This is a genomic window from Methylobacterium sp. J-076, assembly GCF_022829405.1.
Taxonomy (GTDB): Bacteria; Pseudomonadota; Alphaproteobacteria; order Rhizobiales; family Beijerinckiaceae; genus Methylobacterium.
On the sequence record NZ_JAKSXW010000025.1, the window covers coordinates 1 to 55,768 of the forward strand.

Below are 55,768 nucleotides of genomic sequence, written 5' to 3' on the forward strand. Positions count from 1 at the left end.
GGGCGATGGTGCTGCACCTGCTGGCCGAGAAGGGCGCGCTGGATGCGGGCCGGGTCCGGGTGCGGACGCTCACCCTGCCGGACACGTACCAGGACCACGACAAGCCGGAGAAGATGTACGCCGAGGCCGGCCTCGATGCCGACAGCATCGTCAAGGTCGCCACCGCCGCCCTTCCCTCCGGCAAGACCGAGAAGGCGGATCAGGCCGGCAACGTCGTCAACGTCCGCCGCCGGCCGCGCTGACACGGCCCCCGTCATTGCGAACGGAGTGAAGCGATCCGGGGCAGCGGGCCGTGTCCGACCGTAGCGGTTTCCCGGATGGCTCCGCGTCCCTCGCAATGACGCCGGGGCTCAGCCCAGCGCCTCCTCCACCGCCTTGCCGCAGGCGGTGGTGTCGGCGTTGCCGCCGAGGTCGCGGGTGCGCAGCGTCCGCTCGGCCAGCACCCGCTCGATGCCGGTGACGATCTCCTTGGCCGCCTCGGCCTCGCCGAGGTGCTCCAGCATCATCGCCCCGGACCAGATCTGGCCGATCGGGTTGGCGATGCCCTGGCCGGCGATGTCGGGGGCCGAGCCGTGGACCGGCTCGAAGACCGACGGATGCACCCGCTCCGGGTTGATGTTGCCCGAGGGCGCGATGCCGATCGTGCCCGTGCAGGCGGGGCCGAGGTCCGACAGGATGTCGCCGAACAGGTTCGAGGCGACCACCACGTCGAACCGGTCCGGGTTCAGCACGAAATGCGCGGTGAGGATGTCGATGTGGTACTGGTCCCAGGCGATGTCGGGATAGTCCTTGGCCACCGCCCGCACCCGCTCGTCCCAGAACGGCATGGTGATCGAGATGCCGTTGGACTTGGTGGCCGAGGTCAAGTGCCTCTTGGGCCGGGTCTGGGCCAGCTCGAAGGCGAACTTCAGCACCCGGTCGGTGCCGTAGCGCGTCATGATCGTCTCCTGCACGGCGAATTCCCGGTCCGTGCCGGCGAACATCCGCCCGCCCGCGTTCGAGTACTCCCCCTCGGTGTTCTCGCGGACCACCCAGAAGTCGATGTCGCCGGGCTTGCGGTCGGCCAGCGGACACTTCACGCCGGGCATCAGCCGCACCGGGCGCAGGTTGACGTACTGGTCGAACTCCCGCCGGAACAGGATCAGCGAGCCCCACAGGGAGATGTGGTCGGGCACCCGCGCGGGCATGCCGACGGCGCCGAAGAAGATCGCGTCGTGGCCGGAGATCTGGGCCTTCCAGTCCTCCGGCATCATCCGGCCGTGCTTCTCGTAGTAGTCGCAGGAGGCGAAATCGAACCAGTCGAGCTGCAGGGCGAAGCCGTGGCGCTTGGCCGCCTTCTCCAGCACGCGCACGCCTTCGGGGACCACTTCCTGGCCGATCCCGTCGCCGGGGATCACCGCGATGCGGTAGCTGCGCTCTGACATGGATTCCTCCGCTGGTGTCGTTGGCCCCAAGGTGATCCGGTGCGCCGCCGGGTCAAGGTGCCGGGGGCCCAAAGGGCGCCGCGCCCCTCGGTGGGGCCGGGGGCGACGCCCCGGGGGGCTCCGGCGGGCTCCGCCCTGCCCCCGCCAACGGGACGACCCCTGCGGGATCCCGGGGTCTAGCCGGGTTCTCCCACCATCTCCCGGCGCTGGCGGTCGAGCTCCTCGCTGTAGCGCTTGAGGGTGTGGCTCTCGGTGAGGAGGCCGAGCACCGTGCGCGCGGCGTCGAGGACGGCGAGCGCCTCGCTCTCCGTCCGGTCGAAGGCGGCCGCCGCCTCCTTGGCGTTCATGTCCGGCGTCAGGAAGTCGTCGCCGAAGCGGAGCAGGTCGGCGAGCGTCGGCTGCTCCCCGGAGGCGGCGTCCCGGGCCACCGCATGGGCCTCCGGCACCGAGACGATGCCGGCGTAGCGGCCCTCCCCATCCACCGCCACCACCCGCGAGGGCGAGCCCAGCGGGTGCGCGCGCAGGAAGGTGGCGAGCGGCGTGTCGAGGGGCACTGGCCGCACGTCCCGGCGCATCAGCCGGCCTACGGTGAGGGAGCGGATCCAGCCGATGTCGTGGGCGCTGCGGATGCTCTCGCCACGCAGGTGGAAGCGCCAGGTGGCGAAGGAGTAGCCGAAGGTCTTTCGGACTGTCAGCGACGAGGCGATCACCGCCGCCAGCACGAGGCCGGTGATGGGAAGGCTGCCGGTGGCCTCCAGCGCCAGGAACGTCATGGTCAGCGGCCCGCCGATCACCGCCACGGCCAGCGCGCTCATGCCGATCACCGCATAGGCCAGCGGCGTCAGGCCGAACGCCGCCATGGCGGGGATGAGGAGCGGCGCGGCGGCGGCGAACAGCTTGCCCGCGATGGCCCCGAGGAACAGGGAGGCGAAGAACAGCCCGCCGCGGAACCCCGAGCCGATGGAGACGGCGGAGGCGGTGGCCTTGGCCACGAACAGCCCGGCGAGCGCCAGGGCCGTGTCGCCCTGGCCGCCCTCGGCGAAGTGCATGTGCAGGGCGCCGTGCCCCCCCGAGAGCACCTGCGGCGTCCCCGCCAGGGCCAGCGCCCCGACGCAGAGCCCGCCGAGCGCCGGGGCGGCGATGCGCGGCAGGCCCGAGGCCTGCACCACCCGCTCCACCAGGGTGACGCCGCGCATCACCGCGATCCCCAGGGCGGCGCAGAACAGGCCGAGCATCAGGCTCGGCACGATCTCCAGGCTGGTGATGTGGGAGGTCGTCACCGCCTGCATGTTGTCGAAGGCCACCAGGGGCTGGGTGCCGAGGATCGCCTGGGAGACGAGGCTGCCGCACAGCGCCGCCACCACCACCGGCGTCAGGGTGGCGATGGTGTAGGTGCCGATGATCAGCTCGAAGGCGTAGAACGCCCCCGTCAGGGGGGCGCCGAAGGCCGCCGCGATGGCCGCCGCCGCGCCGCAGCCCACCAGGGTCCGCAGGTCGCCCCGCCGCAGCTCGAAGGCGATGCCGAGGCGCGAGGCGACGCCGGAGCAGACCTGCGTGTAGCCCGCCTCCAGCCCCACCGAGGCGCCGCTTCCGTTCGAGACGATGTTCTGCAGGGCGAGGTAGAGGCTGTCGCGCAGGGCCATCCGCCCCCCATGCAGGGCGTTCGCCTCGATCGGGTCGATGGCCGGGCGCTTCCGGGGGCCGCGGACGTAGTTCACGAGCACGATGAGCAGGCCCAGCGCGATGCCGCCGAGGCAGGGGCCGACGAGGAGCAGGATCGGGCTCACCGCGTCCATGGCGCTGAGGCGGCTGCCCGCGGGGAGGCGGTAGAGCACCTCGCGCAGGCCCTGGGTCAGCCCCGTCATCCCCGAGACGGCGATGCCCGACAGGCAGCCGACGACGGTGGCGAGCAGGACGAGGCCGCCCTCGCTGCGCCGGACGAAGGCGCGCAGGCGCCCTGGCGCCTGGACGAAGGGCGCCCGGACGCGATGCCCGCGGCCTGTCTTGGCCGCCGCTCCGGGGGAGGGCTGTCGCACGCTCACCCTGACGGTCTTACGCAGGCGAAGGCCTGGGCGTCCACCGCCGGATGACGCTGGGCCGGGCCATACCGCGCATTCCCTCCCCCGCGGGGGGGGCGCCTCATCCGGTCGAGCCTCGCCGGGGGACTGAAACGCGCGTCGCCCGCGCATCCCTCCCCCCCTGCGGGGGAGGGTGGCCCCCGAAGGGGGTCGGGAGAGGGGAGCGCCGGTGCAGGATAAGGCTGGGGTCCTCATCACGGGCTCCGTTTCCTCCGGACGCCGGGTTCCCCTCTCCCGACCCCTGCTGACGCAGGGGCCACCCTCCCCCGCGGAGGGGGGAGGGGGCGCTTCATTCGGTCGGCTTCGCCCGTCGGAATCACGCGCGCGCCCGCGCATCCCTCCCCGCAGGGGGGGAGGGAACGCCTCACTCGGCGAGCTTCACCAGCGTGTGCAGCACCCGGTTCGCCGGGGTCGGGATGCCCAGGCGCTCGCCCTCCCGGACGACATGGCCGTTGAGGTGGTCGATCTCCGTCCGTCGGGCGCGGGAGAGGTCCTGGGCCGTGGAGGAGCGCTGCTCGGCCATCGTGGTGGCGATGGCCCGGATCTGCGCCAGCATGTCCTCCGGCAGGCGCACGCCGCCGGCCTGTGCGACGGCGCGGCATTCCGCGGTCACGTCCGCCAGCACCGCCGCGACGCCCTCGCTCCGGAACAACGCTCCGTAGGGACGACCGCCGAGCGCTGAGAGGGCGTTCCAGGCGCAGTTCACCGTGAGCTTGGCCCAGAGGGCGTCCCGGACCCTGTCCGAGACCGTGGCGGGGATGCCGGCGGCGGCGAGGAGGGAGGCGACGCCCTCGCTCCCCTCCCCCGCCCCGAGGATGAGGTCGCCGCGGCCGTGGTGGCGGACATGGCCGGCGCCGGCCATCTCGGTGGCGACGTAGACCGCCACCGGCACCACCGGCCGTCCGAGAATCGCCGCCAGCCGCTCGCCGTTGTCGACGCCGTTCTGCAGGCTGAGGATCACGGCCCCGGGCTGGAGGTGCGGACGCATCGCCCGCCCGGCGGCTTCGGTGTCGCCCGACTTCACGCAGACCAGGACGACCTCCGCCCCCGCCACGCCCTCCGCCCCGGTGACGGCCCGCGCCGGAATGGCCTCGCGCCCGGCGGCGGTCTCCAGGACGAGCCCACGTTCCGCCACGGCAGCCACCAGGTGCCCCCGGCCGATCAGGGTGACGGGGTGGCCGGCTCGGGCCAGGACCGCGCCGTAATAACAGCCGACCGCCCCCGCCCCCATGACGGCGACGCGCGTGGACCGGGATCCGCTCATGCCGCCACCTGTGCCGCCTTCACGACACTCGTCCGCACGTGGTCGAGGAGCGCGCTCACCGGATGGCGCAGGCGGATGCCGTCCACCAGCTTCACCTGCGAGCGGCAGGAATAGCCGTCTGCCAGGAGGTCGCCCGCCGAGTCGTGGACGCGCTGCGCCCAGCTCTGCCGGTAGATCGTCTCCGACGTCGCCCGGTGGCGCGCCTCGTGCCCGTAGGTCCCGGCCATGCCGCAGCAGCCGGCCGCGGGCACGTCGAGGCGCAGGCCGAGGTGCCGGAACACCGCCTGCCAGTCCTTCACCGCGCCGGGGGCGTTGGTGCGCTCGGTGCAATGGGGCAGCAGGCGGAAGTGCCCTCCGGGGCTGCGGGGCGCCACCGCATCCAGGCGGGCGGAGAGCCATTCCTGCACCATCTGCACCTGTGGCGCCGCGCCGGCCGGCAGCGCGGCGGCGTATTCGGCGCGGTAGGTCAGGGTCATCGACGGGTCGATGCCGACGAGGGGCACCCCCTCCGCCGCCAGCGCCCGCAGGGCGGCCGCGCCATCGGCGGCGACCCGGCCGAACCGGGCGAGGAAGCCATGGACGTGCAGCGGCTTGCCGTTCGGCCGGTAGGGCGCGAGCCAGGGCCGGAAGCCGAGTGCCACCAGCAGGGCGCAGAGGTCGGCGACCAACTCGGCCTCGAAATGCGTGGTGAAGGCATCCTGCACCACCACGACCGACTTCCCCCGGTCTTCGCCGCTCAGGGCGCGCAGGGCCTCCGGGGTCGCGGTGGCGACGCCGAGTCCGGCCAGGGCCCCGGCGAGGTCGAAGGTGGAGAGGGCGGGAATCGCCACCAGCCCGAGCCGCGCGAGCACCGCCCGGGAGAGCGGGTTCGCCATCGCCGCGTTGCCGAGCCGGGGCCACCGCGCCGCGAGCGGCAGCAGCGGCTCCAGGGCGGCGATCAGGTGGTCCTTCAAAGGGCGCGGGTAGCGCTGGTGGTACAGCGCCAGGAACTTCGCCCGGAAGCTCGGGACATCGACCTTGATCGGGCAGGAGCCCGTGCAGGACTTGCAGGCGAGGCAGCCGTCCATCGCCTCCTTCACCGCGTGGGAGAAGTCCTGGTTCTTCCCGGCCGGGCGCAGGCTGCGCAGCAGGTCGGTGAGCCCGTTCGGGCGCTCGGCCTTCAGCGCGGCGGTGGGGTCGGCTCCGGCGGCGGCGGCCAGCCGCAGCCATTCCCGCATCAGCGAGGCGCGGCCCTTGGGCGAGTGCCGCCGCTCGCGGGTCGCCTTCCAGGACGGGCACATGGCCTCGTCCGCATCGAAGGAGAAGCAGGCGCCGTTGCCGTTGCAGTGGAGCGCCGCGTCGAACTCGGCGCGGACGGGCGCCGGGATGGTCCGGTCGGCCTCGCCCCGGCGGGGCACGCCGTCGATCCGCGTCAGGGGCCGACCCGCGGCGGAGGCGATCTTGCCGGGGTTCATCCGGTCGCCGGGGTCGAAGGCGCGCTTCACCGTCTCCAGCACTGGGACCAGCGGCCCGAAGGTCTCGGGCACGAACTCGGACCGGAAGCCCTTGCCGTGCTCGCCCCAGAGCAGGCCGCCGTAGCGCTTCGTCAACGCCACGACCCCCTCCGTCACCTCGCGGATCAGGGGCGCCTGGGCCTCGTCCTTCAGGTCGATGGCCGGGCGGACATGGAGCACCCCCGCATCGACATGGCCGAACATGCCGTAGCGCAGGCCCTTGCCGTCGAGGAGGGCGCGGAACTCGGCGATGTAGTCGGCCAGCACCTCGGGGGGCACCGCCGTGTCCTCCACGAAGGGGATCGGCCGGGCGTCGCCCTTGGCGGCGCCGAGGAGGCCCACCGCCTTCTTGCGCATGGTCCACAGCCGCTCGATCGCCCCGCCCCGGGCGATGGTGTAGCCGACGCGCTTCCCGTGGCTCTCCCGCTCCGCGTCGAGCTTGTCCGTGAGACGGCACAGGGCCGCCTCGACGGCCCCGGCCTCGTCGCCCACGAACTCCACGAGGTTGATGCCCTCGACCGTCCGCCCGGCCGGATCGTCGGGGAAGAAGGCCCGCACCTCGGCCCAGATCGGGTCCTGGCGGGCGAGGCCGAGCACGGTGGAATCGATGGTCTCGACGGAGGCCGCGCCGAAGGGCATCAGGGTCTGCGCGTCCCGGAGCGCCGCGTCGAAATCGACGTAGGACAGGGCGACCAGCGCCGAGGCCTTCGGGATCGGCAGCACGCTGAGCTGCGCCTCGGCGATGAGGGCGAGCGTCCCCTCCGCGCCGCAGATCAGGCTCTTGAGGTCGAACCGGCCCTCCCCGTCGCGGACATGGGCGAGATCGTAGCCGGTGAGGCAGCGGTTGAGCTTGGGGAAGCGCGATTCGATCAGCGCGGCGTTCTCGCTCACCGCGGCGTCCACCGCCCGGTGGATCTCCCCGATCCGGCCCGGCTGCGCCTTGGCGGCGGCGAGGCCCTCCGCGTCGAGGGGTTCGGCGGTCCAGACCGTGCCGTCGGTGAGCACGCAGGTCAGGGCCAGCACGTGATCGCGGGTCTTGCCGTAGAGGCAGGAGCCCTGGCCGCAGGCATCCGTCGAGATCATCCCGCCGATGGTGGCGCGGTTGGAGGTCGAGAGCTCGGGGGCGAAGAACAGGCCGTGCTTGGCCAGTTCGCGGTTGAGCTGGTCCTTCACCACCCCCGGCTCGACGCGCACCACCCGGTGGGCGACGTCGATCTCGACGATGCGGTTCATGTGCCGGGAGGTATCGACCACGAGGCCGTCGCCCAGGGACTGGCCGTTGGTCCCCGTCGCCCCGCCCCGGGGGCGCAGGACGATCTCGCGGAACCGCGGGTCTTCGAGGAGCCGGGCGATTCGCACGAGGTCGTCGCGACTCTTCGGGAAGGCGACGGCCCCGGGCTGGACCTGATAGATCGAGTTGTCGGTGGCAAAGACCGTCCGGTCGGCCGGCGCGAGCGACACATCGCCCTCGAAGCCGCGGGCCGCCAGTTCGGCGCAGGCGGCGGCGTACAGGGGCACCGCCTCTGCGGTGCGGGTCAGGACCGGGATCATCGGGGCGTTCTACACCCCGCCGGCCCCGAAGGAAGATGCGGGGGCTGGCACCGCCCTTGCCAGAAAGTCGCGAGGGGTCGCGACCGGGGAGACGCATGAACGCAGATGTCCAACGGGTCAGGGACGCCCTGGCCGAGCTGATCAAAGCCGCCCTGCTGTCGGACGACGCGAAGAGCCTCGCCTGCCGGGAAGCCGGCGCCGCCAGGGTCGCCGCCCTGGCCGGCGACCCGCCGGAGGCCGCCCATGTCCGGATCGACGGCGCCTGGACGCTGGCGATCAAGGAGGCCGAGACGCCCGAGCTCGCCCCCGAACAGGGACAGGTGAACCTGACCCTGCCGCGGCAATGCCCGTTCACCCTGGAGGAGTTGCTGGCGCCGGGCTTCGACGCCGACGCGGCGGTGGAGCGCATCCGCAAGTCGGCCTCGACGGGGTAGTCACACCCTCCGAACCCGCCGTCGTTGCGAACGCAGTGAAGCAATCCAGGGCAGCGGGACATGTCGGATTGTGGCGGATCCCTGGATTGCTTCGCCGATGCTCGCAAGGACGGCGCGGGCCGGGAGACCCTGGCGACTTGACCGGAGCCAACCTGCGGCATCTGTTGACGAACACGGATGAGTCGTTGCCGTGCGCCGTCTGCGCTACCACCTTCGGGGGGAAGCGCGGGCCGCACGGGATGTCCCGCCTCCCTCAAGACACGGCACGGATCGTTTGGCACCCCGCACCCGCGCGAAGGCGGACACCGCCCTCCCCCCGACGCTCCCCACGCGCGAGCAGATCCTCGCCTTCATCGCCGATGCGAAGGAACGCGTCGGCAAACGGGAGATCGCCAAGGCGTTCGGCGTGAAGGGCGGTGCGGCGAAGATCGAGCTGAAGGCGATGCTCAAGGAGATCGAGGGCGAAGGCGCCCTGGAGCGCGGGCGCGGCGGCCTCGCGGCGGCCGGGCGGCTGCCGCCCGTGGTGCTGGCCGACATCCGCTCCCGCGACCGGCACGGCGACTTCCTGGCGGTCCCGGCCGAATGGACCGGCGAGGGCAAGCCGCCCTCGATCGTGCTGATGCCGGTGCGGGCCGGGCGCGGCGCGAAGCGGCCCGCCCCCGGCATCGGCGACCGGGCCCTGATCCGGGTCGAGCGGGACGCGGAGGGCGGCTATTCCGGCCGCGTCGTCAAGGTCATCGGCAAGAACAAGGCGGAGCTCATCGGCGTGTTCCGGGCCGGCGCCCAGGGCGGCCGGATCGTCCCCGTCGAGAAGAGGGGCCAGGGCAAGGAGATCCTGATCCCGCCCGGCGAGGAAGGCGAGGCCCGCGACGGCGACCTCGTGAGTGTCTCCCTGGAGCGCGAGACCCGCTTCGGCCTGCCCCGGGGGCGGGTGAAGGAGCGGCTGGGCTCCCTCGGCTCCGAGAAGGCGGTGAGCCTGATCGCCCTCCACCTGCACGGCATCCCGCACGTCTTCGCCGAGGCGACGCTCGCCGAAGCCGAGGCGGTGAAGCCCGCGACGCTGCGCGGCCGGGAAGACTGGCGCGACCGCCCCCTGCTGACCATCGACCCGCCCGACGCCAAGGACCACGACGACGCGGTGATGGCCGAGCCGGACGGGGACCCGGCCAATCCCGGCGGCTTCGTCCTCACCGTCGCCATCGCGGACGTGGCCGCCTACGTCCGCCCCGGCACCGCCCTCGACCGGGAGGCGCTGGAGCGGGGCAACTCGGTCTACTTCCCTGACCGGGTGGTGCCGATGCTGCCCGAGCGGATCTCCAACGACCTCTGCTCCCTGCGCGAGGGCGAGGACCGCCCCGCGCTCGCCGTCCGCATGGTGATCGCCGCCGACGGGGAGAAGCGCAAGCACAGCTTCCACCGGGTGATGATGCGCTCGGCCGCCAAGCTCTCCTACGCCCAGGCCCAGGCGGCCATCGACGGCCATACCGACGGGAAGACCGGCCCCCTCCTCGACACGGCCCTGCGCCCCCTCTGGACCGCCTACGCGGCGCTCAGGACCGCCCGCGACCGGCGCGGGCCCCTCGCCCTCGACCTCCCCGAGCGGAAGGTGGTGCTGACGCCGGAGGGGGCGGTCGACCGGGTGATCGTGCCCGAGCGCCTCGACGCCCACCGGCTGATCGAGGAGTTCATGATCCAGGCGAACGTCGCCGCCGCCGAGACCCTGGAGGCGGCCAAGCAGCCGCTGATCTACCGGGTGCACGACGAGCCGGCCCTGGAGAAGATGCGGGTGCTCGGGGAGGTGCTGGCCTCGGTGGGCATCAAGCTTCCGAAGGAGGGCGCGCTCCGGCCGGACCTGTTCAACCGCGTCCTGCGCACCGTCGCCGACACCGAGCACGCGATCTTCATCAACGAGGTCGTCCTGCGCTCCCAGGCCCAGGCGGTCTACGCCTCCGAGAACCTCGGCCATTTCGGCCTGAACCTGCGCCGCTACGCGCACTTCACCTCGCCGATCCGGCGCTACGCCGACCTCGTGGTCCACCGGGCGCTGATCGCCGCCTGCAAGCTCGGATCGGGCGGCCTCGCCGCCGCCGTCACCGCCGGGGATCTGGCCGCCATCGGCGAGGGCATCTCGGCCACCGAGCGCCGGGCGATGGCCGCCGAGCGCGACACGATCGACCGGCTGATCGCCGGGCACCTCGCCGACCGGATCGGCGCGACCTTCGCCGGCCAGATCTCCGGCGTGACCCGGTCGGGCCTGTTCATCAAGCTTGCGGAGACAGGGGCCGACGGGTTCGTGCCGATCTCGCAGCTCGGCGCCGACTATTTCCGCCACGAGGAGGGCCGCCACGCCCTCGTGGGCGAGCGCACCGGCGAGACGTTCCGGCTCGGCGACCGGGTCGAGGTGAAGCTCGTCGAGGCCGCCCCGGTGGCCGGGGCGCTGCGCTTCGAGCTGCTCAGCGAGGGCCGGAAGGGCAGAGGCACGGGGGGCGGCGCCAGGGCGGGCGCGGGGCAGCCGTTCAAGGCGGCCCCATCCGGCCGGCCCGCCGGCATCCGCAACTCGGGTACGCGCCACCGCGGCTCACGCCGCTGAGGGCAGGCATGGTAAGAACCGGCCCCGTCCGTCGTCGCGAAGGCGGGCGAAGCCATGACGGCGGAGGACGTCGCGATGACGCCGCCGCCGGCCCGTGATGGTGGTGGGAGGGGATGACAGGATGCCCACGACGCAGACGCCTGCCCCGACCCGCACCGGCCTGATCCGCGCCATGGCCCGCGGCTTCATCGGCCGCTGCCCCCATTGCGGAGAGGGCAAGCTGTTCGGCCGCTTCCTGAAGGTGCGGCCGGAGTGCGAGGCCTGCGGGCTCGCCCTGCACCACCACCGCGCCGACGACCTGCCGCCCTACGTGGTGATCTTCATCGTCGCCCACATCGTCGGCTACCTGATCCTGGAGACCGAGACCGCCTACGAGGTGCCGCTCTGGGTGGAGATGGGCGTCTGGCCGGCCTTCACCCTGCTGCTCGCCCTCGGGCTGCTGCAACCGGTGAAGGGCGCCGTCGTGGGCCTGCAATACGCCCTTGGCATGCACGGCTTCGCCGCGCTACCGCGGGGCCGCCCCGCCCCGGGGCCGGAGGAGACACGCCTTGCCCCAGCCGGACCCGGCGGCCCCGCAGGCCGCACCTGAGACGGCACGTCCGGCCGCGAGCCTGCGCCCGCGCGACGCCGCGACCATGATCGTGCTCGACCAGCGGGGCCGTGGCGAGCCGAAGGTGCTGATGGGCCGGCGCAACGCCCGCCTCGCCTTCATGCCGGGCAAGTTCGTCTTCCCCGGCGGCCGGATCGAGCTCGGCGACCGGGCCATGTCGGTGGCCGGCGCCCTGCCCGACTACGCCGAGGCGGCCCTGGCCCGGCGGATCAGCCGGCCGCCGCACCATCTCGGCCGCGCCCTGGCGCTCGCGGCGATCCGTGAGACCTACGAGGAGACCGGCCTGCTGCTGGGCACCGCCGAGTACGGCCCGCCGGAGGCTGTGCCCGACGGCTGGGAGGCGTTCCGCCACCACGGCGTGCTGCCGGACCTCGAAGCCCTGCACCTCGTGGCCCGGGCGATCACGCCGCCCAAGCGCGTGCGCCGGTTCGACACCCGCTTCTTCGCCGTGGACCGCACCTGCGTCGCGGCGGAGGAGCCGGGCCGGGTGAGCGAGGACACCGAGCTCACCGAACTCGCCTGGGTACGCCTCGACGCGGCGCGCAAGCTCGACCTGCCCTATATCACCCGTGCCATCCTCGACGAACTCGAGGCGCAGATCGCCGTCGACTTCGCACCGCACCGGCAGATCCCCTTCCATTTCGAGCGCTACGGCCGGCGCGAGCGGGAGTCTTTGTGACATCGACCCACGAGGCGGCTCCCCTCACCGAATGGACCGCCGCATGAACCCCTCCGAAAGCCTCTTCGGAGCCGTGAGGCGGGGCACCGACCGGGAGCGTTTCGCCGCCATCTCGGCGGCCATCGCCTGCGTCGCCGTGGTCGGCGTCGGCCTCAGCCTGTCGATCCCGCTCCTCTCCATCGAGATGGAGCGGCGGGGGGCGTCGAGCACGCTCATCGGCCTCAACACGGCGATGGCCGGGATCAGCAGCATCTGCATCGTGCCGTTCGTCCCGCGGATCGCGGCGCGGATCGGCGTCGTCCCGCTGCTGACCCTGTCGGTCGTCATCTCGGCGGCGAGCCTCGTGGCCTTTCCGCTCCTGCCGGGCATCGCCGCGTGGTTCCCCCTGCGCTTCGTCTTCTCGGCGGGGCTCGGGGCGCTGTTCGTCCTATCGGAATACTGGATCAACGCCGCCGCCCCCCCGGAGCGGCGGGGCCTCGTGCTCGGCATCTACACCACCGTGCTGGCGCTCGGCTTCGCCGTCGGCCCGGTGCTGATCACCCTCGTGGGGACGACCGGGCTGTGGCCCTACCTGACCGGGGCGGGCCTCGTCTTCGCCGGCCTCCTGCCGGTGTTCCTCGCCCGCGGCCTCTCGCCGACCGTCGAGGGCGGGGCCGGGCGGGGCGTGTTCGGCTATCTCCGCCTCGCCCCCGCGGCCCTGTTCGCCGCCCTGGCCTACGGCGCGGTCGAGACCGGCATCTTCGCGATCCTGCCGCTCTACGGGCTGCGCATCGGCTACGACGCGCAGGGGGCGGCGGGCCTCGTGAGCCTGATCGCCCTCGGCAACGTCCTGTTCCAGATCCCGTTCGGCTGGCTCGCCGACCGCGTCGACAGGGGCCTCGTGCTGTGCGGCACCAGCTTCGCCTGCGCCCTCGGCTCGGCCCTGATCCCGGCGGCCTCCACCTCAGCGACGGCCCTCGGCATCCTGCTGTTCCTCTGGGGCGGCCTCGCGGGGACCCTCTACACCGTGGGCCTCGCCGCACTCGGGGCGCGGGTATCCCCCGCGGATCTCGCCGGTGCCAACGCCACCTTCGTGGTGCTCTACAACGTCGGGCTGATCCTGGGGCCCCCGGTGATCGGGGGCGGCCTCGACGTGATGCCCCCGGACGGCTTCGCCTACGCCCTGCTCGGCCTGTTCCTGGCCTACGCGATCCCCCTCGCGGGCACCCTCCGGCACGCCCGAAACCGACCTTCCCCTTGACCTGAACGCCCCGATCGGGCATGCCACCGGCCGAATTCAGCCGGGCCTGCCCGGCCCTTTTGCGTTTCGCTCGCGCGGAATGCCACCCCGCTCAGGAGCACCGCATCATGGCCAAGGCCGTCACCGTCAAGATCAAGCTCGTCTCCACCGCCGACACGGGCTACTTCTACGTCACCAAGAAGAACTCCCGGACGCAGACCGAGAAGCTCACGATGCGCAAGTACGACCCGGTCGCGCGCAAGCACGTCGACTTCAAGGAAAGCAAGATCAAGTAAGCGCGCATCCCGCGCTGCAGGCCAGGCCGCCCCTCCGGGCGGCCTTTTTTGTGTCGATACCCTCGGGCGGCCTCGGGAGCGCGACGGGGGAGTGGCCCTGCCCGCAGGGGCGCAACGGCTACGCCCGCAGGCCCGGCGCCTCCGCCGACATGGTCTGGGCGAGGTGGCGGGCGACCGAGACGAGGGCGGTGACCATCGGCGTCGAGGGCTCCCGCCGGGGCGCCACGAGCCCGATCGAGTGCACCACGTCCGGGGCGGTGATCGGAATGGCCCGCAGCCCCGCGATGGCCCCCAGGGCATCGACCAGCACCTCCGGCATGATCGAGGCCCAGCGCAGGGTGCGCACGTGGCTCACGAGCACGATCATCGAGTTCGATTCGAGGGTCGCCGCGGGCTCGGCGCCGGCGGCACGGATCTGCTGGTCGATGATGCGCCGGTTCTGCATGTTGGGGGTGAGCAGGCAGAGCGGGACGCGGCCGGTCTCGGCCCAGGTCACCGAGTCGCGCCCGTCATAGGGGCCGCCCACCGCCGTCACGAAGCGGTAGCGCTCCTGGTAGAGCGGCACCGTGACGACGCGGCCGAGGGGCTCGTTGTCGAGGTAGGTGATGCCGGCATCCGCTTCGAGGTTCTCGATGAGGGAGAAGATGTCGGTGGAGGTCGCCGAGGCGATCGTCATGCGCACGTCCGGGTGGCGCTCCCGGTAGGGCGTCGTCAGCCGGGCGACCATCGGCAGGGCGGTGGGGATGGCGGCGATGCGCAGGTGGCCGGTGAGCCCCCGGCGCAGGCCGGTGACCTCCTCGTGCATCGCCCGGGCGTCGGCGACGATCCGCCGGGCCCAGGCCAGCACCCGCTCGCCCTCCGGCGTGAAGCCCTGGAAGCGCGAGCCGCGCAGCACGAGCTGCACGCCGAACCGGTTCTCCAGCTGCTTCACCCCCGCCGAGAGGGTCTGCTGCGTGACCCCGCAGGCTTCGGCGGCGTGGCCGAAATGCTGCTCGCGGGCGAGTGCGAGCAGGAAGTCGAGCTTGTCGATCACGGGGCGCATCCCGGCCGGTCGGATCCGGCTGAGTTAAGCGCCCGGCGCCGCCTGCACAATCCAGCCGTCCGATGCGTCACCGGAACAGGATCAGCGCCTTCGACAGGGTGATGCCGATGCCCCACAGGATCGGGATGCCGACCACGGCCCAGGCGAGCAGCGCCCCGGCGCTGAACCCGCCGCGGCCGATGCCGAACGAGCCCGAGGGCAGCTGCCGCGCCCCAGGCTTGGCACCGAGGGCGGCCACCTCCTCCTCCGGCATGAACCACCGCCGGGCGAGGGGGCGGATCAGCAGGTTGCAGACGAAGCCGACGGCCAGGAACCCGGCCAGGACGTACATCGTCCGGCCGTAGAGGTCGGCCCCCTGCACGCCCGAGGCCGCCTGGACCTCGCGGATCTTCGTCACCACGAACGGCCCGACGATGCCCGCCGTCGACCACGCGGTGAGCAGCCGCCCGTGGATGGCGCCCACGAACTGCGTGCCGAAGATGTCAGCGAGGTAGGCCGGGATGGTGGCGAAGCCGCCGCCATACATCGAGAGGATGACGCAGAAGATCGCCACGAACAGGGCCTGCGAGCCCGCCGTCGCCGCGCCCGGCGCGGCGGCATAGAGCAGGCCGCCCAGCAGGAAGAAGGTGGCGTAGGTGGCCTTGCGGCCGATCCGGTCCGACAGGGACGCCCAGAAGAACCGCCCCAGGATGTTGAACAGGGACAGGAGCCCGACGAAGCCCGCGGCGATGGCCGCGACCTGCGCCTTCTGTCCGCCGTCGAGGGCGCCGAGGCCGGTGCCGGGCTGACCGATCAGCGCGCCGCCGAAGATCTCCTGCAGCATCGGCGAGGCCAGGGCCAGCACGCCGATGCCGGCCGACACGTTGAGGCAGAGGACGAGCCAGATCATCCAGAACTGGAACGTCTTGTGCGCGTCCCGCAGGTGGACGTGCCCCGCGGCGATCATCGCGTTCGAGGAAGCGGGGGGCGTCCAGCCCTCCGGCCGCCAGCCGGCGGGGGGAACCCGGTAGCCCAGCGCCCCCGCGATCATGAACAGCAGGTAGCCCACGCCCATCACCGCCAGGGTCTGCCAGACGCCGGCCGTGTCCGCCGTGCGGAACGACTTGATCAGCATGTCGGCGAGCGGCGAGCCGATCATCGCCCCGCCGCCGAAGCCCATGATCGCCATGCCGGTGGCCATGCCGCGCCGGTCCGGGAACCACTTGATGAGGGTCGAGACCGGGGAGATGTAGCCGAGCCCCAGGCCGATGCCGCCGATCAGGCCCATGCCGAGCCAGACCAGCCAGAGCTGGTGGACGTAGACGCCGAGGGCCCCGATGAGGAAGCCGCCGCCCCAGCACAGGGCCGCAACCAGCCCGGCCTTGCGCGGCCCCGCCCGTTCCAGCCAGCCGCCGAACAGGGCCGCCGAGAGCCCCAGCATGACGATGCCGATGGAGAAGACGGTGACGAGGTCGCCCACGCGCCAGTCACAGGTGGTGGTGAACAGGGCGGTCATTACGCCCATGTCGGCGCAGGCGGCCGGGGCGGCCTTGCCGACCGAGAGGGCGCGGGTCAGCGGCAGCCAGAAGACCGACAGGCCGTAGGCCATGCCGATGCACAGATGAATCGCGAGGGCTGCAGGTGGAACGAGCCAACGGTTGAAACCAACAGTTGCAACAATACGCTCCCGTGACAGGAAGCCGTGTGCAACACCGGGCGCGACAGCGCCCGCAAGCCCTGAATTCATCCCACGACCTCCCGATTCGGCCTCGTTGAGCGGGCCTGTATACGGAATGCACTTATCCGGTCGAAGAAGGACTCGCTAGGGATCGGGCCGGCGCCTGTGGGAATTCCCTGGAACAGCGCCGCGATCTGTCAGGGATGGGCCCTGGTGAGGGTGATGCGGGCGCTATCCCCTTCCCGAACCTCTTCCGGATGTCTGGCCTGAAAGGGCGGGCGGGATGGATCACCTGTCGTGATCCAACTCCGTCCTTGCGAGGGCCGCGAAGACGGGGGGAGACGCGGACGTCTCTGTCGAACGTCGAGCCCGCGGGGTGGGGTGGAACCACCCCGCGGGAGACCGCTCAGCCGGCGTCGCTGGCGCCTTCGCCGAGCTTCTGCGGGTCGCGCGTCGCGGAGCGGATCGGGCTCTCCGCCTGCGGCTCGTCGATCTGCATCGCCCGGCGGACGAGGACGTCGGCCTTGTCGCCGAAGGCCGGCAGGGCGGCCTCCAGCTTGGAGACCATCCGGGGCGTCCAGAACGCCTCGATGTGCTTGTGGATGCCGGCCACCGCCTCCTCGTCCGGGTAGGACCGGAAGAAGGAGGCGATCTGGTTGGCCATGCGGAGGAGCTTGTCCTCCTGGGTCGCGGCGGACATCGCGCTTACTCCGCCGCTTCCTGGGCGATCCGCGTCAGGGAGAAGTCCTCCTCGTAGAACTTCGCCTGCCAGTCGGACGGCCGGTTGGTGCGCCGGACCTGCACCGCCGTCACCTTGTATTCGGGGCAGTTGGTCGCCCAATCCGAATAGTCGGTGGTGATGACGTTGGCGCCGGTCTTGGCGTGGTGGAAGGTGGTGTAGACCACCCCGGGCTGCATCCGCTCGGAAACCTTCGCCTTCAGGGCGATGTCGCCGGAGCGGCTCTCCAGGGAGACCAGATCGCCGTCCACGACGCCGCGCAGTTCCGCGTCGAACGGGTGGATCTCCAGCACGTCCTCCTCGTGCCAGCGCGAGTTCTCGGTGCGCCGGGTCTGCGCGCCGACATTGTACTGGGACAGGATCCGGCCCGTGGTGAGGATGAGCGGGAACTTCGCCCCCGTCCGCTCCTCGGTGGGCACGAACTCGGTGATCATGAACCGGCCCTTGCCGCGGACGAACCGGTCGACGTGCATCATCGGGGTGCCGAGCGGCGCCTTCTCGTTGCACGGCCACTGGATCGAACCGAGCTCGTCGAGCTTGGCGTAGGACACGCCGGTGAAGCTCGGCGTCAGGCCGGCGATCTCGTCCATGATCTCCGACGGGTGGCTGTAGTTCATCTCGTAGCCGAGAGCCTTGGCCAGGAGGACGGTGCCCTCCCAGTCGCCGTAGCCGGCCATCGGCGGCATCACCTTGCGCACGCGGCTGATGCGCCGCTCCGCATTGGTGAAGGTGCCGTCCTTCTCGAGGAACGAGGCGCCCGGCAGGAAGACGTGGGCGTACTTCGCCGTCTCGTTCAGGAAGATGTCCTGGATGACGATGCACTCCATCGCCATCAGGCCGGCGGTGACGTGGTGCGTGTCGGGGTCGGACTGGGCGATGTCCTCGCCCTGGATGTACATGCCCTTGAACGTGCCCTCGACGGCCTCGTCCAGCATGTTGGTGATGCGCAGGCCCGGCGCGCCGTCGAGCTTGGCGCCCCAGAGGGCCTCGAAGCTCTCGCGGGTGGCGTCGTCCGAGACGTGGCGGTAGCCGGTGAACTCGTGCGGGAACGAGCCCATGTCGCAGGAGCCCTGCACGTTGTTCTGGCCCCGGAGCGGGTTCACGCCCGCGCCGAGCTTGCCGATGTTGCCGGTGGCCATGGCGATGTTGGCCATGCCCATCACCATGGTCGAGCCCTGGCTGTGCTCGGTGACGCCGAGGCCGTAGTAGATCGCCGCCGCGCCGCCCTTGGCGTAGAGGCGGGCCGCCCCGCGCACGGCCTCCGGATCGAGCCCGGTGAACTGCTGCTGGCTCTCGGGCGAGTGCCGCTCATCGGCGATGAACCGCGCCCAGGACTCGAACTCCGGCAGGTCGCATCGCTCGCGGACATACGCCTCGTCGATCAGCCCCTCGGTGACGATGACGTGCGCCAGGGAGTTGATGAACGCGACGTTCGAACCGGGCTTCAGCGGCAGGTGGAAATCCGCCTGGATGTGGGGCGACTTCACGAGGTCGATCTTGCGCGGGTCCGCGACGATCAGCTTCGCGCCCTGGCGCAGCCGCTTCTTCATCCGCGAGCCGAAGACCGGGTGGCCGTCGGTCGGGTTGGCGCCGATCACCAGGATCACGTCCGACTGCTCGACGGACTTGAAGTCCTGCGTGCCGGCCGAGGTGCCCAGCGTCGACATCAGGCCGTAGCCGGTGGGCGAGTGGCAGACGCGGGCGCAGGTGTCGACGTTGTTGTTGCCGAAGGCGGCGCGGACCAGCTTCTGGACGAGGTACGCCTCCTCGTTGGTGCAGCGGGACGAGGTGATGCCGCCGACCGAATCCTTGCCGTAGGTCGCCTGGATGCGCTTGAACTCGCTGGCGGCCCGGCCGATCGCCTCCTCCCAGGAGACCTCGCGCCACGGATCCGTGATCTTCTCGCGGATCATCGGCTTGGTGATGCGGTCCTTGTGGGTGGCGTAGCCGTAGGCGAAGCGGCCCTTCACGCAGCTGTGGCCCTCGTTGGCCTTTCCGCCTTTGTAGGGGACCATGCGCACCACGCGGGTGCCCTGCATCTCCGCCTTGAACGAGCAGCCGACGCCGCAATAGGCGCAGGTGGTGACCTCCGCGTGCTCGGGCTGGCCGTGCTCGTGGATCGACTTCTCCTGAAGGGTCGCGGTCGGGCAGGCCTGCACGCAGGCGCCGCACGAGACGCACTCCGATTCCATGAAGTTGGTCGGCCCGGCGGCGACGCGGCTGTCGAAGCCCCGGCCGGCGATGGTCAGCGCGAAGGTGCCCTGCACCTCCTCACAGGCCCGCACGCAGCGGTTGCAGACGATGCACTTCGACGGATCGTAGGTGAAGTACGGGTTCGACTCGTCCTTCGGGAGGTACTTCTCGGCGGTCGGCACGACGTGGTTGTCGCCCTCGTAGCCGTAGCGCACGTCGCGCAGGCCCACGACGCCGGCCATGTCCTGCAACTCGCAGTCACCGTTGGCGGCGCAGGTCAGGCAGGTCAGGGGGTGGTCGGAGATGTACAGCTCCATCACGCCCTTGCGGAGCTTGGCGAGCTTGTCGGTCTGCGTGCGCACGACCATGCCGTTCTCGGCCGGCGTGGTGCAGGAGGCCGGGGTGCCGCGCCGGCCCTCGATCTCCACGAGGCAGAGGCGGCAGGAGCCGAACGGCTCCAGGCTGTCGGTGGCGCAGAGCTTGGGGATCTGCGTCCCGGCGGTCATCGAGGCCGCCATGACGGAGGTGCCGGCCGGGACCGTGACCTCCATGCCGTCGATCGTCAGGGTGACGGTCTGCTCGGCGACACGGATGGGGGTGCCGTAGTCGATCTCTTTGATGAGGGCCATGAGAGCCTCTTCACTCGGCCGCGACCGGGAGATCCCCGGCGCGCCTGAAATCTTCGGGGAAGTGGGTGATGGCGCTCATCACGGGCATCGGCGTGAGACCGCCCATGGCGCAGAGCGAGCCGTCGGTCATGACCTCGCAGAGGTCCTCGACCAGCTTGAGATTCGCCTCGGGACGGATGCCGGCGATCACCTTGTCCATGGTCTCGACGCCGCGGGTGGCGCCGACGCGGCACGGGGTGCACTTGCCGCAGGACTCGGTGGCGCAGAACTCGAAGGCGAAGCGAGCCTGCCGGGCCATGTCCACGGTGTCGTCGAACACCACGATGCCGCCGTGGCCGACGAGGCCCTTGGCGGCCGCCATCGCCTCGTAATCGAGGGGCGTGTCGAGCAGGTGATCGGGGAAGTAGGCCCCGAGCGGCCCGCCGACCTGCACCGCGCGGACCGGACGGCCCGAGCGGGTGCCGCCGCCGTAGCCCTCGATCACCTCGCGCAGCGTGATGCCGAAGGCCAGCTCGATCAGGCCGCCATGCTTGATGTTGCCGGCGAGCTGGATCGGCAGCGTGCCCAGCGACCGGCCCATGCCGTAATCGGCGTAGGCCTTGGCGCCGTTCTCCAGGATCCACGGCACGGCCGTGAAGGTCATCACGTTGTTGACCAGCGTCGGCTGCCCCAGGAACCCCTTCAGCGCCGGGATCGGCGGCTTCGCCCGGACGATGCCGCGCTTGCCCTCCAGGCTCTCCAGCAGGGAGGTCTCCTCGCCGCAGATGTAGGCGCCGGCCCCGAGGCGGACCTCCAGATGGAAGGTCTTGCCCGAGCCCAGGATGTTCTCGCCCAGCACCCCGGCCGCCACGCCGTTGGCGATGGCCTCCTTCAGGGTCGCGAAGGCCTGCGGATACTCGGAGCGCAGGTAGATGTAGCCGCGGGTCGCCCCGGTGGCGAGGGCGGCGATGGTCATGCCCTCGATGAGGTTGAAGGGGTCGCCCTCCATCATCATCCGGTCGGCGAAGGTGCCGGAATCGCCCTCGTCGGCGTTGCAGACCACGTATTTCTGCTCGGCCCGGGCGAGCATCACCGTGTTCCACTTGATGCCGGCCGGGAAGCCGGCGCCGCCCCGGCCGCGCAGGCCCGACTCGCGCACCTGCGTGACGATGCCCTCGGCATCGAGCTTCAGCGCGGCATCGAGGCCGCGGTAGCCGCCATGCGCCCGGTAATCCTCGACGGAGACCGGATCGACCACGCCGCAGCGGTGGAAGGTCAGGCGCTGCTGCCGGGCCAGGAAGGGGATCGCCTCGGGGTTGCCGAGACGCAGGGGATGCTCGCCGCCGGTCGCGAGGCCGGCATCGAGCAGGGCATCGACATCCTTCAGGGCCACCGGCCCGTAGGCGATGCGGCCCTCCGGCGTGCCGACCTCGACCATCGGCTCCAGCCAGGCGAGGCCCCGGGAGCCGGTGCGGACGATGGTGACGTCGAGGCCCCGGCGCTCGGCGGCGGCGAAGAGGGCGCGGGCGATCTTGTTGGCGCCGAGGCCGAGGGCCACGGCGTCGCGGGGGACGTATAGCGTGACGCTCACTAGCGCACCTCCGTCAGGGCGGCTTCCAGGGCGTCGGCGGTGAGGTGCGCGACGGGCTCGCCATCGACCAGGGCCGCCGGGCCGTTGGCGCAGAGGCCGAGGCAGTAGACCGGCTCCACGGTGGCGGATCCGTCGGCGGAGGTCCCGTGCCAGCCGCAGCCGAGGCGGGCGAGGATGTCCCGGTGAAGGGCATCGGAGCCCATCGCCTGACAGGCCTCGGCCCGGCAGAGCTTCACCTCGTGCCGACCGCCGGCAGGCTCCTTGCGGAAGTCGTGGTAGAAGCTGACGCAGCCGAAAACCTCGGCCCGCGACAGGTTCAGCGCATCGGCAATCAGCGGGATCGCGCCGGAATCCACGTAACCGAAGGTCTCCTGCAAGGCGTGCAGGATCGGCAGCGTGGCCCCTTCGAGGTGGGTGTGCTCGGCGATGATGCCCGATGCCCGCTCGGGGCTCCAGGGCTCGTGACGCAGCATGGTCTCCTGCCCAGTCTGTTTCTGTTCTAAGGTCGAACAGGAACAGAATTGCAGGTTGGCATCAATCGCTCAGTCCGGTCAGCTGACAAAGGACGTTTGTCGAACTGTCACCACGTGGGTGCTTCAGTCGCGCGCAATCGATTTCGGCGGGCTGCGGATGGGTCAGAAGAATTTGCCGCCGCCGCGCTGCGGTGACAAAAAATTCAACATCAGCGCCTAAGCTGGCCGCGCGGCGAACCGGCAGGAAAGTGCAAGGGGCTGGCGGCTTTCTGCCGCCCCCGATCGCCCTCACGGCGCGCGAGGACGGGGCGGACCGGTCAGAACTCCATGTCGAGTTCCTCGATCTCCTCCGGCTCCAGCGCGGCGGCCTCGGCCCACTCGACCATCAGCGGCCAGTGCAGGATCGTGTCGCGATAGGCGGCGGCGGCGGGCGGCAGCGTCACGTCGTAGGTGCGGAAGCGGGTGCAGACCGGCGCATACATGGCGTCGGCGAGGCAGGGCGTCTGCCCGAACAGGAACGGGCCTTCGTAGCGGTCGAGGCAGTCGTCGAAGATCGTGACGATGCGCTCGATATCGGCCCTGGCACCGTTGAACAGGCGGAAGCCCGGATGGAACGCCTTGAGGTTCATCGGCAGGGCGGAGCGCAGGTTCACGAAACCCGCATGCATCTCGCCCGCGATGGAGTGGCAATGGGCCCGCTCGGCCCGCCCCTGCGGCAACAGGGCGGCGTCGGGGAAGGTCTCGTGCAGGTACGAGGCGATGGCCAGCGCATCCCAGACGACGATGTCGCCGTGCCTCAGGCGCGGCACGAGGAAGGAGGGCGAGAGGTGCAGCAGTTCCGCCCGGCTCGTCGTGTCCTCGCCGGAAAGGACCTCGGTGGAAAAGTCGAGGCCGGCCATCCGGCAGATCAGCCAGCCCCGCAGGGACCAGGACGAGTAGTTGCGGCTGGAGATCGTCAGCGTCGCGGCGTTCATCGTCCCCTCCGGCGTCGAACCGATCCGCCGGGAGATCCAAGACTCGTGCCGAACGGTCCGGGGGCCGAATCAGGTCGACGACGGGAAGCCTACTCCCGCCGAAGCAGCGCGGCGACCTCCGCCTCCTCGGCCTGGGTCAGGCGCCGCTCGGGGCCGGCCGGCCGCCGCCGCGACAGGCGCCAGAGGCCGAAGCCGCCGAGCAGCACGGCGAGGGCCGGCGTCAGCCACAGGAGCAAGGTGTGGGCGGCGAAGACCGGGCGCAGCAGCACGAATTCGCCGTAGCGGGCAACGATGTAGTCCCGCACCGCCTGGTTGGTGTCACCCTGCTCCAGGCGGTCGCGCACCAGCAGGCGCAGATCCTTGGCCAGCGGTGCGTCGGAATCGTCGATGGACTGGTTCTGGCAGACGAGGCAGCGCAGCCCCTCGGAGATCTCCCGCGCCCGGTGCTCCAGGGCGGGGTCCTTCAGCACCTCGCCCGGTTGGACAGCGTGGGCGGGAGCGGTCGCCAAGATCGCGGTGAGCCCTAAGATAGCGACCCGCGCCATCGATCCCGCACGCAGGCCCCCTCCCCCCTCTGCGGGGGAGGGTGGCCCCTGCCTCGGCAGGGGTCGGGAGAGGGGAGCGCGGCTTCCGACAGGGGCGAGGCCGGCGTGCGCACCTGCGCCCTTGGCTGCACCGTCGCTCCCCTCTCCCCCCCTGCTCTGCAGGGTACCCTCCCCCGCAGAGGGGGGAGGGAGGATGGGGTGGGGCTCGGTGCTCATTCCGCCGGCACCGCGGCGCCGGGGAGCGCGCGCGCCTTCGCCTTGGCAGGGGCGCCGACGCGCATCCGACGGTCGGTGAGGGACAGGCCACCGCCCAGCGCCATCACCACCGCACCGAGCCAGATCAGCAGCACCAACGGCTTGTAGTAGAGCCGCAGGCCGATGGAGCCGTCCTTCCCGACCTCGCCGAGGCTGGCATAGACCTGGCTCGCGCCGATGGTCAGCAGGCCCGATTCCGTCACCGTCATCTGGCGGCTCGGGTAGAAGCGGCGGCCGGTCTCGACCTGGCCCACCTCGTCGCCCGCCCGGGTGCGGATGGTGAGGAAGGCGCCCGCCTCCTCGTAGTTCGGCCCCTTGCGCGGGGCGACCCGATCGAGGGTCGCCACATAAGGCCCGACGGCCAGGGTCTGGCCGGGGTTGACGCTCGCCAGCCCCTCGCTCGCCCAGCCCTGGGCGGCGATGCCGATCACCACCACGCCGACGCCGGCATGGGCGAGCGACGTGCCCCAGGCCGAGCGGGGCAGGCCGAAAGCCCGGCGGGCGATGACGGCGGGGGAGCGGGTCCGCCGGGCGCCGTAGCCCCGGGCGCGGGCCACGATCTCCATGGCCGAGCCGATCAGCAGGTAGGCGCCGAGGCCGACCCCGACCGGGGCCATCACCGGCCCGCCCGCCGTCATGGCCAGGGTGGCGAAACCCACCGCCAGGGCGACGCCGAGGGCGAAGAACAGGCGCTGGGAGGCGGCGAGCAGGTCGCCCCGCTTCCAGGCCAGCGACTGCCCGAACGGGACGATCAGCAGCAGCGGGATCGCCAGCGGCACGAAGGTGGAATTGAAGAAGGGCGGCCCGACCGTGATCTTCTCCCCCGTCAGCATCTCCAGCAGCAGCGGGTAGAGGGTGCCGACGAACACCGTCGCGCAGGCCGCGACGAGGAACAGGTTGTTGAGGACGAGGGAGCCCTCCCGCGAGATCGGCGCGAACAACCCGCCCTGGCGCAGCAGCGGCGCCCGCCACGCGAACAGGGCCAGCGACCCGCCGATGAACAGCACCAGGATCGCCAGGATGAACACGCCCCGGGTCGGATCGGTGGCGAAGGAGTGGACCGAGGTCAGCACGCCCGAGCGGACGATGAAGGTGCCCACCAGCGAGAGCGAGAAGGTGAGGATGGCGAGCAGCACCGTCCAGACCTTCAGGGCATCGCGCTTCTCCATCACCACCGTGGAGTGCAGCAGCGCGGTGCCGGCGATCCACGGCATCAGGGAGGCGTTCTCGACCGGGTCCCAGAACCACCAGCCGCCCCAGCCGAGCTCGTAATAGGCCCAGTACGAGCCCATCGCGATTCCCAGCGTCAGGAAGCACCACGCCGAGAGGGTCCAGGGGCGTACGGCCCGGGCCCAGACGGCGTCGATCCGCCCGTCGATCAGCGCCGCGGCGGCGAAGGCGAAGGAGATCGAGAAGCCGACATAGCCGAGGTAGAGGAGCGGCGGGTGGATCGCGAGGCCGGGATCCTGCAACAGCGGGTTGAGGTCCCTCCCCTCCAGCGGTGCCGGCACGGCGCGGGTGAAGGGGTTCGAGGTCGTGATGATGAACAGGACGAAGACGAAGGTGATCAGCCCCTGCACGCCCAGCGTGTTGGCGCGCAGGCGCGGCGGCACCGAGTTGCGCGCCCCGGCCACGCAGGCCCCGAACAGGGTGAGGATCAGCACCCACAGGAGCATCGAGCCCTCGTGGTTCCCCCACACGCCGGACAGCTTGTAGATCAGCGGCTTCTGGGTGTGCGAGTTCTCGACCACGTTCTGGACGGAGAAGTCCGAGGTGGCGTGCGCCCAGGTCAGGGCGGCGAAGGCGAACAGCACGCAGGCGAAGGCGCCCAGCGCCGCCTGCGAGGTCGTCTGCCGCAGCGCAGGGTCGCCCGAGCGCGCCGCCCAGATCGGCATCACCATCTGGACGAGGGACAGGGCGAGCGCCAGGGCGAGGGCGAAATGTCCGGTTTCGACGATCAATGCGGCCTCACCGTTCGCTGCGCGGGCCGAGGGTTCCGCCGGTCGCGGCGGAGGCGGCCGGGGCCGCTCCCTGCGCCCCGCCCTCCTGCCAGCGGCCCTGCTTCTTGAGGGCGTCGGCGACTTCCCGGGGCATGTAGGATTCGTCGTGCTTGGCCAGCACCGTGTCGGCGCGGAAGCGGTTGCCCGGCTCCAGCACGCCCTCGGCCACGACGCCCTGGCCCTCGCGGAACAGGTCCGGGAGGAGGCCCGTGTACTGGACGGCGATGGTGGCGCCGTGGTCCGTCACGGCGAAGTCGATCGTCTGGCCGGGGCCGCGCTTCAGCGAGCCGTCCTGAACGAGGCCGCCGAGCCGCAGCCGCGTGCCGGCGGGGATCGCCTGCGCCTCGATCTCGGAGGGGGATCGGAAGAAGACGATCGAGCCGCTCATGGCGGACAGGATCAGCCCCACGGCGAGCGCGAGGACGCTGCCGCAGGCGGCGATGAGGATCAGGCGGCGCTTCTTGCGCGTCACGACGTTTCGTTCCCTGAACTCCGGGTCCGGGCCGGATTCCGATAGTCCTCACCGGGTGTCGGTCGCGGCGGCCTCCCGGTCAAGGGTGGGACGGCCCCCCGCGGGCCAGGGGCGACCTTTGGCGTCAGGGGCGAGCTTTGGCGTCGAGAGACGGAAGGCCGAGCTCCCGGGCGAGGCCGTCGATCCGGGCGACCGCCTCGGCGTTGGGGGCGAGCGCCATGCGGGCGCGGTCGATGGCCTTCAGCGCCTGATCGCGGTCGCCGAGCACGCTGTAGGAGCGCACGAGGCGCATCCACTCGTCGGGGCTCCCGCCCTTGGCGGCGAGGCGGCGGTCCAGGGCCTCGACCATGCCGCGCACGGCGGCATCGCGCTCCGCGGGCGGCATCGCACGGACCGCGGCCATGGCGGCGTCGGTGTCGGCCCGGGCCTCGGGCGTGGGGGCCGGGGCGGCGGCAGCCTGCCCGAGCCCGAGCTCCCCGGCGCCCGCCTCGACCTGGGCGAGGCCCTGCGGGTCGGCGGCCAGGGCCGTGCGGGCCCGGGCCAGGGCCGCCACCGCCTGGTCGCGCTCGCCGAGCACCGTCCGCGAGCGGATGAGGCGCACCCATTCGTCCGGCGTGCCGCCCCCGCCCTTCAGCCGGGCGTCGAGCCCGTCGACCATGCCGCGGATGGCAGCCTGCTGCTCCGCCGGGATCGGGCGGGGCGCCTGGGCCGGCTCCTGGGCCGGCGCGGGCTCGCCCTTGAGGCGGGCGAGGGTCGCGCGCACGGCGCCGAGCCAGGGCGCGTCGGGGGCGCTGGTGGATTCGAGGGTGGCGAGCTGGCGGATCGCCTCGGCGGTGTCGCCCGCCTGCTCGGCGGCGCGGGCGACGTAGAAGCGCGCCTTGGCGGCCCTGGGATCCTTGGCCAGGGCCCGCTCGAACAGGTCCTTGGCCTGGGGGGAGACGGTGCCGTCTCCCGCGGCGGTGAGGGCCTCGCCCCAATCGGCCAGGGTCTCGGCGTTCTCGCCCTTCAGCCGGACGAGCTGGCCGTAGGCGCGGGCGGCCTCATCGAAGCGGCCCGTGCGCATGTAGACGGGGGCGAGCACCTGCCAGCCGCGGACGTCGTCGGGTTCGCGGGTGAGGCGGGCCTCGATCTGGCCCACCGCCTTGGCGAGCTCGTCGCCGCCGCCGCGGGCGGCCGTGCGGTCGGCCTCGGTCTGGGCGGGCAGTTCCGGCGAGCCGTAGAGGCCGTAGGCGATGAGGGCGACCAGGGGGATGGTCGAGAGGGCGAAGGCGGAGGCCGCCCGGCGGCGGCGCAGGCCGGGCTCGGCGAGCCTCGGCGCGTCCTCGGAGGTGTCGGCCTCCCGGCTCGCCCGGAGTAGGCGGCGGGCGGCCTCGGCCCGGGCGGCCTCGGCCTCCTGCGGCGCCATCAGGCCGCGCTCCACGTCCCGGCCGATCTCGCCGAGCTGATCCTCGTAGAACGCCGTCTCGGTGGCGACGACCGAATCCGCGCCGTCGACGCGGGCGTCGGCGATGCGGCGGGACATCGGCCAGAGCAGGCTGAAGACGGCCGCGGCAGTCATGCCCGCCAGGATGAACCAGATCGCCGTCATCAGATCCCGCGTGCGAACCGGATTGGTCCGGTCCTGATATGGAAGCGGCGCCGCCCCGACGTCATGCCTCGGACAGGCGGCACGGTGTCACCCAAGTCCGGCCCGGTGACAACCCTTACCTTGGCCGCAGGGCGGAGCCCTCCGCTCAATGGACCGCCGGCCCGGCGGGGGCATCGCCGGGCACCTCGAGCACGGCGCGCAGCCCGCCGAGGGTCGCCTCCTCCAGGCCGAAGCGCCCGCGATACAGGGCGGCGAGGTCGGCGACGATCGACAGGCCGAGCCCCGAGCCCGGCTTCGATTCGTCGAGGCGGCGCCCGCGCCCCAGCACCGCCTGCCGGGCCTCGGGGGGCAGGCCGGGGCCGTCGTCCTCGATCGCCACGACGAGGTGGGGATAGCCGTCCCTGCCGATCACCTCGGCCCGGATCGCCACCCGGCCGTGCGCCCACTTCGAGGCGTTGTCGACGAGGTTGCCCACCATCTCCTCGAAGTCCTGCCGCTCGCCGCGGAAGCGCAGGCCCGGCGGGACGTGGACCTCGTAGGCGATGTCCTTGTCGCGGTAGATCTTGCCGAAGGTGCGCACGAGGCCCGCCAGCGCCGGCTCGATCTCCGTGGAGGTGCCGAGGGTGCCGGCGAGCGCCGCCGCCCGCGCCCGGTCGAGGTGGTAATTCACCTGGTCGCGCATCACCGCCGCCTGCTCGCGGATCTTCTGGGTGAGGTCCTCCGGCGCGTCCGAACTGGCGACCTCGTTCACGATGATGGAGAGCGGCGTCTTCAGGGCGTGGGCGAGGTTCCCGACCTGCGTGCGCGCCCGCTCCAGGATCTCGCGGTTGGTCTCGATCAGCAGGTTCACCTCGCCGGTGAGCGGCGCGATGTCACGGGGATAAGTCCCGGTGATGCGGTCCGCCTCGCCCTGGCGGATGGCGCCCAGGGCCGCCCGCATCTTCTTCAGCGGCGCGAGGCCGAACCGGATCTGCAGCAGCGTGGTCAGGCCCAGGGAGGCCCCGAGCAGGGCGAAGGTCATGTAGAGGGCGTTGCGGAAGCGCTCGACGTCGTTGACGATCTCGTCCGCCGGGCCGGCGACGCGCACCGTGTAGCGGCCGTCCTCGCCGAGATCGACGTCGCGCTCCATGATGCGCAGGAGGCGTCCGTCCTGCCCGTTGCCGTAGCCCTGACGGATCTGCCCGACCCCGACCTTCCCGTCCGAATCGGTCGCCGGCGGCAGGGGCACCCCGACCAGGGAGCGCGAGGTGCGGATGTCCCGGGGCTTCGCATCGGGCTTGCCCACCTGCCAGTACCAGCCGGACAGGGGCAGATCGAAGCGGGGATCGCCGAGGGAGAAGGTGCGGCTCTCCGGGTCGTTGGGGGTGACGAGGTCGGTGGCGAGGTTGTTGGTGAAGACGAGGAGCCGGCTGTCGAAGGACCGCTCGGTGTTCTCGCGGTAGAGGGTGGTGAGGATCCAGGCCGCGATCAGCAGGATCGCGCTGCTCGACAGGAAGGCCGACACGGCGAGCCGCACGGCGATGGAGCGCCGCCGCAGGGCCAGGAGGTCGAGGAGGCGGCGCATCGGCGTGTCGGACCCGGGATCGCTCACACCGGAGCGGCGGCGTCGTAGAACACCTCTCCCCGCATCAGCAACCGCGCCGTGCGGAAGAACGAGCCCCGCTCGGCCCTCCAGGCGCCGCCCTCGCGGCCGACCACGGCATCGGCCGTGAGCACGCCGGAGGGCATGCCGACCCGCAGCGCCCCCTCCCCCGCCGGCCGGGCGACCTCGTGGACGAGGCTGCCCTCCAGCCGGGCGGCGACGGCGAGGCAGAGGGTCGCCGTCAGGGGCAGCGCCTGATGCGGAACGCCGTTGGAGATGACCCGCGCGCTCAGATCGATCCCGTCCGCCGGGACCGGCTCGCCGGAGAGCGTCGCGGCGTCGGCGGGCGGGGCGACGAGGGCGATGAACGGCACATGGGTGATCCCGGCCGCCTCGGTCTCGTCCCGGGCGATCCCCATGGCGACGGAGGCCGCGGCGCGGATCCGGGCGAGGCGCCCGAGCAGCCCCGGCACGGCCTCGAGCGCGGCGGGAAGCTCGGTGCCGGCGAGCCCGAGGTCGGCGGCCCGCACGAAGACGCAGGCGTTGGCCGCGTCGACCATCGACACCGCGAACGCCCCGAGGCCCGGCACGTCGAGGGTCTCGCGGACCCGGCCCGTGGGCAGCAGCCGCCCGGTCGTGGCCCCGCCGGGATCGAGGAAGTCGAGGCGGACCGGCGCACCGGTCCCGGCCACGCCGGGAATCGCGAGGTCGCCCCGGTAGGCGGCCCGGCCGTCCGCGACGGCGAAGGCCGCCCGGATGAGCTTGCGGGTGTTGGTGTTGTGGATCCGCAGGGTGGCGGGGCCGTCGGCGAGGGAGACCATCCCCTCGTCCACGGCGAAGGGGCCGACCGCGGCGAGCATGTTCCCGCAATTGCCCGACAAGTCGATGCGGGCGTCCCGCACCGACACCTGCACGAAGGTGTAGTCGATGTCGGCGTCGGGCCGGGACGAGGGCTCGACCACGCAGATCTTCGAGACGGAGGACAGGCCCCCGCCCATCCCGTCGAGCTGGCGCCCGTGCGGATCGGGGCTGCCCATCAGGGACAGGAAGGCGGGCGCCCAGTCGGCGAGCGGCCCCGGCAGGTCGGCGCGGCGCAGCATTAACGCCTTGCTGGTCCCGCCGCGCATGAAGGCGGCGGGCAGGCGGCCGGCCCGCCCGGTCACACCCGGGCCGCCGGCTGGTTGGGGTCCACGAGGTAGCCCAGCCCGCGCACGGTCTGGATCAGGTCGACGGCGAGCTTCTTGCGCAGCCGGCCGACGAACACCTCGATGGTGTTCGAGTCGCGGTCGAAGTCCTGGTCGTAGAGATGCTCGGTCAATTCGGCGCGGGAGACGACCCGGCCGGTGTGGTGCATCAAGTAGGAGAGCAGCCGGTATTCGTGGCTCGTCAGCTTCACCTGGGCGCCGTCCACGAAGACCTTGCCCGAGCGGGTGTCGAGGGTGACGGGGCCGCAGGTGATCTGGCTGGAGGCGTGGCCGGCGGCGCGGCGCAGGAGGGCGCGCACCCGGGCCATCAGCTCCTCCATGTGGAAGGGCTTGGTGACGTAGTCGTCCGCGCCCGCATCGAACCCGTCCACCTTGTCCGACCAGCGGTCGCGGGCGGTGAGGATGATGACGGGGGTCTTCACCCCGGCCCGGCGCCACTTCTGCAGGACGGTGACGCCGTCCGCCTTGGGCAGGCCCATGTCGAGGATGATGGCGTCGTAGGGCTCGCTCTCGCCGAGATAGCCGCCCTCCTCGCCGTCATAGGCCTTGTCGGCGACATAGCCGGCCTCTTCCAGGGCGGCGACGACCTGCCGGTTGATGTCCCGGTCATCCTCGACGACGAGCAGTCGCACGTCTCACTCCATTCCGGCCGGGCCGCGCCCCGTCAGTACTGACCTGCGATCTTGCCGGTCCGCGCATCCACGATGACGTGCACGAAGTGCCCGTCCCGGCGCAAGGCCGTCAGCATGTAGACGAGGCCGTCCGCGTGACGGCACAGGCTGGCCCGCTGGATCTCGGCCCGGGGGATGACCGTGCGCGCGGCGCGGATGGCGGCGATCGGCTCGATCACCCGGCGCTCGCCGACCTCCTCGCGCATGTCCGCGGGGGACAGGCAGGACTCGACCCGCGGGGCCGTGGTCAGGGCGGCCTGCGCCGCCTGCGTCGCGGGCGCATCCTCGGCCATGGAGCCGATCCCGCCTGCAGCGAAGGCTGCGGCCGTCAGGCAGATGGCGACGAGGGCGATGGCGTGGCGCATTGGGCCGAGCTTTGGTCCCCAGGCACTGAATGTGCCCTGAATAGGGGGGCGTGCGCATCCGGCGCGCCGGGGCTGCGCCGGTTCGGGATCAGTCCGCAGGGGGGAAGCGGCAAAACTTCTCATAGATCAAACGCCGGTTGCAGCCCTCTACGGGCGAGCCCGCCGGGGGTTCCATCGCGCCTGGGGACAGCGCGCCCGGCCGCGGGGCCGCCGCCACGGATCCGGGGGCGAGGTCGGGCCAGCGCCCGGCGCCGACGCGGGCGCCGAGGTGGAGGCAGGCCGCCAGGACGAAGGGCGCCGCCAGGGAGAGCCAGAGGCGGGTGAGGGTGCGGTCGAGCGTGGCGGTCATCGGCCTTCTCCTGCGATGAGGGCCCAGAGGTGGCGGAGGAGCGGAAGCCGGTCCGCCACCCAGGCGGCCTGATCCGCGAACCAATGGGCCACCGCCGCCGCGCCGACGAAGGCCACGACGACGGCGTGCTTCAGGCGGCGCAGGGCATCGCGCAGCACCCGCCGCTCGATGCGCTCGTCCACCAGTTCGTCGAGCATCGCCAGCCGCCCCTCGGTCTGGCGGGCGAACCACGCATGCCAGTGGGGCGGGAGGCGGATGGGGCGGGGCCACCCCCCGGGGGAGGCAGCCCCGTCCGGGGAGCCGGGGGGCGGATCGGTCTCGGCTGTCATCGCCCCTCCCCCGCCCCCCCGGCAGTCCCCGTCGCCGTCACGCCCGGCGGGGCGGATCGGCCCGCAGCAGGCGCAAGGCCGGCGCGAGGACCGTCTCGGCGCTGCCCTCGGCGTCGAGGGGCAGCGCCCGGAAGATCCGGGTCGCGACGCCCTCGGGCCCGCCCGCCCGGCGTACCACCGCCGCCGGGGCGTTGGCGAGGACGTGCCGGGTGCCGGCCGCGACGACGGCCGGGCCGACCGCGACGCCGACGGTGCGGCCCCGCACGGCCCCGGCCACGGCGTTCTGGCCGTAATCCGCGCCGGCGCGGATCGCCGCCTCGATCCGCTCGCGGGTCAGGACCGCGCCGGCCCAGGGGGCGACGCGGGCGACCCCCGCCGTGACGGCCGCGGCGGCGAGGGGGACGAGGACCGCCGAGGCGCCGGAGAGGGCGGTGGTGAGCCACTCGCCCCAGGGGATGCCGATGGTCTCCGCCGTCCCCGCGGCCAGGGCGGCCGAAGGGGCGGCGAGGCAGAAAGCGGCCAGGGTGAACGTGCGACGGGTCATCGTTGCCTCCTTGCGGGCTGGGAAAGGTCGGGGGCGGCGGCGCGGAGGGCCCGGAGGGCGCGCCGGGCCCAGGCTTGCCGGCTCGGCAGGGCCGGGATGCCGGGCCGCTCGAAGAGCCGGCAGAAGGTCTCGGTCGCCTGTTCGAGCGTCGTGGCGCGCTTCAGGGCCTCCAGGGCGGCGGCCTCGGCGGTGCGCAGTTCGCGCACGAGGTAGCCCGCGTTGGCGGCCTCGGAGGCCGGATCGAGCCCCTGTGCGCGGCACCATTCCTCCATCGCGACCCGCCGCCGGCCGGTCCATTGGGCGATGCCCCAGCCCCCGCGGGAGCCGGGCACGGCCGGGGCGATCTCCTGCAGGTGGCGGAAGCCGCCGGTCTCGTGGCCGAGGTTGCCGAGGAGCCCCGCCGCCTGGAAATCCGTGAGCGCGAGGTCGCGCATCAGCGCCGGCCCGAGGCGGGCGCATCGCCCCTCGAACACGCCGCCGGGCCCGGGCGGCCGGACGGGCGCACGGGGAGAGGGGGGCTGCGCCATGGCACGCTCCTTGGGTCGCTCGGGGAAGGACGGGATCGGTGTGGCGCGGGCCGCCGGGGGCCCGGGAAATTCAGGCCGCTTCGGAGATCAGGCAGATCTGCAGGGCGGCGGAGATGAGGGAGGTCGTCGGGTCGGTGAAGCTGAACATCCGAAGCCTATCGCCGGCATTCTGGTAGGTGAGGCGGCTGTAGGGATAGGTCGACCGGGCGGCCTTGCCGGTGCTGGAGAAGTGCCACAGGAACCACGGCCCATCCTCCTCGCTGGTGTGCACGCCGAGGCCGTATTGCGTGATGTCCGCCAGGGAGTTCTCGATCCGCGCATTGGCGGCGATCTGGTACAGGCCGCTGCGGGGGCAGGTGTACCAGCTGTTCGTGCTGTCCCAGTTGCCGCCGACGTCGCTCTTGACGTCCTGCAGGACCAGCCGCTTGAACCACGAGTCGATCAGCTGCTTGCTGTTCGTCATGGCGATGTCGGTGAAGGTGCTGCGGTTCGCCAGCGGAACCCGGCTCACCACCGTCCAGCGGGTCGCTCCGTTGCCCTGGAGCGACAGGTAGCCGTAGGGCGTGCTAAGCGCCACGGCGGACAGGCCGTTGATCGCGTCGCCCTGCGCGCATCGCACGACGATGGACCGGGCGGGGGCGCAGCTGCCGGTCTCGTCCACCACGGTCAGGGTCGCGCCGGGGGGATAGGCCGAGGCCTGCGGCAGGGTCAGGGTGAGGGACGCGGTGAGGGCGGTCACCGCCACCGTCCGGTCCGCCGCCAGGATGGCGTAGCTCGCGTCCGACACCTGCGTCCGGGCCGCGCCGCCGCCCGATCCCCCGCCCGAGGCCGTGACGGCCCGGTCGACATAGGCCGTGGTGGCGAGCCGGGTGGAATTGTCGGCGGCGCGGGGCGTCGGCGCGGTCGGGCTCGCCTCGAAGGCGACGATGCCCGTCGCCGCCGCGGCGGTGAGGGCCGTGACGAAGCCGGAACCGTCGGGCGAGGTCTTGAGGACGAAGTCGTCGGAGCCGAGGGTCCCGAACAGGGCGCGGCTCGACCAGCCGGTCTGGAAGACGAAGCCGGCATCCCTGGCCGCCGCCTTCTTGTTCAGGGTGATGCGCATGTCGCCCGTGCCGGGGGTGACGTCGTCCCAGGCGAAGAGCGCCGCGTCGGATTTCACCGCCAGGCGGGTCGTGGTGTCCGGCTGCGTGTGGACACCGAGGATGTCGACGGTCCCGGCGATGGCCGTGGCCGCACTCATGGGCATCCAGCTCCGCCCGTCGAAGACGTAGATGAGCTTCTCGTCGGCGACGTAGGCGAACCAGCCGAGGGCCGGCACGGTGCCGACCCAGACGCCGTCCGTGAAGCGCGCCACCTGCCCCGACAGGCCCGCCCAGGCCCCCGTGGGCGTCGCGGCGGCGACGAGGTAGCGGTCGCCCTCGGCGGGGCTGGCGGGCGGGGCCGTCAGGTCCTTGTCGAGGCAGGCGAGCTGCACGAGCGTGTCGAGCAGGGCCAGGGCCTCGTTATGGGTGACGTGCTTCTGGGCCTGCCCCGCTGCGATGAGCGGCAGGCCGAGATGGGGCGTGACGTCGGACATGGATCGTCTTCCGTGTTCAGGCGCTGCGGACGGGGATGCGGGCGCGGGTGGCCGGGCCGAGGCCCGCGGAGGCGCCGAACTGGGCGACCGCCACGTCGAGGGCCGCCTGCGGGCCGCCGAAATCCGCCACCTCGGTCGCGGCGGGGTAGAGGAGCGCGGGGCCGGAGGCGGTCAGGGACCGGATGGCGCCGCCGTTCGAGAACAGCGTGACCGCGTAGCTTTCGGACGCCTCGTCGAGGGGGATCTCCACCGGCTCCCAGGCATCGCCGGAGCGCCGGGCGCGGCGGATCCAGGACAGGGCGACGCCGCCGCTCACCCGCCGCGCCCTCAGGTGGACCGGCCGCAGGGGCAGGAGGGCCGACAGGCCCGCGGTCGCGCTCAAGGGGGCCATGGCCGGGTCCCCGGGGTCGAGACCGGCCGCGCCGATCCGGTAGCGGAAGGCCCGGCCCGCCTCGTCGAGGCGCTCGATGAGAGGCACCACCGCCCCGTCGTCGAGCCGCACGATCAGGCTGCCGGCCGGTGCCCCCCGGCCCGCCGCCGCCTCGCTCCCGGCGAGGCCGCGCAGGAGGCCCGAGAGCCGGACCGTGTCGGCGCCGGTCGCCACCGCCCCGGCCGCCGAGAGGATCTCGACCGTCCCGTCCGGCGCCACCACGGCGAAGCTGTTGCCGCCTGCGAGCATCGCCGCGAGCGGCACCGAGGCGAGCGCCCCCGCCCGCCGGAGCATCACGTCGAGGCGCGCGCCCCTGTCGAGCCGCCACAGGGGGCCCGGCGGCAGGGGCGCGAGGGTGCGGCCGAGGCAGGCGGGGAAGTCGACGCTGCCGTGGACGGCGAAGGAGCCCCCCGCCTCGGCCCGCCAGACCGTGGCGGTCCCCGGCCAGGGCTCGGCCGCCACGGCGAGGTATTGCAGCACGGCCGGCGCCCCCCGGTCGAGGGGCAGGTCGAGGGCGAGGGCGAAGGGAGCCCCCGCGGCGGGCGCCGCGGAGGGGACCGGCGCGGACCGGCCGCGCCCGATGGCCCGCGCGGGTCCGGTCCGTACCGGCACGCGGCTCGCCTCGATCCGCCGGCCGGTGGGCGCGTCGTCGATGCGGTCGACCCGCAGGAGGGCACTCGCCTCCGGCGCGTCGGCGGCGAGCGTCACGAGGTCGCCGGGCTCCACCTCCCGCCTCCGGGGGCTGAGGGTGAAGACCGCGCTGTCGCGGGCGGCGATGAGCCGGTCGAGCAGATCCTCGGCGAGGCCGTCGCCCACCTCCCGGCGGGTGACGATGGCGGTGTCGATCCGGGTCTCCCCGCGCCGGCCGCCAGCCGGGCGGGTGGCCGCGGCGGCGGCCCTGCGGTAGTCGGGGCTCTCGGCATCGGTGACGCCCAGGGCGACGGAGCGGGGCAGCGCGCTCTCCTCCGCCCGCACCCGCCGCAGGGTCGGCCCGTCCTCCGAGACCCGGACGAGCTCCGACGGCGCCAGGACGAGGGGCGCGTCCCGGCGGGGCCCCCGCAGCCGCAGGATGCCGCCCGTCGCCCCGACATCGAGGCCGTAGACCTGCGCCAGGGGCTCCAGGGCGCCCCGCGCCGTGAGCGGGCGGTCGATCACGTAGCCGTCGAGGAAGGCGGCGGCCTCCACCGCCAGGGGCGCGTCGAAGCCGAACTCCGCGAGGATGCGCGCCACCAGCAGGTCGAGGTCGCAGCCCTCGATCCGGCCGGTGATCCAGTGCCCGAGCTGCCATTGCCGCGCGTCGGCCCAGGTGGACGTCATGTCCGAGAAGACCGGGAACGGCCGCGCGTCCCAGCACCAGACGAAGATCGACCCGGGATCGACCATCCTCCCGCCATAGACCGGCGAGACCGGGTTGTCGGCCGGCGCGAAGCCCGGCGCGGCGGGGTCGAAGCGGGCGAGCACCGCCTCCAGCCCGCGGAGCTGGATCAGGTCGTCCCGCACGCCGCGGGAGTCCGGGGGAAGCGCGTCCTCGGAGGATTTCGGATCGGGGAAGACGTTGGGCCCGTTCGTGCCCTTGTCCACGGCGGGCACGCCGGTCTCGGTGAGCCAGATCGGCTTGCCCATGGGCACCCAGGCGGTGGCGCGGGTCTCGACGCCGCCGTCGCGCTCGACGTGCCGGTTCGACCACCACGCGACGAGGTCCTTGGGCCGATAGAGCCAGGGCTTGCCGTAGGCGCCGTCGGTGATCGGCGTGCGGACCTGGGCGGCGCGGGCCTGCCCGTCGGCGTAGGCCCAGTCGAACGCCTCGCCGGAGGCCCCGCCCGCCTTCAGGTAGGCGCGGTCGTGGATCGAGCCCGCCAGCGCGAGGTCGGCGTGGGCGGACGCATCGCGCCAGTCGGTGAAGGGCGGGTACCAGTCGATGCCGACGGCGGCGATGTTCGGGTCGGCGAACAGGTCGTCGAGGGGGAAGCGGATCGTCGCCCCGCCGTCGCGGACATGGGCGCCGTACTCGGTCCAGTCGGCCGCGTAGACGAGGGGCACGCCCGGCCCGAGCCTCCGGCGCACCTCGGCGGCCAGCGCGCGCAGGGCGGCCACCGCCGGGTAGCCCGAGCCCCCCCGCACCCGGGTGAGCCCGATCAGCTCGCTGCCGACCAGGAAGCCCGCGATCCGCACCCCCGCCCCGGCCCAGGCGGCGGCGAGGTCGGCATAGTGCAGCACGAGGCTCCGGTAGCCCCCGGCGAAGAAGGCCTCGACCTGCGCATCGGCCTCGGCCGTGCCGTCCGGGCTGCCGGGCAGGCCGGGGGCGGGATCGCAGGTGATCCGCCCGCGCCAGGGATAGGGCGGCTGCGTCGCCCCCGGCCGGCGGGGATCGGGCAGGAGGGTGCCGGGCGGCACGTCCATCATCACGAACGGGTAGACCACGACCTCCAGCCCCCGCCCGGCCAGTTCGGCCACGAGCCGCCCGAGCCCGGCATCGGAGGGCGTGCCGCCATAGGCCGGGGTGGTGCCGTCGGGCAGGAGGGAGACGGTGCCCGCGCTCGCACGGGTGAGCCCCGCCACGCCCCACACGTCGCCGGTGGTGGCCTTGAGCGAGGTCTCGACCCTGGGCGCGATGCGGCACCGCCCGGCGCGCAGGTCGTCCCCGAACCACGAGGCCACCACGGCGACCCTGCGCAGGTTCGGACACAGGGCCTGCAGGGCATCGAGGGAGGCGGTGACGTCGCTCGTCCCGCGCAACTGGTGCCGGTTGGCGCTCTGCGTGCGGCCGCATCCCAGATCGACGGTGACGGAGGTGGGATCGAGGACGAACTCCCCGGCGCCGGGGATGAGATCGACGGCGCGGACCAGCCCGCACAGGCCGTTGACCGGCCGCACCACCTCGAAGGTGAATTGCGGGATGCGGTTGCCGTAATCGCCGAGCGGCAGGCTCTCGAACACCACGTAGGCGAGGCCGCGATAGGCCGGGGCGTTGTCGGCCCCCTCCTTGGCCACGATCAGCGGATCGGGCGCCTGGTCCGCCGCACCCGTATGGACCCGCAGGGTGATGCGGGTCTGATCGACCTCGACGCCGTCCGCCCAGATCCGCCGCACCAGGGCGATCTCGCCCTCGCACAACCCCACCGCGAGGTTGGCGGAGTAAGCGTAGGCGGTTCGCACCGTGCGCGCACTGCCCGTCCCCTTGGACGGGGAGGCCGCCCGCTCGACGGTGGTGTTGGCGGTCTCCAGGGGGCGGGTCGCCCAGATCAGGCCGCCGCCGATCCGGGCCCGGCCGTAGACCCGCGGGATCGGGTCGCCCTCGGTGGAGGTGATCCCCGAGACGTCCGACAGGCGCGGCCCCTCCACGAACCGGGTCTTGCGGCCCTGGCCGGACAGGGCGTTTCCCGCCGCGGACCCGAGGGCGCGGCCGATCACCCCGCCCACCGGCCCGCCGAACACGGAGCCGACGGCGCCGCCGACGGTGGAGAGGACCAGGGTCGCCATGGGGGGGCTCCGATGCGGATCGGGGGTCGGCGGGAGGTCAGGGGCGCGGCGGAAACCGGAAGACCCCGGCGAGGTGCCGCCGCCACCAGGGGGTGAGGGCCACCTCCGTCACCTCCGCCCGGTCGTGGGCGTGGATCATCGTGCCCGGCCCGGAGGCGATGGCGCAGTGCCGGGCGGGCAGGTGCGCGCGGAAGGCGAACAGCAGCACGTCGCCGGGCAGGGGCGCATAGCCCGGCCACGGTCCGCCCACCGGCAGGAGGTGGCGGGCGGCGGCCTCGGCGAGGGGGTCCGTGCCCGGGGCGGCCGATTCGGCCCAGGTGGCGGAATAGGGCGGCGGCGCCTCCGGCTCCCGCCCGTAGAGCCCCCGCCACACCCCGCGCAGCAGGCCGAGGCAGTCGCAGCCGACGCCGCGCAGGGAGCCCTGGTGGCGGTAGGGCGTGCCGAGCCAGAGCCGCGCCTGCGCCACGGCCTCGTCGCCGGGGGTCATCGGAAGTAGCTCCCGCCGTCGAGCACGGGCTCGGACCCGGGGGCCGCGCGCAGGATCGCGTCGTTGCCCGGCATGTGCGGGAAGCCCTGGAAGTTCACCGCGTTGGCGAACCGGTCGCGGCAGGTGGCGAGGCGCTTGTCGCAGCCGGCGGTGAGGGTGAACGTGTCGCCCGCCGCCACGGGGTGCGGGGGCGCCTCCCACAGTTCGAGGAGGTCGCCGGCCTGGAGCCGCAGGTCGGCGGCGAGGCCGGCATTGGCCCCGCCGGTCCAGGCGAGGCGCCCCCCCGTGAACAGGCCTCCGGCGAAGGAGCGGTCCAGGGCGACGCGGAGGGTGGCCGGCTCCGGCCCGTCGAGGACGTGCCCCCCCGTCCGCCAAGGGGCGAGGTCGACCCGGCAGCGGGCATCGCCGAGGTCGGCGCCGCAGGTGGCGCGGTAGCAGCGCCCGACCTCCGCATCGAGGCGCGCGGCGACGCCCCGCAGCTCGGCCACGAAGGCGTCCCCCTCCCGGCGGATCTCGCCGATCGTGCCGATGTCGAGGAGGAGGCGCGTCCGCGGGTCCGTCCAGTCCACGAGCCAGGTCTCGACGCTCGCCCCGTCGTAGAGGCCGCCCGCGATGTCCGCCTCGGTGAGGCCCAGGGCGGTGAGCGCCCCCGCCACGTCGCCGCCGGAGACCGCGAAGCCCGCCTCGGCGCTGGCCTCGGCCGCCTCCAGGCCGGTGCGGGCCGCGTGGACGAGGCCCGCGAAGGTCAGGTCCCGGTCGTGGTCGGTGAAGCCGAGGGCGACCCCGTCCCGGCGGCGGAGCGACCAGCACCGGCACAGGGTGGTGACGCCGCCCGCGAGGTGGGCGGCGAAGGCGGGGGGCAGGTCCCTCACGGCACGATCTCCACGAGCGGGACCTTCGGGATCTCCCCCGCCGTGAAGGCGGCGAGGTCGACGCTCAGGTCGTCGGTGTCGAAGCGGACGGGCACGTCGAACTCGAAGCCCGCCGTCACCGGGACGTTCGCGGCGGGGGCGCGGGCCAGGGTGACGAGCCCGGTCGCCGGATCGCAGGCGAAGGCGCCGGGCGACAGCTCCGCCCCCGCCACGGCCACGCGCACGCTTCCGGCCACCGGCTTGGCGATGGCCCGGCGGTAGGGTGCGGGGCCGCCGCCATAGGTCTTGGCGAGGGGGAACGCGACGGCGGTGCCGTCGCCGCGCCCGAGGATCTGGTCGAGGGGGCCCGGCGGACGGCCGGGCGGCCCGGAGCGGAAATCCACCCTGTCCCGGTAGCGGAACCCGTAGAGGCGCCCCCGCCGCTCCTCGAAGAAGGCGATCACCGCGTGGAGCGCGTCGAGGCTGCGGATGCCGAAGCCGGCCTCGTAGCGGCGGCGGGAATCGGCCCAGCGGCCGTTGCGGTGTTCGCGCCCCGAGCCGAGCGTGACGATCTCGGTCAGCCGTTGCGGGCCGCCGCTGCCGCGCAGGGCCACGTCGAGGGGGAACAGCACCTCGTGGAAGTCGTCGGCCATGGGAATATCCCCGTCAGAGGGCGCGCTGGCCCCGGGCGACGGCCCGGGCGAGGGTGGCGGCGACCTGCGCCTCCGAGCGGCGGAAGGCCGAGGGGTCTGGCGTGGCGATGGTGACGTGCACCGAGACCGGCCGGGCCGGGGCGCCCGCCGCCACGCCGAGGCGCCCGTCCGGCCCGCGGCGGAGCGGCATGATCGCCTCCGGCCCGGCCTCACCCATCAGGCCGGTGCCGTTGGCCATCGGGAAGTAGGTCGGTGCGGCCACCACCCCGCCGGCGGCGAAGGGCGTGACCCGCCCGCCCCGGAAGACGCCGCCTTTGGCGAAGGCCTCCCCCTCGTCCTCCGTGTCGGATTCCGCGGCGTCGTCGGACTTCGTGAGCGCGCCGAGGAGCCCCTTCACCCCCGCGCGCAGGGGCCCCGCGGCGGCCCTGGCGGCCACGCGCGCCAGCGTCGCGCCGATGGTGCCGAGCACGCTGTCGAGCCCGCGGCCCGAGGCCGTGCTGCGGGTCAGGGCGGTGGAGAGGCTGCGGCCGAAATTCTGGGCCAACTTGTCCAGGGTGCCGAGCTGCGCGATGCGCGCCGCGTTCTGCCGGTCGATGTCGGTGTCGTCGCTCATGCTGCGCTCCCTGGGGGGGACGGGTCGGGGTGGGAGGCGAGGAGGCGCTCGAACTCGGGCCGGCTCAGCCCGGCGGGGGTGCGCCTCCGGCCGAGGGCGGCGGCGAATTCCCGGGGGGTCGCGCCCCAGAAGTCGCGGGGGCGCCAGCCGAGGCGGCCGAGGGCGGCGCTCAGCGCGTCGTCCCAGGGAAAGGCCCGCGGGGGGGCGGGGCTCAGGCCCGGCTCTCCTCCCCCCGCGGGACCGGAGGGTTTTCCGGCGGCCCCGCCCCGAAGGCGGCCTCCAGCACCTCGCCGAGGGCGACCACCAGGGCGCCCATGCCCCCGCCGATGGGGAGACGCCCGACCTCCTCGTCCGACAGGGCGTGGCCGCCGCCGCGCAGGGCGGCCCCGAGGAGGGCGATCAGGTCGCCGGTCCGGGGGTGGCCGGTGCCGAAGCGCCCGGCGAGGCCGGCGAGGTCGCCGGCCCGGAGGGAATCCTCCAGGTCCGCCAGCGCCCCGAGGGTGAGGCAGAGGGTGTAGCGGCGCCCGCCGAGTTCGAGGGGCACCTCGCCGCGCCTGCGGTTGACCATGGCCGGACCCTCCCGCTCAGGCCGCCGTGAAGGCGAGGGCGCCCGCCGATTCGAGGCTCATGTCGAAGGTCACCTCGCCCGCATGCTCGCCGCGGTAGTCGAGGCTCACGATCTGGAACGGCCCCTCCATCGTCCCGAAGGCCGGGACGACGAGCTGGAACGCCGCGATCACCCCGTCGAAGAACATCTGCCGGAGGCGGAGGTCGGAGGCCTGGTCCCGGAACACGCCGGCGCCCGAGATGGCGGCCCGGCGCACCCCCGCCCCGGCCAGCAACTCCCGCCAGCGGCCGGCGGAATCGGCGTTGGTGACGTCCACCGTCTCCGCGTTGAGGGTGATCTGCCTCGTCCTCAGGCCCGCCACGGCGACGAAGCCGCCATTGCCGTCGCTCGCCCGGATCAGGAGATCCTTGCCCGCCTGCGCACCCATCACGTCCTCCTCGGAAAATCGCGCTCAGAATGTCTCGGTGACGGCCTCGACCGTCAGGCTGGCCCGGGCCTCGCCCGTGCGGGAGTCGCGGCTCGCCTTCAGGGCGCTCACCCGGATGGTCACGAGGCGGCAGCCCTGGAGGGGCATGTCCGTCCCGGCGAGGAGGGCCGCCATGCGCGCGGCGGCCTCCAGCGCGCTGCGGGTGGAGCCGGGCTTGGCGATCACCGTCAGCTCGTGCCGGTGCAGGTGGCGCCCGGCGCCGTCCACGGAATCGTCGCGGACCTCGGCATCGCCGAACAGGGCGTAGACCGGCACGGCCCCCCGGGGCGGCTCGTCGTAGAGGCGGGCGCTGCCGCCGAGCAGCGTGGCCAGGGCCGCGTCGGCGGCGAAGCGGGTGATCAGGCCGGCGCGCATGGCCAGGAGGGGGCTCGGATCGCTCATCCCTGGGCCTCCGGCACCAGTTCCTCGACCTCGCAGACGCAGTCGCGGCCGCGCTCGTCCGGGTCCGCGACGGTGCGGATCGCGAAGCGCCGCGGCCCGGCGCTCAGGCGCGCGGCGGGCGTCAGGTCCGCCCGGCGGCGCAGGGTGATGCGGTGGGTGACGAGGGCGTCCGCGCGTCCGCCCCGGACCCGTTCGACGGCACCGAGCGGGGCGATGGCGCCCCACAGGGTCGGGCCGGGCACGTAGCGGCGCAGCACGCCGCCGAACCCGTCCGGCTGCTCCAGGGGCTTCTCGAGCACGAAGCGGCGCCGCCGCGCCCCGAGGGACGGGCGTCGGTCGAGGGATGCCATGGCAGGCTCCGGGGTTTTTTGGGATGGACGGATGGCCGACCGCGCTCCCCCCCTCTGCGGGGGAGGGTGGCCCCGGCGTCGGCCGGGGTCGGGAGAGGGGAGCGCGGTGTCCGGATCACGCGCGGCCCGTCGTGCGGGGCGGTGCATCGTTCTGCACCGTCGCTCCCCTCTCCCGGCCCCCTGACTGGGGCCACCCTCCCCCGCAGAGGGGGGAGGGACGCGCGCCGGCCGTTGCGGAGTTCAGGCAAGCCCCGACACCCACGCCGTCTTTGCCAGCGTCAGCGACGCAATCCAGGGCAGCGGGACGCTTCAGAACCGTGGCGGATCCCTGGCTTGCTTCGCTGCGCTCGCAATGACGGTGAGGGTGAGGGTGCCCAAGGACGGTCGGGGGCAATCGCCCCGCAGCAAAAACCAAAAACCTCAGCGCAGCCGCAGCCGCCGCGAGGAGGCGGCGAGGCGGCGCAGGGCGGTGGGGTCCGCGTCGGGCTCGTCGCCCCGGTGCTCGTAGCCGGCGGCGGCGAGGCGCAGGATCGCGAGGCGGAGATCCTCCGGGAGCGGCGGGCCGTCGCCGCCGAACCCGGCCGTGACCTCGATCACCACGCTGCGGCCAACGAGATCGGGCAGGTCGCCGACAAATTGCAGAGCCGGCGCCTCCACCGGATCGGGCCCGGGCCGCACCGTGCCGGCGGGAAGGTCGGTCACGGTCCCGTCCGGGGCGGCGAGGCCGGCGCGGACGAGGCCGACGAGCGGGCTGAGGGGCAACGGCAGCCACCCCTCCGCGGGCCACCGGTCGAGGACGATCCGGTAGCGCCCCGGCACCAGCACCCGGCGGGCCTCCGTCTCCAGGCTCGTCCGGGCGGCGGCGAGGAGCCGGGCGAGGATGTCGTCCTCCGCTCCGCCGTCGTCGGCATCGAGGCGCAGGTAGCGCCGCAGCTCGGCGACGCTCACCGGCTCGACGGGGGGCGTCTCGGCGCGTATCGGGGTCATCGCGCGGGTCTCCTTCAGGACGTTCGATGCCGTTGACCAGAGCCGGGCTCGCCTTCGCCCTGACGCTCCCGGCCCTGCCGGCCGCGGCGATCGTCGGGGGGACGGAGGCCCCTCCCGGGAGCGCCGTGATGGTGCTGACCTCCGCCGGCGGCGTATGCAGCGGGGTGGTGCTGACCCCGGACGCGGTGCTCACCGCCGGCCACTGTGTCGCCGGCGCCAAGGCGCTGCGGGTGCATTACCGGGGCGCCGAGGCGGCCCCCGTGCTGGTCGAGGTCTCCGCCCGGGCGGTGCATCCGGGCTACGATGCGGGGGCCGTGGCCGGGCGGCGCCGGTCCATCGACCTCGCGCTGGTGCGCACGGCCGAGCCCCTGCCCGCCCGCTTCGCCCCGGCCGCCCTGAGCGAGGCCGCGCCGCGGGCCGGCGAGACGCTGGCGCTCTCGGGCTACGGCGCCGCCCGGCCGGGCGATCCGCGCTCCACCGGCACCTTCCGCAGCGTGCCCGCCCCCGTCGTCGAGCCCTACGGCCCGAGCCGGATCCTCGTCTGGATGCGGGGAACCGAGGGGACCGGCGCCTGCCAGGGGGATTCCGGCGGCCCGGTGACGGGGCCGGACGGGGCCGTCCTGGCGGTCACCGCCTGGATCGGCGGCGCCTGCGGAGGCCTGACCCAGGCGGTGCGCGTCGGCCCGCAGCGGGCCTGGATCGACCGGATCCTCGCCGGCTGGGGCGCGGCGGCCCGCTGGCGCCCCTGATCCGCCGGGGCGGCCTCACGCGGGCCGGGTGATTGGCGGTGCAGGGCCGGCCGCGGGCCGGAACTCCAGCTTGGCCGACCGGTTGGTCTCCACTACTGTTCATGGGGCGCAGCCTGCATCGCGTTGCCTAGGTCTTTACTCCCGGAGTCACCGATGCCCGCCCGTTTCCCCCGCCTGAACGGCCTGCGCAGGCACGCCGCGCGCCTCACGGTCGGGACGGCGGCCTTCGCCGGCCTCCTCGTCGGGTCCGTGCCCTCCGCCCAGGCGGTGATCCAGGGCGAGGTCGCCCGCGATCCGAACGGGACGCGCAACTTCGTGGTGCGGGTCGAGAGCACCGACGGGGAGATCTGCTCCGGCACGCTCATCGCGCCGGACCTCGTCCTGACGGCGGCCCATTGCGTCATGCGCCCCGCGGGTTATCGCGTGGTGAGCGTCGACCGCGCCTTCCGGCAGCACCGCGTCGACGTCATCGCCGCGACGATGCACCCCGATTTCGTCCCCGGCACGACGCCGGAGGACCAGCCGGGGGTCGACCTCGCCATGCTCAAGCTCGCCCAGCCCCTCGGGGGCGATTACATGCCCCTCGATCCCCGCAGCGCCGGCTCGATCGGGACGGGCGATTCCGTCGAGATCGCCGGCTATGGCGTGGTGGCCGAGAACCGGCGCGGCAGCGCGCGGGTGCTGCGGCAGGCGCGCCTCGTCTCCATCGGCTCCCTGCAGGTGGCCAACCGCGTCACCGTGGTGACCGACCGCCGCCGCCTCGCCGAGACCGCGGGGGCCGGCGCCTGCCTCGGCGATTCCGGCGGGCCGATCCTGACCGGCGGCCCCGGCGGCTACCAGATCGCGGGCGTGGTGAGCTGGTCGAGCGGCGCCCTGCAGCAGGGCGCCCGGCGCACCGCCTGCGGCGGCTTCACCGCCGTGACGCCGGTGGCCGAGCATACCGGCTGGATCGCCTCGCGGGCGGCCGAGCTGGCCCAGATCCAGCCCGGCGAGGAGATTCCCCGGCGCCACCGCGCCGACTGGATGGCCCGTCCCGGCCGGCGCTGACGGCGCAGGCAGGAACTTCGCGCCGGCCCGGTGAATTCCGCCTCCGTTCGAGGAATTCCTCACGGAGATAGCGATAAGATGGCCAGCACCGGCACCAGCGCGACCGCCCGCGCTCACAAGACCCGCAACGGCACCGATTCCAACGCCAAGCGCGTGTCGATCGAGGCCCTGAATGCCCGCCTCGCGGACGGCATCGACCTTTCCCTGGCGATCAAGCAGGCGCACTGGAACCTCAAGGGCCCGCAATTCATCGGCGTCCACCTGATGCTTGACGGATTCCGCGACGAGATCGACGCCCTCAACGACAAGGTCGCCGAGCGTGCGGTCCAGCTCGGCGGGACGGCCCTCGGCACGGCCCAGGTCGTGGCGGGGGACACCAAGCTCCCGGCCTACCCGACCGGCATCTACGCCATCGCCGACCACATCGCCGCGCTGATCGACAGCTACGCCGCCTACGCGAACGCGGTGCGCGAGAACATCGACCAGACCGACGAGGCGGGCGACGCCGACACGGCGGACCTGTTCACCGAGGTGTCCCGCGCCGTTGACAAGCAGCTCTGGTTCCTCGAGGCCCACGTCCAGGAGCCGACCGGCCAGATGCGCGACGGCAACGCCGGCTGAGCGCGGAGACGAACGGCGTTTCGGGGGCGATCCCACCCTCCACCTCACCCTGAGGTGCCCGCGTGAGCGGGCCTCGAAGGAGTGCTCCAGGGAGCGCGGAGCCCTCCTTCGAGGCGGCTGTCGCCGCACCTCAAGGATGAGGGGAGTGGAGGGGATCGCCGGTCGGCGACCCGCCTCGCCACGATGGCCGCGAGGCGGCGAGAGGGAGTCCACGCCGTCCTTGATGACGGCGCGGCACCGCTCAGGCGAACTTCAGCAGCTTGATCGCGTCGAAGTCCTGCACCCCGCCACCGACGCGCTTGGTGGTGTAGAACAGCACGTAGGGCTTGGCGGAGTAGGGATCGCGCAGGACCCGCAGGCCCGTGCGGTCCACGACGAGGTAGCCCCGGCGGAAGTCGCCGAACGCCACGGAGAGGCTGCCCGCGGCGATGTCGGGCATCGCCTCCGCCTCCGTCACCGCAAAGCCCATCAGGGTCGCGGCCCGGTCCGCGGCGAGCGGCGGCTGCCAGAGGTAGTTGCCATCCGCGTCCTTGAACTTGCGGATCGCGCTCTGCGTCCGCCGGTTCATCACGAAGCGGGCGTTCTGGCGGTAGGCGGCCCGCAGGGCGTAGACGAGGTCGAACAGCACGTCGGACGGGTTCGCGGCGGCGAAACCCGCCGAGGTGCCGGTACCGACGAAGCCGAGCTTGCCCGGCGCCCAGGCGGCGTTGGCCACCGTGTCGGAGGCCAGGAAGCCCTTCGGCCGCCCGACGCCGTTGCCGCCGACGAAGGCGATGCCCTCCTGCTCGGCGAAGGCGGTCTCGACCTCGCCCGCCAGCCACTCCTCCACGTTCACCACCGCATCGTCGAGCAGGGTCTGCGTCGCGGCCGGCATCGCGTAGAGCTCCGCCGCCGGGAAGGCCAGCTGCGAGAGCGTCGGCGCGTCGGTGGCGGGCCGGGCCGCCGCCTCGGCCACCCACCCGGTCACCGGGGCGCCGGTGGAGACCGCCCGCTTGTACTGCCCGCCGGAGATCTGCTGCACGCTGGAGATGGCGCGGATCGGCGAGAGCGCGGCGAGGCGCTGGAGCACGGTGCGCTCCAGGCTGTCGGGCACGAGGTAGCCGCCGTCCGGCCCGGAGCCGGCGGACATGGCCTTGGCCTCCAGGCGCTTCAGGCCGCCGCTCTCGCCGGCCCGGACGTAGAGGTCGAAGGCGGCCTTGTGCTCGGTGGCGGCGCCGTCGTCCCGGCCGCGGGGCTCGGCGAGGGCCGGGCGGGCCCGCTCCAGGCTGATCCGGTCGAGGCGGGTGCGGGCGGCGTCCAGCGCCGCGTCGATCCGGGCGAGCTTCTCCTCGGTGACCACGTCGGGGCCGATCCGGCCCTCGATCTGCCGGAGGCGGTCGTCGTTGGTGTCCTTGAAGGCCTCGAAGGCGGCGGCGAAGTCATCGACGGCCGAGCGGATCGGGCCCGGCTCGGCGGCCTTGTTCTCCAGCGGCGGAAGGGCGGCCTTGGTCTCGATGGCGGCGTGATGCGTCATGGCAAAACCTCGTCTCGGGGTGAGGGCGGAAAGGGGGATCGGGCGGCGCGGAGCCGCGGCGGCGCGATCCGGCGGGCGAGACCGCGGATCGCCTCGGGGGTGGGGCTCGGGCTCGCCCGCGCCCCCGGCTGCAGGGGAAAGGTCACGACCGAGATCTCCCAGAGGTCGATTCCCTGCAGGCGGCGGGAGCCGTCGGCGCCGGGCCGGGCGCTGAGGGTCCGGAATCCGATGGAGAGGCCGTCCAGGGCCCCATCGCGCATCAGGGCGGCGACCTCCCGGCCCCGCTGCACGGAGAGGTTGAGCTGCCCCTCGGCGTAGAGGCCGCGGGCATCCTCCCGCAGGGCCAGCCACCGGCCGATCGGCTCGGCGGGATCGTGCTGGAACAGCATGCGCACGCCCGCCGCGCCGCGCCGGGCGAGGCTGCCGGCGAAGGCGCCCGGCAGGACCACGTCGCGCCCGAGATCGGGCACGCCGAACACGCTGGCATAGCCGGTGAAGAGGCCATCCATGGCAGGATCCTGCTTGTCTTGAGTGCGGGGCCGGGGCGGGCTCGGGGCCGCCTCGTCGTTGCGGGCGAGCGCGGAGCGATGGCCTGCCTCCCGCGCCGTCGTTGCGCGGCGGAGCCGAAGCGATCCAGGGCGCGCCCTGTCCGGATGAGGCGGTGCCGCCTGGATCGCGTCGCTCCGCTCGCGATGACGGCGGGGGAGCCGAGGCGATCGATTGGCGACGGGATCAGGGCGAGGGAGCCTCCGGCAGGTAGCCCACGGCCTCGCGCTTCTCGGCCTGGGTGAGGAAGTCGGCGGCCTGGATCCGGCGCCAGAGGGATTCCCGCTCGGAGGCCAAGGCCTCGATCCGGTCCAGGTCCGGTTCCAGCTCCACCGTGCCGAAGGCCGGTTCCAGCCAGTTCGCCACGGCCTGGGCCGTGCGGCGGGCCAGGGGGATCAGGGTCTGCCGGTACAGGGCGCGGTTGGCCTCCGCGTAGTTGGCGTGGGTGCTGTCCCCCGGCAGCCCGAGGAGGAGCGGAGGGACCCCGAAGGCCAGGGCGATCTCCCGGGCCGCGGCGTTCTTGGCCTCCACGAAGTCCATGTCCCGCGGCGACAGGGCGAGGGGCTTCCAGTCCAGCCCGCCTTCGAGCAGGAGCGGCCGCCCGGCATTGCCGGCGCCTTGATAGTTCGCCTCCAACTCGCCCTTGATGCGGTCGAACTGCGCCTCCGAGAGGGAGGCGCCGGCGAAGACCAGGGCGCCCGAGGGTCTGGCGGCGTTGTCGAGCAGCGCCTTGTTCCAGGCGGCGGCGGCGTTGTGGATGTCGAGGGCGGTGGCGGCGGCCTCGATGGGCGGCAGGCCGCCATGGTCGTCGCCAGGGTGGAACAGGCTGAGGGCCAGGATCGGGGCGACAGCCCCCTCGCCGAGGTCGAACCGGCGGCTCTGGCCGCCCACGGTGTAGACGTAGGCGGCTGGCCAGCCGTCCGGGCCGGGCGCCACCCGCATCCGCTCGGGCCGCAGCGCCTGCAGGCCGACGACCCGGCCCTCGACGCCGACCGCCTCGAGATAGGCGGACCCGGCGAGCATCAGGTCGGCATAGACCGTCTCGAGGAGCTGGACGCCGCTCTCGCGCAGGTTCGGCCGGGCGAGCAGCGCCAGGAGGTCCCGCCCGTCGCCCGAGACCGGCGTCAGGGGCAGGCTCGCGGCCGATTCCGCCACGAGCCGCACCGCCCGGTAGACCACCGGATTGCGCTGGTAGCCGGCCCGGGCCAGGGAGGCGGGATCGCGGGATGTCCAGGTCGGGCGGCAATCCGCGTAGAGCGCGAAGCCCGGCGGGGCGGCCTTCGTCGCGAGGGACGGGCGCGCCTGTCCGGCGGCCCTCACGAGCCAGTCGAGAAGCTTGGGCATGGTTCTGCCTCGGGCGGGGATCGAAAGGCGGCGCGCGGCGGGGCAGGACCCGGGGCGGCGCACCAAGCCGGCGCAAAAGATTGACGCATTGGCGGACGGGCGTGATCCGGCCGCCACAGCTCACGCAGGCATGATCTTGTATTCGGAATACGGTTCGTTCCAGAGACCACGGACCCACTGACGGCGTGTCCTGCCAAGGGCACGCCTTTTTTCATCGAGCGCCGGGCCCGGAGTCGTCAGGGCCGCGGCGGGCGAACTCCCCCGCGCCGCCCGGCGTTGGCCTGCGACATCCACAGGTCAGAGGGTCCCCCAACCATGTCCGTCCGTCACCTCGTCGCGTCCGGCTCGCTCCTGCTCGGCCTGTCGGGCGCCGCCCTGGCGCAGACCGCGCCGGTCGCCCCCGGGGCCTCCCCGTCGTCGGCTCCGGTCGTGGTCCCGCAATCCGGCTCGACCGGTGCGCCGAACGCCGCCACCATCTCCCCGAACGGCAACCCGGCCGACACGATCACCACGGATTCCGCGGCGGGCGGCAACGCGGGGCAGCCCTCGCGCGCCATTCCGCAGGGCGGCGGCAGCACCAAGTAGGACGCGCCCGCGCCCGGCGGGCCTTCCCGCCGGGCCGACGCTCACAGCTGCCGGATCCGCGGCGCGCTACGCTCCTCCAGCATCAGGGCCGTCAGCGCCCAGACCAGGGCGTCCAGCCTGTCCGGGGATGCCCCGCTTGACAGGCCGTCCGGCCCGAAATCGCACATTAAAGCAGTATCGCGTTTTCTTCCGTGTTTTCAGCGGGATACGCTTTTCAGCGCCCGCCTGAATTCACCGGAATGGAACCAGAACAAACTGCGGCGCTGTAAAGCGCGATATTCGCACTCAACTCTCCCGCCATTGCAGTTTCGAACGGTCGCGCTCGCCTAGAGCGGCGCGTCGGTCGTGCTTCCTGCACCGCCTTCTGGCGTCGAGGGCCTGACCCCGACCCAGGTCCGCGCGCAACTCGCGCGGATGGGGTGGACGGCTGCCCTTCCGATTGTTGCTCACGATGCTGCCCATACCGGAGCCGGCAAGGCGCCTGGGATCCGGGCGTGGCAGCAGCGTGCGCAATTCGAGGGGCCGGAGACAACTGCAGCTGACCTTGCCGATTGGCAAAGGAAGGAGCGGCAATGGCCAGGAACCGGCGTTGGCTGCGGCAACTGCATCGCCATCGACGCCGACTTCGCGACTGACCCCGAGTTGGCCGCGACCGTCGCCGCGCTCGCCGTGGAGGTTTTTGGCGAGACCCCATTCGTGCGGCAGGGACAGGCCCCGAAGGTCGCCCTGATCTATCGAGCGGCCGAGCCCATGCCGTCCGTCAGCCTGAAAACGGCGGACGGTTCGGGCGACGGCATCGACGTGCTGGCCGAGGCCCGGCAGTTCGTTGCCTACGGCGTTCACCGCAAGACCCTCAAGCCCTACGCCTGGATCGGGACGGAAAGCCCGCTCACCGCCGGACCGGATGAAGCCCCCGAGATCACTCAGGCGCAGGTTGACGACTTTCTGTCCCGCCTGCGCGCCATCGTGGAGTTGAACGGCACGGGCGGCCGAAAGGGTGCGGGCGGCGGCGGGGGCGGCCAGATTGTCCGCGACGAGGCCGGCAAGGTCATCGACGGGCGCGAGATCCATCTTACGCGCATCGTCTATTCGGTCGCGTTGGCGAAGAAGTCCGAGGGCGAGGAATTGACGGTCGCCGGCATCGCCGCTGCGGCCTGGGACAGGTTCGTCACCACCACCATCCTCAACGACCGATGGACGCCGGAGGCCGCGAGGGCGAAGGCCGCCGCCCTCCTCGACCGGGTGCGCCGTGGGTTCGTCAGCCTCGACCCCGCCCCCCTTGGCGAGACGGGCGAGACCATCGAGCCGACCTATCCCGACCGCCGGGTGTCCGTCGCGGAGGCCGAGGCCGCTACAGCCGCCATCGTGGCGAGCTTCTTCGGGGAGCATATACCGGCCTGGAAGCGTGACCTCGCGCAATGGAAGATCGAGGCCGAGGAAGCGAAGGAAGTCGGCCAGCCCGAGCCCGCCAAGCCCACGCCTGCGTCGTGGGGCGCCCGCGTCGAGACCGCTATCGGTAAGACCGCCCTCGCCATCAAGGGTGCGGCCGAGGCGGCAAATGCCGGCATTAGCATCGTCTACGCCGCCCCCATGCACTCCCTCTTGGCCGAGCTTGCCGCCCGGTTCGCGACCGAGGGCGTCGAGGCCCGCGTCTATCGCGGATATGCCAGCGACGACCCGGAAGCACCCGGCCTCAAAATGTGCCTGGACATCGACGCGATGCAGGACGCCCGCGACGCGGTGCGGCCGATCCCCTCGACCGTCTGCGAAAAGAAGATCGAGGGAGAAAAGCTGTTCTGCCGGTTCCACGACCGATGCGGGATGGAGCGCCAGCGGAAGGCCAATGCCCCGGTGTGGTTGGTGCCGCACGCCCTGCTCTTTCAGGCCCGCCCCGGCGCGATCCCTGCCCCCGACGCCCTCGTGATTGACGAGGGGATCGCCATGGGGGCGCTGCCCGATACCCCGGCGCGCATGTCCCTCGACGCGATCCAACGGGCGCCCGTCGAGCCGAACGAGAACGCGCCGATCTTCACGAACGCGGCCAACGACCTCGACGCCGCGCGGGCGGGGCTACTGCGGGCGCTGCGCGATCATCAAGACGACGGGCCGCTGCAACGCGCGATCTTCCTCGCGCACGGTGTTACGGCGACTATCGCGGCCGAGGCGCTGAAACTGGAATGGGGGCGCCTCAAAGACCCTGGCATCGCGCCCGGCATGGAGCCTAAGGCGCGCAAGGCGCTCGCGGCGGTAGTCAGCCAGCACAACCGGGACGCCAAGGCGCTCGCCGGCATCTGGCGCGAACTGCGCGCCTTCCTGGCGGGCGAGGCCGACGCCTCCGGCCGCCTGTACCTTCGGTACGACGAGGAGACCGAAGCGCGCATTCTGGAACGCCGATCCCTCGACACCATCCGCGCATCGTGGACCGCCCCCGCGCTGCTCATAGACGCCACGCTGCCCGAGGCCCGGCTTCTAGAGCCCGTGGTCGGGCACGGCATCGAAGTGAAAGCCGACATCACCGCCAGATGGAGCGACGCCGTGAAGGTCCGTCAGATCGTCGGCGCGCCCGTGACGGCGCGCAAGCTCGGCATCATCGACAACGACGAGGAGCCGGAGGGCGAGACCCCCGGCGCCCCCAAGCGGGTCATCACCGACCTGTTGCGCTTCATCCACCTGCGGGCCGCCCTCGTGTGGCCGCGCGTCGTGGTGGTGATCGCCCCCATGCGGCTGATCGCGGTCCTAACCGACCTCGGCCTGCCGGAGAACGTAGAGACAGCGCACTTCGGCGCGGTCGCCGGCATCGACCGTTGGGCCAGCGCGGCGGGGCTCATCTGCATCGGCCGCCTGCAACCCGGCCCCGGCATCACCGAGCCGCTGGCTGGCATCATCACCGGCACCGTTCCCGGCTCGATTGAGGCCAACGCCCAAGGCGGGCGCTGGTACACCCGCGAGGCCGGCGCGATCCGCCTCGCGGACGGGAAGGGCGCCGCCGTCGAGCGCATTCGCCACCCTGACGCCTTGGTCGAAGCTCTCCGCTGGCAGATCACGGAAGCCGGCCTCATCCAAGCTATCGGCCGCCTGCGCGCCCTGCGCCGTGACGCGGCCTCGCCCGCCTTCCTCGACATCATCAACGACGTGCCGCTGCCGATCAGCGTTGGCGAGGTGACGACCTGGGACGAGGTCAAGGTCAGCGCATGGGCAGGCATGGCTTCCGAAGGGGTGCTGCTCGCGAGCCCGGCCGACATCGAGGCTTGCTTCCCAGAGGAGGCGCCGACGCGGCAGGCGGCGCGAGAAATGACCCTTCCGACGTTGGTTGTAACGTCTTTAAGGAATATAACTATAGACGTTACAACCAACGTCAGACTGGCCTCTTACAAGCGCCTGGGCCGCTTCGCGCCAGCCCGCGCCATCCTTCTCCCGAACGCGCCCGCCGACCTGCAATCCTGGCTGTTCGACCGCCTCGGCTCGATTGAGTGGCTGAAGGTGGAGGAGCCAGAGGCCCACAAGGAAGCAGCCCCGCAGCTTGCGCCCGCCGCCGCACCGCCACGCTTGCCGCGCTGCGCCGATTACGACCCGGAATTGGCTGCCCGCTACCCCCTCGCAGCCGAGCGCGAGCCCGAGCCGTTCAAGCTCGCCCCCGTCAACCCCGAGATCGTCCGCTGGCGACCGCCCTCGCCTCCCCGGCGTCCGGTCCTGCGCGTCGTTGCGATGGAGGCCGCCGAGTGATCCCGTCCTGCAACCAGTTCGGGCCATGGACGCCCGGCCTCAAAGCCGCCGAGCGCGGCGCCCGCCTCCGCGCCATGCGAACGCTTGCCCGCGTCCAGTGTGGCCCGCGTGCCGCCGACCTCGTGCGCCTGCTCGCCCAGGCCGAGGCGGACCCCGCCGCCCTAGAGCCGGCGCTGGCCGCATTGAACCGCCTCGCCTCGCATGACCGCCGGCACGTCCTGGCGTCCTACGCCGCCCTTTCCCGTTCCGCAGCCTGAAGGAGACCGCATGTCCAACGTCTTCACGTTCCCCGGCAAAGCCACACCCGACACGGGACTGTCAGGGAATGCCATCGTCTCTCGGTGGGAAGAGGTCGCCTCCTATGGCGAGGTCGGGACCCTCCGCGTGGTTCTCGCCCGCCGCCTCGACGCTATGGCGGGCCGGATCCACGTCGTTGTGCTGGGGGCATCGTCATGAGTCGGCGTCGCGCCGGTCGCCAGCCTGCCAGACGACGCCAACGGTCGAGCGATGGCCGACTTCACCGGCCCGGCTGTCCTGCGCATCATCGAACACGCCGAGGTTGAGTTCGCGGCTGAGCCGGAGGCTTGCGCATGACCCCGCGCGAGCAAGCCGCCTTCGCCGCCGGCATCGAGACAGCCCGCCGGATGGCGATGGCCGCCGCCGTAACGCTCGAAGTCAGGGACGACGCGGGTGAGGTCCGCCACCGCGCCGCCGTCGCTGCCCTTCAAGGGCTCGCGGAAGGTCTGCGGATCCTGGCCACCCCCACTGCTTTGCCCAATGTTCTCAGCGAGTCATAGACAGGGCCTATATGATGATGACGAAGCGATAGTTTGCGGCGAAAACCATGAGCAAGCCGAAGAACCTCAAGCCCTTTGCCCCCGGCACGACCGGCAACCCCGGCGGGCGCCCGCGCATCCCCGACGACGTGAAGGCGCTCGCCCGCTCCTACACCCGCGAGGCGATCACCACCGCCGCCGAGATCATGCGCAACCCCGACGAGACCGGCACGGCGCGCATGTCGGCGGTGAACACCATCCTCGACCGGGGTTGGGGCAAGGCGCCCCAGCACATCACCACCGAGAACCTGGGGAACCTGTCCGATGCCGACCTTCGAGCCGAACTCGCCGCCGCAGCCGCAGAGCTTCGACGTAGCTGCCTCGATGCAGAGGGTGAAGGCTCTGAGGCAGGAGGCGGAACGGCGCCGACAGCGCACTGAGGTCCGCGAGTCCTTCGTTGCCTGGGCGGTCGCGGCCGGCTATCAGCCTGCGGCCCACCACGAACTGCTCATCGCGGAGTTGGAGGCGCTTGAGAGCGACCCCAACATGGACGTGCTGCTCGTCTTCATGCCGCCCGGCAGCGCGAAGAGCACCTACGTCAACAACCTGTTCCCGGCGTGGTTCGTGGCCCGCAATCCCGACCGGAACGTGCTG

54 protein-coding genes and 1 pseudogene (1 of these 55 cut by a window edge) are annotated in these 55,768 nt (G+C 72.8%); 17 read left to right on the plus strand and 38 right to left on the minus strand.

The features are described from left to right. Window positions 1-242, plus strand: a pseudogene (locus MKK53_RS01415) (1-deoxy-D-xylulose-5-phosphate synthase); the annotation flags it as partial. Window positions 243-350: 108 nt separating this feature from the next. Here MKK53_RS01415 and MKK53_RS01420 read toward each other — a convergent pair. From MKK53_RS01420 to MKK53_RS01435, 4 genes are all read right to left on the minus strand, one after another. Next, the gene (locus tag MKK53_RS01420) at window positions 351-1,424 is read right to left on the minus strand and encodes a tartrate dehydrogenase (RefSeq protein WP_243926157.1); all 1,074 of its coding nucleotides are present in this window, start codon (window positions 1,422-1,424) and stop codon (window positions 351-353) included. 176 nt (window positions 1,425-1,600) lie between these two features. Then, window positions 1,601-3,466, minus strand: coding sequence for a chloride channel protein (locus MKK53_RS01425; RefSeq protein ID WP_409564253.1), 1,866 nt, complete (start codon window positions 3,464-3,466; stop codon window positions 1,601-1,603). A gap of 400 nt (window positions 3,467-3,866) precedes the next feature. Beyond that, the gene (locus MKK53_RS01430; RefSeq protein WP_243926159.1) at window positions 3,867-4,766 is read right to left on the minus strand and encodes a ketopantoate reductase family protein; all 900 of its coding nucleotides are present in this window, start codon (window positions 4,764-4,766) and stop codon (window positions 3,867-3,869) included. Continuing rightward, on the minus strand, window positions 4,763-7,810 hold the full coding sequence (locus MKK53_RS01435; protein ID WP_243926161.1) for an FAD-binding and (Fe-S)-binding domain-containing protein: 3,048 nt from the start codon (window positions 7,808-7,810) through the stop codon (window positions 4,763-4,765). The genes MKK53_RS01430 and MKK53_RS01435 overlap by 4 nt, the downstream gene beginning before the upstream one ends. A gap of 95 nt (window positions 7,811-7,905) precedes the next feature. On the opposite strand from MKK53_RS01435, the gene MKK53_RS01440 reads away from it, so the two are divergent. From MKK53_RS01440 to rpmG, 6 genes are all read left to right on the plus strand, one after another. Next, window positions 7,906-8,244: a DUF29 domain-containing protein gene (locus MKK53_RS01440; RefSeq protein ID WP_243926163.1), complete on the plus strand. Its 339-nt coding sequence runs from the start codon at window positions 7,906-7,908 to the stop codon at window positions 8,242-8,244. A gap of 274 nt (window positions 8,245-8,518) precedes the next feature. Further along, entirely contained in the window at window positions 8,519-10,834 is a 2,316-nt protein-coding gene (gene rnr, locus MKK53_RS01445; RefSeq protein ID WP_243926165.1) for a ribonuclease R, read from the plus strand. 121 nt (window positions 10,835-10,955) lie between these two features. Then, entirely contained in the window at window positions 10,956-11,423 is a 468-nt protein-coding gene (locus tag MKK53_RS01450) for a DUF983 domain-containing protein (protein ID WP_243926167.1), read from the plus strand. Next, window positions 11,383-12,123, plus strand: a complete 741-nt coding sequence (locus tag MKK53_RS01455; RefSeq protein ID WP_409564254.1) for an NUDIX hydrolase — start codon at window positions 11,383-11,385, stop codon at window positions 12,121-12,123. Before MKK53_RS01450 ends, MKK53_RS01455 begins: the two co-directional genes overlap by 41 nt. A 43-nt stretch (window positions 12,124-12,166) precedes the next feature. Further along, window positions 12,167-13,363 (plus strand): MFS transporter, encoded by a 1,197-nt coding sequence (locus tag MKK53_RS01460; protein ID WP_243926169.1) that lies wholly within the window; start codon window positions 12,167-12,169, stop codon window positions 13,361-13,363. A gap of 107 nt (window positions 13,364-13,470) precedes the next feature. Further along, complete coding sequence (gene rpmG / locus MKK53_RS01465; RefSeq protein ID WP_238252163.1) at window positions 13,471-13,638, plus strand: 50S ribosomal protein L33; 168 nt, start codon at window positions 13,471-13,473, stop codon at window positions 13,636-13,638. A 118-nt stretch (window positions 13,639-13,756) separates the two neighbouring features. Here the strand turns inward: rpmG and MKK53_RS01470 are convergent, their stop codons facing one another. From MKK53_RS01470 to MKK53_RS01620, 31 genes are all read right to left on the minus strand, one after another. Then, window positions 13,757-14,671 carry a LysR family transcriptional regulator gene (locus MKK53_RS01470; RefSeq protein ID WP_243926171.1) on the minus strand — a complete coding sequence of 305 codons (915 nt, stop codon included), beginning with the start codon at window positions 14,669-14,671 and terminating at the stop codon, window positions 13,757-13,759. Window positions 14,672-14,747: 76 nt separating this feature from the next. After that, window positions 14,748-16,406, minus strand: a complete 1,659-nt coding sequence (locus tag MKK53_RS01475) for an OFA family MFS transporter (protein ID WP_243926173.1) — start codon at window positions 16,404-16,406, stop codon at window positions 14,748-14,750. Window positions 16,407-16,743: 337 nt separating this feature from the next. Further along, window positions 16,744-17,037: a formate dehydrogenase subunit delta gene (locus tag MKK53_RS01480; RefSeq protein ID WP_243926175.1), complete on the minus strand. Its 294-nt coding sequence runs from the start codon at window positions 17,035-17,037 to the stop codon at window positions 16,744-16,746. 5 nt (window positions 17,038-17,042) lie between these two features. Then, on the minus strand, window positions 17,043-19,898 hold the full coding sequence (gene fdhF / locus MKK53_RS01485; RefSeq protein WP_243926177.1) for a formate dehydrogenase subunit alpha: 2,856 nt from the start codon (window positions 19,896-19,898) through the stop codon (window positions 17,043-17,045). Window positions 19,899-19,908: 10 nt separating this feature from the next. Beyond that, window positions 19,909-21,468: a formate dehydrogenase beta subunit gene (locus MKK53_RS01490; protein WP_243926180.1), complete on the minus strand. Its 1,560-nt coding sequence runs from the start codon at window positions 21,466-21,468 to the stop codon at window positions 19,909-19,911. Next, a complete protein-coding gene (locus MKK53_RS01495; protein ID WP_243926182.1) occupies window positions 21,468-21,941 on the minus strand; it encodes a formate dehydrogenase subunit gamma in 474 nt (157 codons plus the stop codon). The genes MKK53_RS01490 and MKK53_RS01495 overlap by 1 nt, the downstream gene beginning before the upstream one ends. Window positions 21,942-22,258: 317 nt before the next feature. Further along, window positions 22,259-22,915 (minus strand): glutathione S-transferase family protein, encoded by a 657-nt coding sequence (locus MKK53_RS01500; RefSeq protein ID WP_243926184.1) that lies wholly within the window; start codon window positions 22,913-22,915, stop codon window positions 22,259-22,261. An 89-nt stretch (window positions 22,916-23,004) separates the two neighbouring features. Continuing rightward, window positions 23,005-23,460 (minus strand): cytochrome c-type biogenesis protein, encoded by a 456-nt coding sequence (locus tag MKK53_RS01505; protein WP_243926186.1) that lies wholly within the window; start codon window positions 23,458-23,460, stop codon window positions 23,005-23,007. Window positions 23,461-23,672: 212 nt separating this feature from the next. Next, complete coding sequence (locus tag MKK53_RS01510; protein ID WP_243926188.1) at window positions 23,673-25,676, minus strand: heme lyase CcmF/NrfE family subunit; 2,004 nt, start codon at window positions 25,674-25,676, stop codon at window positions 23,673-23,675. A gap of 7 nt (window positions 25,677-25,683) precedes the next feature. Beyond that, window positions 25,684-26,187, minus strand: a complete 504-nt coding sequence (gene ccmE / locus MKK53_RS01515) for a cytochrome c maturation protein CcmE (protein WP_243926190.1) — start codon at window positions 26,185-26,187, stop codon at window positions 25,684-25,686. Between the two features lie 124 nt (window positions 26,188-26,311). After that, on the minus strand, window positions 26,312-27,775 hold the full coding sequence (gene ccmI / locus MKK53_RS01520; protein WP_243926192.1) for a c-type cytochrome biogenesis protein CcmI: 1,464 nt from the start codon (window positions 27,773-27,775) through the stop codon (window positions 26,312-26,314). 145 nt (window positions 27,776-27,920) lie between these two features. Continuing rightward, complete coding sequence (locus MKK53_RS01525; protein ID WP_243926194.1) at window positions 27,921-29,339, minus strand: sensor histidine kinase; 1,419 nt, start codon at window positions 29,337-29,339, stop codon at window positions 27,921-27,923. 23 nt (window positions 29,340-29,362) lie between these two features. Beyond that, window positions 29,363-30,520 (minus strand): 2-methylaconitate cis-trans isomerase PrpF family protein, encoded by a 1,158-nt coding sequence (locus tag MKK53_RS01530; protein ID WP_243926196.1) that lies wholly within the window; start codon window positions 30,518-30,520, stop codon window positions 29,363-29,365. Beyond that, complete coding sequence (locus MKK53_RS01535) at window positions 30,517-31,194, minus strand: response regulator transcription factor (RefSeq protein WP_243926198.1); 678 nt, start codon at window positions 31,192-31,194, stop codon at window positions 30,517-30,519. The genes MKK53_RS01530 and MKK53_RS01535 overlap by 4 nt, the downstream gene beginning before the upstream one ends. A 32-nt stretch (window positions 31,195-31,226) precedes the next feature. Beyond that, the gene (locus MKK53_RS01540; RefSeq protein ID WP_243926200.1) at window positions 31,227-31,598 is read right to left on the minus strand and encodes a PepSY domain-containing protein; all 372 of its coding nucleotides are present in this window, start codon (window positions 31,596-31,598) and stop codon (window positions 31,227-31,229) included. An 88-nt stretch (window positions 31,599-31,686) separates the two neighbouring features. Beyond that, window positions 31,687-31,947, minus strand: coding sequence for a hypothetical protein (locus MKK53_RS01545; RefSeq protein ID WP_243926202.1), 261 nt, complete (start codon window positions 31,945-31,947; stop codon window positions 31,687-31,689). Beyond that, window positions 31,944-32,276 carry a hypothetical protein gene (locus tag MKK53_RS01550; RefSeq protein WP_243926204.1) on the minus strand — a complete coding sequence of 111 codons (333 nt, stop codon included), beginning with the start codon at window positions 32,274-32,276 and terminating at the stop codon, window positions 31,944-31,946. The genes MKK53_RS01545 and MKK53_RS01550 overlap by 4 nt, the downstream gene beginning before the upstream one ends. 37 nt (window positions 32,277-32,313) lie before the next feature. After that, window positions 32,314-32,820, minus strand: a complete 507-nt coding sequence (locus tag MKK53_RS01555) for a hypothetical protein (protein ID WP_243926206.1) — start codon at window positions 32,818-32,820, stop codon at window positions 32,314-32,316. After that, window positions 32,817-33,347, minus strand: a complete 531-nt coding sequence (locus MKK53_RS01560) for a phage tail tip lysozyme (protein WP_243926207.1) — start codon at window positions 33,345-33,347, stop codon at window positions 32,817-32,819. The genes MKK53_RS01555 and MKK53_RS01560 overlap by 4 nt, the downstream gene beginning before the upstream one ends. A gap of 70 nt (window positions 33,348-33,417) precedes the next feature. Further along, window positions 33,418-34,923, minus strand: a complete 1,506-nt coding sequence (locus tag MKK53_RS01565) for a DUF2793 domain-containing protein (protein ID WP_243926209.1) — start codon at window positions 34,921-34,923, stop codon at window positions 33,418-33,420. A gap of 16 nt (window positions 34,924-34,939) precedes the next feature. Beyond that, window positions 34,940-38,833, minus strand: coding sequence for a glycoside hydrolase/phage tail family protein (locus MKK53_RS01570; protein ID WP_243926210.1), 3,894 nt, complete (start codon window positions 38,831-38,833; stop codon window positions 34,940-34,942). A 37-nt stretch (window positions 38,834-38,870) separates the two neighbouring features. Beyond that, entirely contained in the window at window positions 38,871-39,320 is a 450-nt protein-coding gene (locus MKK53_RS01575) for an NlpC/P60 family protein (RefSeq protein WP_243926211.1), read from the minus strand. Continuing rightward, window positions 39,317-40,192, minus strand: coding sequence for a DUF2163 domain-containing protein (locus MKK53_RS01580; protein ID WP_243926212.1), 876 nt, complete (start codon window positions 40,190-40,192; stop codon window positions 39,317-39,319). Before MKK53_RS01580 ends, MKK53_RS01575 begins: the two co-directional genes overlap by 4 nt. Beyond that, window positions 40,189-40,824: a DUF2460 domain-containing protein gene (locus MKK53_RS01585; protein ID WP_243926213.1), complete on the minus strand. Its 636-nt coding sequence runs from the start codon at window positions 40,822-40,824 to the stop codon at window positions 40,189-40,191. The genes MKK53_RS01580 and MKK53_RS01585 overlap by 4 nt, the downstream gene beginning before the upstream one ends. 13 nt (window positions 40,825-40,837) lie before the next feature. After that, window positions 40,838-41,437, minus strand: coding sequence for a phage tail tape measure protein (locus MKK53_RS01590; protein ID WP_243926214.1), 600 nt, complete (start codon window positions 41,435-41,437; stop codon window positions 40,838-40,840). Further along, entirely contained in the window at window positions 41,434-41,652 is a 219-nt protein-coding gene (locus tag MKK53_RS01595) for a phage tail assembly chaperone (protein WP_279598767.1), read from the minus strand. Before MKK53_RS01595 ends, MKK53_RS01590 begins: the two co-directional genes overlap by 4 nt. Further along, window positions 41,649-42,005: a gene transfer agent family protein gene (locus tag MKK53_RS01600; RefSeq protein ID WP_243926216.1), complete on the minus strand. Its 357-nt coding sequence runs from the start codon at window positions 42,003-42,005 to the stop codon at window positions 41,649-41,651. Before MKK53_RS01600 ends, MKK53_RS01595 begins: the two co-directional genes overlap by 4 nt. 16 nt (window positions 42,006-42,021) lie before the next feature. Then, window positions 42,022-42,432, minus strand: coding sequence for a phage major tail protein, TP901-1 family (locus tag MKK53_RS01605; RefSeq protein WP_243926218.1), 411 nt, complete (start codon window positions 42,430-42,432; stop codon window positions 42,022-42,024). A gap of 24 nt (window positions 42,433-42,456) precedes the next feature. Continuing rightward, on the minus strand, window positions 42,457-42,873 hold the full coding sequence (locus MKK53_RS01610; RefSeq protein ID WP_243926220.1) for a DUF3168 domain-containing protein: 417 nt from the start codon (window positions 42,871-42,873) through the stop codon (window positions 42,457-42,459). Next, window positions 42,870-43,223: a head-tail adaptor protein gene (locus MKK53_RS01615; RefSeq protein ID WP_243926222.1), complete on the minus strand. Its 354-nt coding sequence runs from the start codon at window positions 43,221-43,223 to the stop codon at window positions 42,870-42,872. The genes MKK53_RS01610 and MKK53_RS01615 overlap by 4 nt, the downstream gene beginning before the upstream one ends. A gap of 420 nt (window positions 43,224-43,643) precedes the next feature. Then, window positions 43,644-44,210 carry a hypothetical protein gene (locus tag MKK53_RS01620; RefSeq protein ID WP_243926225.1) on the minus strand — a complete coding sequence of 189 codons (567 nt, stop codon included), beginning with the start codon at window positions 44,208-44,210 and terminating at the stop codon, window positions 43,644-43,646. A 26-nt stretch (window positions 44,211-44,236) separates the two neighbouring features. On the opposite strand from MKK53_RS01620, the gene MKK53_RS01625 reads away from it, so the two are divergent. The 3 genes from MKK53_RS01625 (at window position 44,237) to dps (ending at window position 46,627) form a co-directional block, all read left to right on the plus strand. Next, window positions 44,237-44,959: a S1 family peptidase gene (locus MKK53_RS01625; protein WP_243926227.1), complete on the plus strand. Its 723-nt coding sequence runs from the start codon at window positions 44,237-44,239 to the stop codon at window positions 44,957-44,959. 153 nt (window positions 44,960-45,112) lie between these two features. Then, a complete protein-coding gene (locus MKK53_RS01630; RefSeq protein WP_243926229.1) occupies window positions 45,113-46,006 on the plus strand; it encodes a S1 family peptidase in 894 nt (297 codons plus the stop codon). 78 nt (window positions 46,007-46,084) lie between these two features. Continuing rightward, window positions 46,085-46,627: a DNA starvation/stationary phase protection protein Dps gene (dps, locus tag MKK53_RS01635; RefSeq protein WP_243926231.1), complete on the plus strand. Its 543-nt coding sequence runs from the start codon at window positions 46,085-46,087 to the stop codon at window positions 46,625-46,627. A gap of 241 nt (window positions 46,628-46,868) precedes the next feature. Here dps and MKK53_RS01640 read toward each other — a convergent pair whose 3' ends face one another. The 3 genes from MKK53_RS01640 to MKK53_RS01650 form a co-directional block, all read right to left on the minus strand. Then, window positions 46,869-48,140 carry a phage major capsid protein gene (locus MKK53_RS01640; protein WP_243926233.1) on the minus strand — a complete coding sequence of 424 codons (1,272 nt, stop codon included), beginning with the start codon at window positions 48,138-48,140 and terminating at the stop codon, window positions 46,869-46,871. Then, window positions 48,137-48,649 carry an HK97 family phage prohead protease gene (locus MKK53_RS01645; RefSeq protein ID WP_243926235.1) on the minus strand — a complete coding sequence of 171 codons (513 nt, stop codon included), beginning with the start codon at window positions 48,647-48,649 and terminating at the stop codon, window positions 48,137-48,139. The genes MKK53_RS01640 and MKK53_RS01645 overlap by 4 nt, the downstream gene beginning before the upstream one ends. A gap of 223 nt (window positions 48,650-48,872) precedes the next feature. Then, entirely contained in the window at window positions 48,873-50,030 is a 1,158-nt protein-coding gene (locus tag MKK53_RS01650) for a phage portal protein (protein ID WP_243926238.1), read from the minus strand. 315 nt (window positions 50,031-50,345) lie between these two features. On the opposite strand from MKK53_RS01650, the gene MKK53_RS01655 reads away from it, so the two are divergent. From MKK53_RS01655 to terL, 7 genes are all read left to right on the plus strand, one after another. Then, on the plus strand, window positions 50,346-50,615 hold the full coding sequence (locus MKK53_RS01655) for a hypothetical protein (RefSeq protein ID WP_243926239.1): 270 nt from the start codon (window positions 50,346-50,348) through the stop codon (window positions 50,613-50,615). Window positions 50,616-50,960: 345 nt separating this feature from the next. After that, on the plus strand, window positions 50,961-54,338 hold the full coding sequence (locus MKK53_RS01660) for a bifunctional DNA primase/polymerase (protein WP_243926242.1): 3,378 nt from the start codon (window positions 50,961-50,963) through the stop codon (window positions 54,336-54,338). After that, complete coding sequence (locus tag MKK53_RS01665) at window positions 54,335-54,595, plus strand: hypothetical protein (protein ID WP_243926244.1); 261 nt, start codon at window positions 54,335-54,337, stop codon at window positions 54,593-54,595. The genes MKK53_RS01660 and MKK53_RS01665 overlap by 4 nt, the downstream gene beginning before the upstream one ends. 10 nt (window positions 54,596-54,605) lie before the next feature. After that, a complete protein-coding gene (locus MKK53_RS01670) occupies window positions 54,606-54,794 on the plus strand; it encodes a hypothetical protein (protein WP_243926246.1) in 189 nt (62 codons plus the stop codon). Between the two features lie 134 nt (window positions 54,795-54,928). After that, window positions 54,929-55,135 carry a hypothetical protein gene (locus tag MKK53_RS01675; protein ID WP_243926248.1) on the plus strand — a complete coding sequence of 69 codons (207 nt, stop codon included), beginning with the start codon at window positions 54,929-54,931 and terminating at the stop codon, window positions 55,133-55,135. 47 nt (window positions 55,136-55,182) lie between these two features. After that, window positions 55,183-55,554: a hypothetical protein gene (locus MKK53_RS01680; protein WP_243926250.1), complete on the plus strand. Its 372-nt coding sequence runs from the start codon at window positions 55,183-55,185 to the stop codon at window positions 55,552-55,554. After that, window positions 55,439-55,768: the 5' portion of a phage terminase large subunit gene (gene terL, locus MKK53_RS01685; protein ID WP_243926252.1), read on the plus strand. The gene runs 1,206 nt beyond the window's last position; the window shows 330 of its 1,536 coding nt (coding positions 1-330); its start codon is at window positions 55,439-55,441; its stop codon lies beyond the right edge, outside the window. Before MKK53_RS01680 ends, terL begins: the two co-directional genes overlap by 116 nt.

Bases quoted from the DNA above. Each gene is read 5' to 3' on its own strand.
- MKK53_RS01640 (WP_243926233.1), bottom strand. From the start codon at position 48,140: ATGACGCATCACGCCGCCATCGAGACCAAGGCCGCCCTTCCGCCGCTG.
- MKK53_RS01615 (WP_243926222.1), bottom strand. From the start codon at position 43,223: ATGGCATCCCTCGACCGACGCCCGTCCCTCGGGGCGCGGCGGCGCCGC.
- MKK53_RS01480 (WP_243926175.1), bottom strand. From the start codon at position 17,037: ATGTCCGCCGCGACCCAGGAGGACAAGCTCCTCCGCATGGCCAACCAG.
- MKK53_RS01545 (WP_243926202.1), bottom strand. From the start codon at position 31,947: ATGACCGCCACGCTCGACCGCACCCTCACCCGCCTCTGGCTCTCCCTG.
- MKK53_RS01550 (WP_243926204.1), bottom strand. From the start codon at position 32,276: ATGACAGCCGAGACCGATCCGCCCCCCGGCTCCCCGGACGGGGCTGCC.
- ccmI (WP_243926192.1), bottom strand. From the start codon at position 27,775: ATGACGGCGATCTGGTTCATCCTGGCGGGCATGACTGCCGCGGCCGTC.
- MKK53_RS01540 (WP_243926200.1), bottom strand. From the start codon at position 31,598: ATGCGCCACGCCATCGCCCTCGTCGCCATCTGCCTGACGGCCGCAGCC.
- MKK53_RS01420 (WP_243926157.1), bottom strand. From the start codon at position 1,424: ATGTCAGAGCGCAGCTACCGCATCGCGGTGATCCCCGGCGACGGGATC.
- fdhF (WP_243926177.1), bottom strand. From the start codon at position 19,898: ATGGCCCTCATCAAAGAGATCGACTACGGCACCCCCATCCGTGTCGCC.
- MKK53_RS01590 (WP_243926214.1), bottom strand. From the start codon at position 41,437: ATGAGCGACGACACCGACATCGACCGGCAGAACGCGGCGCGCATCGCG.
- MKK53_RS01450 (WP_243926167.1), top strand. From the start codon at position 10,956: ATGCCCACGACGCAGACGCCTGCCCCGACCCGCACCGGCCTGATCCGC.
- MKK53_RS01495 (WP_243926182.1), bottom strand. From the start codon at position 21,941: ATGCTGCGTCACGAGCCCTGGAGCCCCGAGCGGGCATCGGGCATCATC.
- MKK53_RS01440 (WP_243926163.1), top strand. From the start codon at position 7,906: ATGAACGCAGATGTCCAACGGGTCAGGGACGCCCTGGCCGAGCTGATC.
- MKK53_RS01505 (WP_243926186.1), bottom strand. From the start codon at position 23,460: ATGGCGCGGGTCGCTATCTTAGGGCTCACCGCGATCTTGGCGACCGCT.
- MKK53_RS01625 (WP_243926227.1), top strand. From the start codon at position 44,237: ATGCCGTTGACCAGAGCCGGGCTCGCCTTCGCCCTGACGCTCCCGGCC.
- MKK53_RS01620 (WP_243926225.1), bottom strand. From the start codon at position 44,210: ATGACCCCGATACGCGCCGAGACGCCCCCCGTCGAGCCGGTGAGCGTC.
- MKK53_RS01570 (WP_243926210.1), bottom strand. From the start codon at position 38,833: ATGGCGACCCTGGTCCTCTCCACCGTCGGCGGCGCCGTCGGCTCCGTG.
- MKK53_RS01650 (WP_243926238.1), bottom strand. From the start codon at position 50,030: ATGCCCAAGCTTCTCGACTGGCTCGTGAGGGCCGCCGGACAGGCGCGC.
- MKK53_RS01670 (WP_243926246.1), top strand. From the start codon at position 54,606: ATGTCCAACGTCTTCACGTTCCCCGGCAAAGCCACACCCGACACGGGA.
- MKK53_RS01600 (WP_243926216.1), bottom strand. From the start codon at position 42,005: ATGGTCAACCGCAGGCGCGGCGAGGTGCCCCTCGAACTCGGCGGGCGC.
- MKK53_RS01585 (WP_243926213.1), bottom strand. From the start codon at position 40,824: ATGGCCGACGACTTCCACGAGGTGCTGTTCCCCCTCGACGTGGCCCTG.
- MKK53_RS01500 (WP_243926184.1), bottom strand. From the start codon at position 22,915: ATGAACGCCGCGACGCTGACGATCTCCAGCCGCAACTACTCGTCCTGG.
- MKK53_RS01605 (WP_243926218.1), bottom strand. From the start codon at position 42,432: ATGGGTGCGCAGGCGGGCAAGGATCTCCTGATCCGGGCGAGCGACGGC.
- MKK53_RS01575 (WP_243926211.1), bottom strand. From the start codon at position 39,320: ATGACCCCCGGCGACGAGGCCGTGGCGCAGGCGCGGCTCTGGCTCGGC.
- MKK53_RS01680 (WP_243926250.1), top strand. From the start codon at position 55,183: ATGAGCAAGCCGAAGAACCTCAAGCCCTTTGCCCCCGGCACGACCGGC.
- MKK53_RS01460 (WP_243926169.1), top strand. From the start codon at position 12,167: ATGAACCCCTCCGAAAGCCTCTTCGGAGCCGTGAGGCGGGGCACCGAC.
- MKK53_RS01475 (WP_243926173.1), bottom strand. From the start codon at position 16,406: ATGAATTCAGGGCTTGCGGGCGCTGTCGCGCCCGGTGTTGCACACGGC.
- MKK53_RS01435 (WP_243926161.1), bottom strand. From the start codon at position 7,810: ATGATCCCGGTCCTGACCCGCACCGCAGAGGCGGTGCCCCTGTACGCC.
- MKK53_RS01430 (WP_243926159.1), bottom strand. From the start codon at position 4,766: ATGAGCGGATCCCGGTCCACGCGCGTCGCCGTCATGGGGGCGGGGGCG.
- dps (WP_243926231.1), top strand. From the start codon at position 46,085: ATGGCCAGCACCGGCACCAGCGCGACCGCCCGCGCTCACAAGACCCGC.
- MKK53_RS01560 (WP_243926207.1), bottom strand. From the start codon at position 33,347: ATGGCGCAGCCCCCCTCTCCCCGTGCGCCCGTCCGGCCGCCCGGGCCC.
- rpmG (WP_238252163.1), top strand. From the start codon at position 13,471: ATGGCCAAGGCCGTCACCGTCAAGATCAAGCTCGTCTCCACCGCCGAC.
- MKK53_RS01555 (WP_243926206.1), bottom strand. From the start codon at position 32,820: ATGACCCGTCGCACGTTCACCCTGGCCGCTTTCTGCCTCGCCGCCCCT.
- MKK53_RS01565 (WP_243926209.1), bottom strand. From the start codon at position 34,923: ATGTCCGACGTCACGCCCCATCTCGGCCTGCCGCTCATCGCAGCGGGG.
- MKK53_RS01525 (WP_243926194.1), bottom strand. From the start codon at position 29,339: ATGCGCCGCCTCCTCGACCTCCTGGCCCTGCGGCGGCGCTCCATCGCC.
- MKK53_RS01645 (WP_243926235.1), bottom strand. From the start codon at position 48,649: ATGGATGGCCTCTTCACCGGCTATGCCAGCGTGTTCGGCGTGCCCGAT.
- MKK53_RS01630 (WP_243926229.1), top strand. From the start codon at position 45,113: ATGCCCGCCCGTTTCCCCCGCCTGAACGGCCTGCGCAGGCACGCCGCG.
- MKK53_RS01675 (WP_243926248.1), top strand. From the start codon at position 54,929: ATGACCCCGCGCGAGCAAGCCGCCTTCGCCGCCGGCATCGAGACAGCC.
- MKK53_RS01610 (WP_243926220.1), bottom strand. From the start codon at position 42,873: ATGAGCGATCCGAGCCCCCTCCTGGCCATGCGCGCCGGCCTGATCACC.
- MKK53_RS01655 (WP_243926239.1), top strand. From the start codon at position 50,346: ATGTCCGTCCGTCACCTCGTCGCGTCCGGCTCGCTCCTGCTCGGCCTG.